At 38.5% G+C, this 57,671-nt stretch carries 53 protein-coding genes and 1 other RNA gene (2 of these 54 cut by a window edge); 48 read left to right on the forward strand and 6 right to left on the reverse strand.

From position 1 onward, the window contains the following. The 8 genes from BLP50_RS00545 to BLP50_RS00580 form a co-directional block, all read left to right on the forward strand. Positions 1 to 3,264: the 3' portion of a hybrid sensor histidine kinase/response regulator gene (locus tag BLP50_RS00545; protein ID WP_090149349.1), read on the forward strand. 966 nt of this gene lie to the left of the window's left edge; the window shows 3,264 of its 4,230 coding nt (coding positions 967-4,230); its start codon lies beyond the left edge, outside the window; it ends in the stop codon at positions 3,262 to 3,264. 20 nt (positions 3,265 to 3,284) lie between these two features. Next, a complete protein-coding gene (locus BLP50_RS00550) occupies positions 3,285 to 4,040 on the forward strand; it encodes a response regulator (protein ID WP_090149353.1) in 756 nt (251 codons plus the stop codon). A 20-nt stretch (positions 4,041 to 4,060) separates the two neighbouring features. Then, the gene (locus BLP50_RS00555; protein ID WP_090149355.1) at positions 4,061 to 6,442 is read left to right on the forward strand and encodes an HD-GYP domain-containing protein; all 2,382 of its coding nucleotides are present in this window, start codon (positions 4,061 to 4,063) and stop codon (positions 6,440 to 6,442) included. A 141-nt stretch (positions 6,443 to 6,583) separates the two neighbouring features. After that, positions 6,584 to 7,276, forward strand: a complete 693-nt coding sequence (locus tag BLP50_RS00560; RefSeq protein WP_015549537.1) for an iron-sulfur cluster assembly scaffold protein — start codon at positions 6,584 to 6,586, stop codon at positions 7,274 to 7,276. 20 nt (positions 7,277 to 7,296) lie between these two features. Next, positions 7,297 to 8,307 carry a GGGtGRT protein gene (locus BLP50_RS00565; protein ID WP_090149357.1) on the forward strand — a complete coding sequence of 337 codons (1,011 nt, stop codon included), beginning with the start codon at positions 7,297 to 7,299 and terminating at the stop codon, positions 8,305 to 8,307. 259 nt (positions 8,308 to 8,566) lie between these two features. Continuing rightward, positions 8,567 to 10,426, forward strand: a complete 1,860-nt coding sequence (locus tag BLP50_RS00570; protein WP_090149360.1) for a methyl-accepting chemotaxis protein — start codon at positions 8,567 to 8,569, stop codon at positions 10,424 to 10,426. Between the two features lie 226 nt (positions 10,427 to 10,652). Next, entirely contained in the window at positions 10,653 to 12,446 is a 1,794-nt protein-coding gene (locus tag BLP50_RS00575) for a methyl-accepting chemotaxis protein (RefSeq protein ID WP_090149363.1), read from the forward strand. A 126-nt stretch (positions 12,447 to 12,572) separates the two neighbouring features. Beyond that, positions 12,573 to 13,547, forward strand: a complete 975-nt coding sequence (locus tag BLP50_RS00580; protein ID WP_090149365.1) for an aldolase catalytic domain-containing protein — start codon at positions 12,573 to 12,575, stop codon at positions 13,545 to 13,547. Here the strand turns inward: BLP50_RS00580 and BLP50_RS00585 are convergent. Next, positions 13,544 to 14,707, reverse strand: a complete 1,164-nt coding sequence (locus BLP50_RS00585) for a glycosyltransferase family protein (RefSeq protein WP_176753647.1) — start codon at positions 14,705 to 14,707, stop codon at positions 13,544 to 13,546. The genes BLP50_RS00580 and BLP50_RS00585 overlap by 4 nt on opposite strands. A 108-nt stretch (positions 14,708 to 14,815) precedes the next feature. Between BLP50_RS00585 and BLP50_RS00590 the strand changes: the two genes are divergently transcribed. The 3 genes from BLP50_RS00590 (at position 14,816) to ilvC (ending at position 17,238) form a co-directional block, all read left to right on the forward strand. Further along, complete coding sequence (locus BLP50_RS00590) at positions 14,816 to 15,472, forward strand: 4'-phosphopantetheinyl transferase family protein (RefSeq protein WP_090149372.1); 657 nt, start codon at positions 14,816 to 14,818, stop codon at positions 15,470 to 15,472. 179 nt (positions 15,473 to 15,651) lie between these two features. Continuing rightward, positions 15,652 to 16,152, forward strand: coding sequence for an acetolactate synthase small subunit (gene ilvN, locus BLP50_RS00595; RefSeq protein WP_090149376.1), 501 nt, complete (start codon positions 15,652 to 15,654; stop codon positions 16,150 to 16,152). A 57-nt stretch (positions 16,153 to 16,209) separates the two neighbouring features. Then, a complete protein-coding gene (ilvC, locus tag BLP50_RS00600) occupies positions 16,210 to 17,238 on the forward strand; it encodes a ketol-acid reductoisomerase (RefSeq protein ID WP_090149379.1) in 1,029 nt (342 codons plus the stop codon). A 128-nt stretch (positions 17,239 to 17,366) separates the two neighbouring features. Here ilvC and BLP50_RS00605 read toward each other — a convergent pair whose 3' ends face one another. Continuing rightward, entirely contained in the window at positions 17,367 to 18,176 is an 810-nt protein-coding gene (locus BLP50_RS00605) for a hypothetical protein (protein ID WP_090149382.1), read from the reverse strand. A 67-nt stretch (positions 18,177 to 18,243) separates the two neighbouring features. On the opposite strand from BLP50_RS00605, the gene BLP50_RS00610 reads away from it, so the two are divergent. The 16 genes from BLP50_RS00610 (at position 18,244) to thiI (ending at position 36,852) form a co-directional block, all read left to right on the forward strand. Continuing rightward, positions 18,244 to 18,975, forward strand: coding sequence for an AzlC family ABC transporter permease (locus BLP50_RS00610; protein ID WP_090149385.1), 732 nt, complete (start codon positions 18,244 to 18,246; stop codon positions 18,973 to 18,975). Further along, a complete protein-coding gene (locus BLP50_RS00615) occupies positions 18,968 to 19,273 on the forward strand; it encodes an AzlD domain-containing protein (protein ID WP_090149388.1) in 306 nt (101 codons plus the stop codon). The genes BLP50_RS00610 and BLP50_RS00615 overlap by 8 nt, the downstream gene beginning before the upstream one ends. A gap of 238 nt (positions 19,274 to 19,511) precedes the next feature. Beyond that, positions 19,512 to 20,651 carry a multiple monosaccharide ABC transporter substrate-binding protein gene (gene chvE, locus BLP50_RS00620; protein WP_090149391.1) on the forward strand — a complete coding sequence of 380 codons (1,140 nt, stop codon included), beginning with the start codon at positions 19,512 to 19,514 and terminating at the stop codon, positions 20,649 to 20,651. Positions 20,652 to 20,733: 82 nt separating this feature from the next. Beyond that, positions 20,734 to 22,305: a multiple monosaccharide ABC transporter ATP-binding protein gene (gene mmsA / locus BLP50_RS00625; protein WP_090149394.1), complete on the forward strand. Its 1,572-nt coding sequence runs from the start codon at positions 20,734 to 20,736 to the stop codon at positions 22,303 to 22,305. Further along, positions 22,286 to 23,452: a multiple monosaccharide ABC transporter permease gene (gene mmsB, locus BLP50_RS00630; RefSeq protein ID WP_090149397.1), complete on the forward strand. Its 1,167-nt coding sequence runs from the start codon at positions 22,286 to 22,288 to the stop codon at positions 23,450 to 23,452. The genes mmsA and mmsB overlap by 20 nt, the downstream gene beginning before the upstream one ends. 192 nt (positions 23,453 to 23,644) lie before the next feature. Beyond that, positions 23,645 to 25,243 (forward strand): response regulator transcription factor, encoded by a 1,599-nt coding sequence (locus BLP50_RS00635; RefSeq protein ID WP_090149399.1) that lies wholly within the window; start codon positions 23,645 to 23,647, stop codon positions 25,241 to 25,243. Next, positions 25,243 to 27,060 (forward strand): sensor histidine kinase, encoded by a 1,818-nt coding sequence (locus tag BLP50_RS00640; protein WP_090149402.1) that lies wholly within the window; start codon positions 25,243 to 25,245, stop codon positions 27,058 to 27,060. Before BLP50_RS00635 ends, BLP50_RS00640 begins: the two co-directional genes overlap by 1 nt. After that, positions 27,050 to 27,997: a type 1 periplasmic-binding domain-containing protein gene (locus BLP50_RS00645; protein WP_090149405.1), complete on the forward strand. Its 948-nt coding sequence runs from the start codon at positions 27,050 to 27,052 to the stop codon at positions 27,995 to 27,997. The genes BLP50_RS00640 and BLP50_RS00645 overlap by 11 nt, the downstream gene beginning before the upstream one ends. 9 nt (positions 27,998 to 28,006) lie before the next feature. Further along, the gene (locus BLP50_RS00650) at positions 28,007 to 29,041 is read left to right on the forward strand and encodes a galactose ABC transporter substrate-binding protein (RefSeq protein ID WP_090149409.1); all 1,035 of its coding nucleotides are present in this window, start codon (positions 28,007 to 28,009) and stop codon (positions 29,039 to 29,041) included. Between the two features lie 95 nt (positions 29,042 to 29,136). Next, positions 29,137 to 30,012 (forward strand): hypothetical protein, encoded by an 876-nt coding sequence (locus BLP50_RS00655; protein WP_330386030.1) that lies wholly within the window; start codon positions 29,137 to 29,139, stop codon positions 30,010 to 30,012. Positions 30,013 to 30,085: 73 nt separating this feature from the next. After that, complete coding sequence (locus BLP50_RS00660; RefSeq protein ID WP_090149414.1) at positions 30,086 to 31,750, forward strand: glutamine--tRNA ligase/YqeY domain fusion protein; 1,665 nt, start codon at positions 30,086 to 30,088, stop codon at positions 31,748 to 31,750. 47 nt (positions 31,751 to 31,797) lie between these two features. Continuing rightward, entirely contained in the window at positions 31,798 to 32,667 is an 870-nt protein-coding gene (locus tag BLP50_RS00665) for a DUF2225 domain-containing protein (protein ID WP_090149417.1), read from the forward strand. Positions 32,668 to 32,814: 147 nt separating this feature from the next. Beyond that, complete coding sequence (gene prmA / locus BLP50_RS00670) at positions 32,815 to 33,771, forward strand: 50S ribosomal protein L11 methyltransferase (protein ID WP_090149420.1); 957 nt, start codon at positions 32,815 to 32,817, stop codon at positions 33,769 to 33,771. A 1-nt stretch (position 33,772) separates the two neighbouring features. Beyond that, entirely contained in the window at positions 33,773 to 34,504 is a 732-nt protein-coding gene (locus BLP50_RS00675; protein ID WP_090149424.1) for an RsmE family RNA methyltransferase, read from the forward strand. Next, entirely contained in the window at positions 34,504 to 35,658 is a 1,155-nt protein-coding gene (locus BLP50_RS00680; protein ID WP_242869190.1) for a cysteine desulfurase family protein, read from the forward strand. The genes BLP50_RS00675 and BLP50_RS00680 overlap by 1 nt, the downstream gene beginning before the upstream one ends. A gap of 12 nt (positions 35,659 to 35,670) precedes the next feature. Further along, complete coding sequence (gene thiI / locus BLP50_RS00685) at positions 35,671 to 36,852, forward strand: tRNA uracil 4-sulfurtransferase ThiI (RefSeq protein WP_090149431.1); 1,182 nt, start codon at positions 35,671 to 35,673, stop codon at positions 36,850 to 36,852. A 56-nt stretch (positions 36,853 to 36,908) separates the two neighbouring features. On the opposite strand, the gene BLP50_RS00690 is transcribed toward thiI, so the two are convergent. Continuing rightward, positions 36,909 to 37,139 carry an HPr family phosphocarrier protein gene (locus tag BLP50_RS00690; RefSeq protein WP_028243612.1) on the reverse strand — a complete coding sequence of 77 codons (231 nt, stop codon included), beginning with the start codon at positions 37,137 to 37,139 and terminating at the stop codon, positions 36,909 to 36,911. Between the two features lie 113 nt (positions 37,140 to 37,252). Here BLP50_RS00690 and mtaB point away from each other — a divergent pair, with 113 nt between their 5' ends. The 11 genes from mtaB to yajC all read left to right on the forward strand — a co-directional run bounded on the left by mtaB (position 37,253) and on the right by yajC (position 47,179). Next, entirely contained in the window at positions 37,253 to 38,578 is a 1,326-nt protein-coding gene (gene mtaB / locus BLP50_RS00695; RefSeq protein WP_090149433.1) for a tRNA (N(6)-L-threonylcarbamoyladenosine(37)-C(2))-methylthiotransferase MtaB, read from the forward strand. 109 nt (positions 38,579 to 38,687) lie between these two features. After that, positions 38,688 to 38,954 (forward strand): IreB family regulatory phosphoprotein, encoded by a 267-nt coding sequence (locus BLP50_RS00700; protein WP_090149437.1) that lies wholly within the window; start codon positions 38,688 to 38,690, stop codon positions 38,952 to 38,954. Beyond that, entirely contained in the window at positions 38,954 to 39,373 is a 420-nt protein-coding gene (gene ruvX, locus BLP50_RS00705) for a Holliday junction resolvase RuvX (protein ID WP_090149440.1), read from the forward strand. The genes BLP50_RS00700 and ruvX overlap by 1 nt, the downstream gene beginning before the upstream one ends. 105 nt (positions 39,374 to 39,478) lie before the next feature. Continuing rightward, on the forward strand, positions 39,479 to 39,742 hold the full coding sequence (locus tag BLP50_RS00710; protein ID WP_090149442.1) for a DUF1292 domain-containing protein: 264 nt from the start codon (positions 39,479 to 39,481) through the stop codon (positions 39,740 to 39,742). 45 nt (positions 39,743 to 39,787) lie between these two features. After that, the gene (locus tag BLP50_RS00715; protein ID WP_090149445.1) at positions 39,788 to 41,464 is read left to right on the forward strand and encodes a ribonuclease J; all 1,677 of its coding nucleotides are present in this window, start codon (positions 39,788 to 39,790) and stop codon (positions 41,462 to 41,464) included. Position 41,465: 1 nt separating this feature from the next. After that, the gene (locus BLP50_RS00720) at positions 41,466 to 42,110 is read left to right on the forward strand and encodes an O-methyltransferase (protein WP_090149449.1); all 645 of its coding nucleotides are present in this window, start codon (positions 41,466 to 41,468) and stop codon (positions 42,108 to 42,110) included. Then, positions 42,110 to 43,336, forward strand: coding sequence for a peptidase U32 family protein (locus BLP50_RS00725; protein ID WP_090149451.1), 1,227 nt, complete (start codon positions 42,110 to 42,112; stop codon positions 43,334 to 43,336). Before BLP50_RS00720 ends, BLP50_RS00725 begins: the two co-directional genes overlap by 1 nt. A 59-nt stretch (positions 43,337 to 43,395) precedes the next feature. Continuing rightward, positions 43,396 to 44,451, forward strand: coding sequence for a lactonase family protein (locus BLP50_RS00730; RefSeq protein ID WP_090149454.1), 1,056 nt, complete (start codon positions 43,396 to 43,398; stop codon positions 44,449 to 44,451). 50 nt (positions 44,452 to 44,501) lie between these two features. Beyond that, a complete protein-coding gene (gene aroC / locus BLP50_RS00735; protein WP_090149457.1) occupies positions 44,502 to 45,596 on the forward strand; it encodes a chorismate synthase in 1,095 nt (364 codons plus the stop codon). Further along, on the forward strand, positions 45,593 to 46,729 hold the full coding sequence (tgt, locus tag BLP50_RS00740; protein ID WP_090149460.1) for a tRNA guanosine(34) transglycosylase Tgt: 1,137 nt from the start codon (positions 45,593 to 45,595) through the stop codon (positions 46,727 to 46,729). Before aroC ends, tgt begins: the two co-directional genes overlap by 4 nt. Before the next feature lie 150 nt (positions 46,730 to 46,879). Next, positions 46,880 to 47,179, forward strand: coding sequence for a preprotein translocase subunit YajC (yajC, locus tag BLP50_RS00745; protein WP_090150006.1), 300 nt, complete (start codon positions 46,880 to 46,882; stop codon positions 47,177 to 47,179). A gap of 112 nt (positions 47,180 to 47,291) precedes the next feature. On the opposite strand, the gene BLP50_RS00750 is transcribed toward yajC, so the two are convergent. Continuing rightward, the gene (locus BLP50_RS00750; protein WP_090149463.1) at positions 47,292 to 48,083 is read right to left on the reverse strand and encodes a putative ABC transporter permease; all 792 of its coding nucleotides are present in this window, start codon (positions 48,081 to 48,083) and stop codon (positions 47,292 to 47,294) included. A gap of 150 nt (positions 48,084 to 48,233) precedes the next feature. Here BLP50_RS00750 and BLP50_RS00755 point away from each other — a divergent pair, with 150 nt between their 5' ends. The 8 genes from BLP50_RS00755 to BLP50_RS00790 all read left to right on the forward strand — a co-directional run bounded on the left by BLP50_RS00755 (position 48,234) and on the right by BLP50_RS00790 (position 54,867). Beyond that, positions 48,234 to 48,743 (forward strand): hypothetical protein, encoded by a 510-nt coding sequence (locus BLP50_RS00755; RefSeq protein WP_242869191.1) that lies wholly within the window; start codon positions 48,234 to 48,236, stop codon positions 48,741 to 48,743. 85 nt (positions 48,744 to 48,828) lie between these two features. After that, positions 48,829 to 49,071 carry a preprotein translocase subunit SecG gene (gene secG, locus BLP50_RS00760; RefSeq protein ID WP_090149465.1) on the forward strand — a complete coding sequence of 81 codons (243 nt, stop codon included), beginning with the start codon at positions 48,829 to 48,831 and terminating at the stop codon, positions 49,069 to 49,071. A gap of 73 nt (positions 49,072 to 49,144) precedes the next feature. Further along, a complete protein-coding gene (rnr, locus tag BLP50_RS00765) occupies positions 49,145 to 51,400 on the forward strand; it encodes a ribonuclease R (protein ID WP_090149468.1) in 2,256 nt (751 codons plus the stop codon). 25 nt (positions 51,401 to 51,425) lie between these two features. Further along, positions 51,426 to 51,890: an SsrA-binding protein SmpB gene (smpB, locus tag BLP50_RS00770; protein WP_090149471.1), complete on the forward strand. Its 465-nt coding sequence runs from the start codon at positions 51,426 to 51,428 to the stop codon at positions 51,888 to 51,890. 7 nt (positions 51,891 to 51,897) lie between these two features. Continuing rightward, positions 51,898 to 52,452: a Maf family protein gene (locus BLP50_RS00775; RefSeq protein ID WP_090150009.1), complete on the forward strand. Its 555-nt coding sequence runs from the start codon at positions 51,898 to 51,900 to the stop codon at positions 52,450 to 52,452. 51 nt (positions 52,453 to 52,503) lie between these two features. Then, positions 52,504 to 52,845, forward strand: a transfer-messenger RNA (tmRNA) gene (gene ssrA / locus BLP50_RS00780). A gap of 75 nt (positions 52,846 to 52,920) precedes the next feature. Further along, a complete protein-coding gene (gene cobI, locus BLP50_RS00785) occupies positions 52,921 to 53,610 on the forward strand; it encodes a precorrin-2 C(20)-methyltransferase (RefSeq protein ID WP_090149473.1) in 690 nt (229 codons plus the stop codon). Between the two features lie 126 nt (positions 53,611 to 53,736). Further along, complete coding sequence (locus BLP50_RS00790) at positions 53,737 to 54,867, forward strand: D-alanyl-D-alanine carboxypeptidase family protein (protein WP_090149476.1); 1,131 nt, start codon at positions 53,737 to 53,739, stop codon at positions 54,865 to 54,867. Positions 54,868 to 54,928: 61 nt separating this feature from the next. Here BLP50_RS00790 and BLP50_RS00795 read toward each other — a convergent pair whose 3' ends face one another. Beyond that, positions 54,929 to 55,579, reverse strand: coding sequence for an HAD family hydrolase (locus BLP50_RS00795; protein ID WP_090149480.1), 651 nt, complete (start codon positions 55,577 to 55,579; stop codon positions 54,929 to 54,931). Between the two features lie 142 nt (positions 55,580 to 55,721). Between BLP50_RS00795 and BLP50_RS00800 the strand changes: the two genes are divergently transcribed. Both BLP50_RS00800 and BLP50_RS00805 read left to right on the forward strand, forming a co-directional pair. Then, entirely contained in the window at positions 55,722 to 56,249 is a 528-nt protein-coding gene (locus BLP50_RS00800; RefSeq protein ID WP_090149482.1) for a GNAT family N-acetyltransferase, read from the forward strand. Positions 56,250 to 56,252: 3 nt separating this feature from the next. Beyond that, a complete protein-coding gene (locus tag BLP50_RS00805) occupies positions 56,253 to 57,263 on the forward strand; it encodes a glycoside hydrolase family 25 protein (protein WP_090149485.1) in 1,011 nt (336 codons plus the stop codon). A 46-nt stretch (positions 57,264 to 57,309) separates the two neighbouring features. Here the strand turns inward: BLP50_RS00805 and BLP50_RS00810 are convergent, their stop codons facing one another. Beyond that, positions 57,310 to 57,671, reverse strand: partial view of a pyridoxal phosphate-dependent aminotransferase gene (locus BLP50_RS00810; protein ID WP_090149489.1) — the 3' portion only. 727 nt of this gene lie beyond the right edge of the window; only the last 362 of its 1,089 coding nucleotides appear in the window; its start codon lies beyond the right edge, outside the window; it ends in the stop codon at positions 57,310 to 57,312.

The following is a 57,671-nucleotide window of genomic DNA, read 5'->3' on the forward strand; positions in this document are numbered from 1 at the left end:
GCCATAGAAATGCTTACTTCTGATTATCAGGGTAATCTTTGGTTTGCTTCATCTACACAGGGTGTGATGAAAATTGTTGCAAATAATTTTTCCGACTTTACAAGATTTACCCCTGTTGAAGGCAATGTTGTCAATTCAACTTGTATTGTAGACGGTCTTTTGTATGTAGGAACCAATACAGGTCTATATATACTAGATGAAAATAAGAATCTTGTTGAAAATGAGCTGACTGAATTAATTGATGATGGCCGTGTGCGCTGTATCACTCTGGATTCAAAGGGCAATATTTGGATATCAACTTTTATTTCAGATGTAGGCTTAATCTGTTATAGAAATGATGGCGAAATTTTCGTATTTAATAAGGATAAAGGAATGCCAAGCGACCAGGTGAGATGCGTGGTTGAAAGAGAAGATGGCTCTGTTTTAGCAGGCACAAATGATGGCGTAGTAGAAATCAGAAGCCGAGCGGTGCAAAAGACATACGGCGCGGATTTTGGCATATCTAATCCTGTTGTTCTTACAGTTTGCGAGGGGGATGAGGGAGAAATATACGCAGGAACAGACGGAGATGGCCTATATGTTATTAGCGATTACGGAGTTAGAAGGCTGGATAGAGAAACTGGGCTAACTAGCGATGTAATTATGCGCATTAAAAAAGACCCTACTCGCAATGTATATTGGATTGTTACTTCTAATTCATTGGAGTATATGGAAGACGGAATAATTACGCCAGTTTCTTCGTTTCCTAATACAAATAATTATGATATTTATTTTGATGAATCAGGAGATGCCTGGATATTATCTTCTTACGGAATTTATAACGTAAAGACGGAATATTTACTTGATGATGATGTAAAGGATTACAGACTTTATTCTATTTCCAATGGATTAACATATACTCCAACATCAAATTCATACAGTTTTCTTGATGATGATGGAAATATTTATATGTCTGGAAGAAAAGGTGTATGTAAAGTAAATATAAATCATTTCTTTGAAGACAATGTTGAATTAAAAATTGGTCTGGGAAATATCATTTGTGACGATGAATTGATTTATCCTGATGAATATGGAAATTATGTTATTCCTGCAAATGCGGCACGTGTAAGTATTAATCCGTCCATAATTGATTATACAACCACCAATCCTATGATTAAGGTATATCTAGAAGGGGCAGAAGACTCCGGAATTATTTCGGCTTTAAATTCCCTTTCGCCGTTGGAATACACGGGTCTTGAATATGGTGAGTACACACTTCATGTTCAGGTTCTTGACTCGGACGGAGATATGCTACTTCAGGAGAATACTTTTACAATAATAAAGAAGCCTAAAGTATTTGAATTGTTGCTGGTTAGATTTTTGATGATTTCTGTCGTTGCTGCTTTGGTGGGACTTATTGTATGGCGAATTATGGCTGGAAATGTTATAAGACGACAGTATGCCCAAATTCAAGAGGCCAAGGAAGAAGCGGAAAGAGCTAATAGCGCCAAGTCCATTTTCCTGGCAAATATTTCTCATGAAATACGTACACCTATTAATACAATTATGGGTATGGATGAGATGATTCTGAGGGAAGATTCTTCTGATGTTCCTAAGCATTATTTCATGTCGGTATTAAATTATGCTCTTGATATTAAAAATGCATCAGAATCACTTCTTGGTTTGATTAATGATTTGCTTGATATGTCAAAAATTGAATCAGGAAAGATGAATCTTGTTGAAGTTGAATATGATACAGTTGATTTCCTCAGGGGAATAGTTTCTATGATTCGCGTCAGAGGAAATGAGAAGGATTTGAATTTTGACGTGAATATTGATGCTAATTTGCCTACTCGTTTATTTGGCGACGGCGGAAAGATAAAGCAGATTATTCTGAATTTACTAACCAATGCTGTTAAGTACACTGAGCAGGGGGGCTTTAGTTTAAATCTTTTTGTTGAAGAGATAGATGGTGATACTTGTAAGCTTAAGTTTTCTGTTAAAGACACAGGAATGGGTGTCAAAGAAGAGGACATTGATAAGCTATTTACCGCTTATGAACGTTTGGACGAAACAAAAAATACAGGCATACAAGGTACGGGGCTTGGACTAAATATATCTGCGCGTTTTGCTGAACTTATGAGTGGCAAGCTATGGTGCGAAAGCGTATATGGTTCGGGTAGTGAGTTTTTCTTTACAGTTGACCAAAAGATTATTGATGCAAAGCCTATTGGCATATTCAAAGAAGAAGTTGAAGAAAATATGGGACCTTATGTCCCTCAGTTTATCGCTCCTGATGCAGAGGTGCTTGTTGTTGATGACAACCCTATGAACCTTAATGTAATCAAGGGATTGTTAAAGGCTACTAGAATGTTTGTTACTACAGCAAGTAGCGGTGAGGAATGTTTGGAAAAAATAAAATTCGGTTCATTTAATGTGGTTCTTTTGGATCATATGATGCCAGGAATGGATGGTATAGAGACATTGGCAAGGATTAGAGAGACTAATCCAGATTTGCCAGTATATGCTCTTACAGCAAATTCTACTGCTGGAGAGGATTTCTATAAATCAAAGGGATTTAATGGTTATCTGTCGAAACCAATCGACAGTTTAACCCTTGAGAAGACAATTCTTAAGCATTTGCCTGAGAATATAGTTATGAAACCAACAGCAGAGGACGCTGTTATAGATGTAGAAGAGATTCCTGCAGAAATGGATTGGATTTATCAGGTTGAAGGAATAAATGTAGATGAGGGAATTAAGGCCTCTGGCGGAATAAGTGCATTTATTTTCTCTTTGAAATTATTCCTAGATACAATTGATGATAACTCCAACACAATCGAGAAGGCCTACACTACAGAAGATTACAAGCTTTATACAATAAAAGTACATGCACTAAAAACATCCTTTAGAATGATAGGTGCTACTGAATTATCCGCATTTGCGGAGAGCTTAGAAGCGGCAGGTAATAATAATGATATTGAACTAATAGAAAAGAGTACTTCAAAACTGTTGGCTGAATATCGTGGATTCAAGGAGAAACTTGCTAGACTTGAGGAGAGTACAGACTCTGAGGATAAGCCGGAAATTAATCCAGAAGATATTGCTGATGCGTACTCTGCGCTTAAGGAAGTTGTACCACAGATGGATTATGATGCAGTTGAAATGATTATAAAGAATTTAAAGGAATACAAACTGCCAGCAGATGATAAGGAAAAGGTTGGCAAGCTTGAGAAATTGCTTAAATCCTTTGACTGGGATGAAATGGAAAACTTATTAAATTAAACACATAAAAGGAGAATGCCATGGCTAGCAAAATGTTGATGATTGGAGAAAAAGAATCATTTCTTATGCGAGTTCTTTTAGGAAAAGTATCCGGATTACGGGTGGATTGCGGTTTTGTTCCCTATAAAGTAAATGAAATCAATGAGAAGTGGGCGGGTACGACACTTGTTACCCTTTATATGGATGACGGTTTTGTTCCCAATGAAGAAGTTCTTCATTTTCTTGTTGATAGATTAAATGAAGAAGGAACCCAGATGATTCTTATTGGCGAGCGAGCCGATGTGAAAATGATTGAGGATGAAGTGCCTTCTGGTCTGATTTATAAGACATTTATTAGACCGATTAATAACGAGGATTACATGCTTGCGGTGGAAGAACACTTCAAGAGAATCAATCAAGGGGATCTTAAAAAGAATATTTTGATTGTAGATGATGATTCTACATATTTGAGTCTTGTTAGGGAATGGCTTAAGGATATTTATAAGGTCTACATGGCAAACTCTGGATTGCAGGCTATAAAATGGCTTGGGAAAAACAAGGCAGATTTAATACTTTTGGACTATGAAATGCCAGTTACATCAGGACCACAGGTTCTTGAAATGCTTCGAAGTGATGATGATACAAAGGATATTCCGGTTATGTTTTTAACTGGAAAGGGAGATAAAGAAAGCGTAATGGCAGTGCTTGAACTAAAGCCAAATGGATACTTTTTAAAAACTATTGGAAAAGAGGAGCTCATTGAAAAGCTAAATGAATTCTTTATTTTAAATAGATAAGTTGGAAAGGATAAATTGTTATGGTTGAGTTCTTAATAAATCATCAATTAAATATTATGCTTGCCCTTAGTAGTGTATGCGCAACCATAGCACTTTTTGTTCTTATCGCTAGGGCGATTCCAAAGAGACGCAGAGTTGCCCTGTTACTACTAGAGCTAAGCTCTATGTTTTTGCTGTATTTTGATCGTTTGGCATACATATATTCTGGAGATATGAGTCATACGGGATATGTGATGGTCAGGGTGTCAAATTTCCTGGTATTTTTCCTTACTAATATTGTAATTCTTTCTTTAAATTTATATCTAATCGATGTCATTCGTGGAGCGGGAGGCTTAGAAGGAGTAGCCTTTCGTTTGAATTTGTGCGTGATTCTTTCTTTACTTGGGGATGCTTTTGTAATTCTTTCTCAGTTCACAGGCTTTTATTATTATTTTGATGAATTGAATAATTATCACAGAGGTCCAGGCTTTATACTTTGCTATGTTTTCCCAGTTGTTACGCCTCTTATCCAACTTTCGGTTATTCTACAGAAAAAGGATAGAATAGCAAAGGGAATTTATATTTCGCTGGTTCTTTTTATTTTGGTTCCAGTGTTGGCTTCTGTTATTCAGATTTTTGCATACGGCTTGTCTCTTACTAATATTTGTATTGTTGGAATGGCAGTGCTAGTGTATATCTTTGCACTCTTTGACATAAATACCAAAATAGAAAAGGCCAAAAGAAGAGAAATTGAATATTTAAAAGAAGAACGTCTAGTAATGCAGCGTTTATTTGATCAGACAGCAGCTTCTTTTGTAAATGCTGTAGATTCTAAGGATACTTTTACAAAGGGACATTCCCTTAGAGTGGCAAAGTATGCAAAAATAATTGCCCAGACCTGCGGAAAAAATGAAAAGGAATGTGATGAAATATACTACACAGCATTGCTTCATGATATAGGAAAAGTTGGTATACCTGAATCAGTTTTAGAAAAAGGTGAGGATAGGACGCCGGAAGAACAGGAGATTTATAAAAATGTAACTACTATTGGTGATGAGATTCTTTCTAACATCAATGAGTATCCTTATTTGAGAGATGGAGCTCATTATGTACATGAAAGATACGATGGCAAGGGCTATCCTGAAGGTCTCAAAGGAGATGAAATTCCAGAGAATGCAAGAATTATTGCTGTGGCTGATTACTATGATTTATTGACTTCAAAAAAGAAGGACAGAGACCATTATCCTCAGTTCATGGTAAGAGAAGAGATGGTTAAGGCAGCTGGAAATAGATTTGATCCTAGGTTTGCAGGCGCCATGGTAAGTATTATAGATTCAGACGTAGACTACAAGCTTAGAGAAAATAATGGCGATGATTTCGAGGTAAAACTTGAGACAGAACTTTATTGCAAAGAGTATAGAAGCAGGGTTTCAAGAGGTATCTTAATAGATGAAACAATAACAAAGATAGACTTTGATTATGAAATAGACAAAGGCAGTCCATATGGCTTCTTTGGTCCATCTATAATTGTATTTGATTCATATGATGGAAGAATTCATGGTGATGTTAAAAATATAGAAGTCTTTGGATATATGGAATATGGAGAAATATGGTTTGATGGAAACTGTAATTCAACCAATGCTAGAAATATAGAAGTAACAGTTACAGATATGCAATCTAGCACATCAAAAAATATTCCTCACTATGAAATAATGACTAGCAGGTATGAAGATCATGTAAAAATTACAATTATCGGCGAAGGCAAGAAGATTGATATAGTACTTGCTCTTCCTGATACTTCAAAATATGCATATATTGGATTGGCTGGAGAGTATTGTGTTTTGAGAAATATTGTAGTTGAGACATCGGAAGATTCCAAAGCACAGCTTCCTATCGAAAGAATTGCTCCAGTAGTTTCCTATATCAACAGGCTAGAGTCGGATTTACCTAATATTCAGATAGACAGAAATCGTTCCGTATATACGGAATCAGTCGGTGTAGAAGATGGTATGAATGTTATATTCCATTCCATGAGTTTGCCTTCGGCAAAGCTGGTTTGGCATTGTCCTTATGTTGTGCTTTTCTCTTCAGATGACGGAAAGATAGATGGACCAAATTATAGGGAATATGCCCTTGTAAAACTAAGCGGTGAAAATGACTGTGATACTATCTATGCTGAGAATATAATGACCAACAATCAGTCCAGTGAATTTGGCGATTGGGATACATGGGAAAAGAAAAATAAAGAAGGCGTTGAATGCCATATTTCTTTTAGAAAAAAGAAGAATTCTATTGAACTGGCAGCGGAGGACGCAGGCATTATTATTCGAAACACAACCAAGATAAAAGAGATGCCTAAAATTGTCTATTTTGCACTAACTGGAGATGAGTGTGCCATAACGGATATTCGAATTTACAAATAATTGAAAAAATACAAAAGAATACTTTACTAAAGGGAGGGAAAGTGAGAAAATATTATCAATAATGCCGTAGTGCGGCATTGAAATAGGCTAATACATAAATAATTATGTTTTAGGTCATTGAACGAAGAAAGGAGTTCTACAATGATTTACACAAAAGAAGTAGAAAACATGTGTCCTGTAGCAAAGGGCGCAAAGCATGAACCAGCTCCTATCCCTGAAGAGGGAAAATGGGTACACGCTAAGCAGATTTCTGACATTAGCGGTTTCACACACGGTGTTGGCTGGTGTGCTCCACAGCAGGGTGCCTGCAAATTATCTTTAAATGTTAAGAATGGTGTTATTGAGGAAGCTCTTGTTGAGACAATTGGTTGCTCAGGTATGACACATTCAGCAGCTATGGCTGCAGAGATTCTCCAGGGTAAGACTATCCTTGAGGCTCTTAATACAGACCTTGTTTGCGATGCTATCAACACAGCTATGAGAGAGCTTTTCCTTCAGATCGTTTACGGACGTACACAGTCTGCATTCTCTGATGACGGACTTGCAGTTGGTGCTGGTCTTGAGGATCTTGGAAAGGGTCTTCGTTCACAGGTTGGTACAATGTACGCAACAAAGGAAAAGGGTGTTCGTTACCTTGAGATGGCTGAAGGCTATGTAACAGGTATCGCACTTGATGCTGATAACGAAGTTATTGGTTACCAGTTTGTTTCTCTTGGAAAGATGACAGACTTCATTAAGAAGGGTGATGATCCTAACACAGCATGGGAAAAGGCAAAGGGCCAGTATGGTCGTGTTGATGATGCTGTTAAGATTATCGATCCACGTCAGGAATAATATAGGAAAGGAGAAATAAAATGGCTTTATTTGAATCATACGAAAGAAGAATTGATCAGATCAATGCAGTTCTTAATAAGTACGGTATCAGCTCAATCGAAGAAGCTGAGAAGATTACAAAGGACGCAGGTCTTGATGTATACGAGCAGGTAAAGAAGATTCAGCCTATCTGCTTTGAGAATGCTTGCTGGGCTTACACTGTAGGCGCTGCAATCGCAATTAAGAAGGGTTGCCGCAAGGCTGCTGATGCAGCTGCTGCAATCGGAGAGGGACTTCAGTCTTTCTGTATTCCAGGTTCTGTTGCTGATCACCGTAAGGTAGGTCTTGGACATGGTAACCTTGGTAAGATGCTCCTTGAGGAGGAGACAGAGTGCTTCTGCTTCCTCGCAGGTCACGAGTCATTCGCTGCAGCTGAGGGTGCTATCGGTATCGCTGAGAAGGCTAACAAGGTTCGCCAGAAGCCACTTCGCGTTATCCTTAACGGTCTTGGTAAGGACGCTGCACAGATTATTTCACGTATCAACGGTTTCACATTTGTTGAGACAAAGTACGATTATAAGGAAGCAAAGCTTAACATCGTTTCTGAGAAGGCATACTCAAATGGTCTTCGTGCAACAGTTAAGTGCTACGGCGCTGACGATGTTCAGGAAGGTGTTGCTATCATGCACCACGAGAACGTTGGTGTTTCTATCACAGGTAACTCTACAAACCCTACACGTTTCCAGCATCCAGTAGCTGGTACATACAAGAAGGAGTGCGTAGACCTTGGTAAGAAGTACTTCTCAGTTGCATCAGGTGGTGGTACAGGTCGTACACTTCACCCAGATAACATGGCAGCAGGTCCTGCTTCATACGGTATGACAGATACTCTTGGACGTATGCACTCAGATGCTCAGTTCGCTGGTTCATCTTCAGTTCCTGCACACGTTGAGATGATGGGTCTTATCGGTATGGGTAACAACCCAATGGTAGGTGCTACAGTTGCTGTAGCTGTATCAGTTGAGGAAGCTGCTACTGCTGGTAAGTTCTAAAAAAGAAATAGGAGGGGCCCAGCTTGCTGGGAGAGCCTGTTTCTCACACCGCGCCCTCATTGCCGGAGGCAATCCTGGATGGGCGACGGGTTCACGCTAAATAGTAATTAATCCCTTGGCTTTGGCCAAGGGATTTTTTTGTCAAAAAATGAAAAAATAAATGAATAATTTGTGATATAAAACATATTTGGGAAAACTGCGGTTATAATTAGATTTGCAGTAGATTATTGGACTTATTTCAAATGATGGGGGTAAAACAATGGCAAAGAAAGAAAAGAAAGAGGAATTCATTAACAAAATTGAGGGAAATCTTTCTGAGGAACAGAAGGAGAACATTAAGGCTGTTGCCAATGTTGTAAAGAAAAATAAGGGTAATTTCTTCCAGACAATATCATTTCAAAATGGTCTTATCTATGGATTGATAATAATTGCCTTTCTTATTTTTGCGTACATATGGTATTCAGGCATGACAAATGTTGTTTCAGTTGCTTCCGGTGGTAGTGTTGCTGAGACAGATCTTTTGTATGAAATGTCTGTATTGAAAACAGATGCCATCCACATGACTGCAGAAATAAATAGATATATGGGTTCTCTGGAGGGCGGACAATCTGCATCAGCAAGTGATTTTGCAATGTTTGATTCGTATAACAAGGAAATGTTAGAGAAGCTTGAGTACGTTGCCGGTAATGATATGCTAAAGCAGCAGTGTGCAACTGGTGTAGAAGATACAGCGGCATTAAATGATGCTGTAAAAGCCTACTCTGAATATGCAATACAGATGAGGGATAATATTATAGCTGGAGATATAATGGGAGCAGTTCAGTTAATAGGTGGTGATTATGGTGTTTCTATTGACACTATGAATGCAGCTTTGGCAAAGTGCGATGAAGATATTCTTTGGATGGGACATAATTTTGCTCCATACCTAGAAGCACAGAAGCAGCAGGCTATTGTTAGAGCATTTATAGTACTTGGTTTTGTTCTTGCATTTGTAGTTGTTGGATTCATAATCAGCTTTGTAAGAATTAATAAAGTAATCCTTAACATTTCTTATGAACTTCAAGCGTTTATTAATAATATAAACAAGGGTAAGGGCGATTTAACTACACGTATTAATACTAAAACAAAGACAGAGCTTGCTCTTGTTACTGATTGTATTAATCAATTTATAGCGACCTTGCAAGGAATCATTAAGGATGTAAAGGACGGATCTAATGTTTTAAGCAATTCATCTGATAGTGTAATGGCAAAGATTCAAAGTGCAAGTGACAATGTTACAAATACATCTGCAGCCATGGAAGAACTGGCAGCTTCTATGGAAAATGTTGCATCTACAACAGGTACACTAACAGATAATTTGGAGGCTGTAAGAGAAGCTACTAAGGCTATTGATGCTGAGGCAATTGAAGGAGCTGAGAAAGCAAATCAGATTAAGGATGAGGCTGATTTGATTAAGCGTGAAGCAAATAGCAAAAAGGAAAGCACCGGTGCTAAGATGGAAGAGCTTGCTAAGGTTCTTGAAGAGTCAGTTAAGGAATCAGAGCAAGTTAACCAGATTGGTGATTTGACAAATGAAATCCTTGATATTGCAAGCCAAACTAATTTGCTTGCCCTTAATGCTTCTATTGAGGCTGCAAGAGCTGGTGAGGCTGGTAAGGGCTTTGCAGTTGTTGCTGATGAAATTAGTTCACTTGCTGCTAATTCAAGAGATACTGCTGGAAATATTCAGGAGATTTCTTCTAGAGTTACAGCTGCTGTTAAAACACTTTCTGATAATGCTATTCAGGTCATTGACTTTATCAATGAAAACGTATTATCGGATTACGATTCATTCGTAGAAACAGGTGTTAAATATGAAAATACTGCAACAATGATTGATGAGATGCTGGTTAACTTTAGAGATAGAGCTGATAATCTTAATACTGTAATGAATGAGATGGCTACTCGTATTGAGACTATTTCTTCTTCAGTATCAGAAAGCTCTGATGCGATTAACCTATCTGCATCAGCTGCTACAGAAATCGTTGGCGAGATTCAGGGCATCAATAATGCTATGGATCAGAACAATGATGTTACAAAGCAATTAAATGCAAGCACCCAGAAATTTGAAATAGTATAAGATATAAATTTTTAAGGGCCCTTGGCAGATTAGCCAAGGGCTTTTTTTATACTAAAATCATAGTAGACAGGTGGCTCTTTTGTTATATTTTTATAAAATGCAAAAATTGGCAAGAAAAAATTAACAATTAATCTTTAATATCCGATTATAAAAGTGTACAATTTAATAACACTAAAGTGTATTGAATAAATTCTGTGGCAAAATCTATGAAAAGGAAGGGATAATAATGGGAAAAAGAGTATCTTCTAGAAGAAGTCGCAAAGGGGAGCAGAGTGGAAAATTTATTCAATCTATCGTTTTTCAAAACGTAGCAGTGTATTTAGTTATTTTAGCGGCATTTATTGCTTATGTTGTTATTTCACATTTTGCAATGAATAGCGTTAAGAGCCAGGCGCTTTTAGCTAGTGAAAATCAATTAAAATGTTCTACAGAGGCTTCTGCGTTAAAAGAGGATATTATCCACATTTCCGCAGAAATTAATAGGTATATGGGAAAGGCCCAGGCTGGAGCAGTTGTGATTCCTGCAGAGTTTCAGGAGTTTGACAAGTATATGGCCGATACAGAGGCTAGACTTGAGTATCTTGATACATGCCTCATTGTATCTAATATTGCTGATGGTCAGCAGATTATTGATGATTTAAGAGACAATGTTGCCGACTACAAAGCCAAGGCTGGCAGCCTTCAAAAGTTTTTATATAACCGTGAGATGAAGGAGGCTGTTGTTCTTTATTCTAACAACTACGCTTGGTCACTTGATGAGGTATACAAATCTCTGGAATTAGTTGATCAGGCTATTGTGGGTCTAAATGATGGATTTGCAGCTTATATGACTACATATATCAACCAGGCATCTGTACAGGGATATGTAGTTATGGGTGTGGTTGTCATTCTGATTATTCTTAGCTTTATTTTGACAAATCTTAGAGTAAATAAAGTAATTAGAGGTATGTCTTCTGAATTACAGACTATTGTAAATAATATCAATAATGGAACTGGAGATTTGACCTCACGTATTAACACTAAGACTAAGACTGAGCTTGCCATGGTTCGCAATAATATAAATCTTTTCATTGAGACTTTGCAGAATGTAATTAAGGATGTTAAGAGTGGCGCGGCTGTTCTTTCTACATCATCTGATAAGGTTATGGAGAAGATTAAGAGCACAAGTGACAATGTTACAAATACTTCCGCAGCTATGGAAGAGCTGGTGGCTTCAATGGAAAATGTTGCCAATTCTACAGTTGACTTAGAGGATAAGCTTAAGCTCGTTAGAGAGGCTACAGATGCTATTTACAGCGAATCACAAAATGGCGCTGAGAGAGCTGAGCTAATCAAGTCTGAGGCTGATACCATTAAAAAGGATGCAGCTGATAAAAAGGATAGCACAGGTGCCAAAATCGAAGAATTATCGAAGGTACTTGAGGCTTCTGTTAAGGAATCAGAGCAGGTTAATCAGATTAGCGATTTAACAAATGATATTCTTGATATTGCTAGTCAGACAAATTTACTTGCACTTAATGCATCGATTGAGGCTGCAAGAGCTGGTGAGGCAGGTAAGGGCTTTGCAGTAGTTGCTGATGAGATTAGTAAGCTTGCTGCTAATTCTAGAGAGGCTGCTGGTAATATCCAAGAGATTTCTGCTAGAGTTACAACAGCTGTTAAGGAACTTTCTGACAATGCTATTCAGGTTATCGATTTTATAAATGAAAACGTATTATCGGATTACGATTCATTTGTAGATACTGGAGCTAAGTTCGAAGATACTGCATCAGTGATTGACGAAATGCTTGGCTCATTTACAGACAAGGCTAACAAGCTTAACGAGGTAATGGATGCAATGTCAGTTAGAATTGAGGATATTGCTAATTCACTTCAGGAAAGCTCATATGCAATCAACATGTCTGCTACAGCTTCTACAACAATTGTTAGTGAGATTCAGGGCATTACAGATGCTATGGATCAAAACGGAATTGTTACAAAGCAGTTAAGTGAGAGCACAATGAAATTTGAAGTTGTTTAATAACCCATTTGCAGTGTTTCGTTTCCCCGGCCAGCTGGCTGGGGAAAATGAGCATTGACGAATGGGTTTTTTAGTCGTATAATCGCTTTAATGCTTTTAATCGCTAAAGTGAATGGAGGACATAAGATGAAAGAGGTTTCAAAGCTTCTCGAGGTACGAGAGAGCATACGTGTAGTTGATGCAACACTTAGAGATGGAGGTCTTGTTAATGACTTTTATTTTTCTGATGAGTTTGCAAAGGCTCTTTATTTAACTAATATCAAGGCAGGAGTCGACTACATGGAGATGGGTTACCGCGCTGATAAGGAACAGTTCGATGAGTCAAAATTTGGACCATGGAAGTTTTCATCTGATGAATATATTAGAAAAATTGTTGGTGATAACGACACAGATCTTAAGATTGCCATTATGGCAGATGTTGGAAGATGTAACTACAAGGAAGATATTCATCCAAAGGCAGAGAGTCCTGTTGATTTAATTCGTGTAGCTACTTATTTACACCAGCTTCCTGGTGCAGTAGAGATGATTGAAGATGCTGACAAAAAGGGATATGAGACTACATGTAATATCATGGCCATATCTACTTCTTCAAAAGAGGACATTAAGGCAGCTCTTGATATTGTATGCCAGACACCTATCTCATGTGTTTATATTGTAGATAGCTATGGTTCATTATATCCAGAGCAGATTGAGCGTATCGCAGATTTATACTGCAATGCAGCTGCAAAATACGGCAAAAAGGTTGGTATGCATGCTCACGACAATCAGAAGCTTGCATTTGCTAATACTATTGAGGCTTGCGGTGATAATGTAGATTTTCTTGATGCTACTTATAATTCTATGGGTCGTGGAGCAGGTAACTGCGCTATGGAGCTCCTTTTGGGCTTCCTTAAGAATCCAAAATATAAGGAGAGATATGCAATTAAATTTGTAGAGGACTATATGATGCCTCTTAAGGAGCAGGGCGTTGTATGGGGATACGATATGCAGTATCTTACAACAGGTCTTTTAAATCAGCACCCTAGAACTGCTATTGAATTTACTAAGCAGGCTAGAAAGGATTATTTCGCATTCTATCAGGAGATGCTTAATTTGGATTAATCCTTGTTAATAGCGCTTATTATTACATTTGCAATATTGGTCCAAGTATGCTTATGAGAGGAAATCTCATAGCCTGCTTGGGCTATTTTTTTTAGGTCCTCAAGATTCTTTAGAGAGCTGTTAACCTTATCAGTTACATCATTAATATTATCTAAATCAAAAAATAGAATGTTTTCATTATCTCTATATTCATTAAGAAGTAATGTGGTAGGGTCTGTAAGGCTAACTGCACCATTTAACTGGGCAGAAAATACTCTGTCGTGACTTCCGGCCTTGAATCCGGGCATTATATTGACTGATATTTTTGATTTCGCAAATACGGTAAATGTGAGATTGAACGGTATCTCTTTGTGAATCACTGCATTTTTTAGCTCTAATTCTTCCCATAAACCTCCAAAGAGATGTATTTTACTATTACATCTATCTAAAGCCTGCACTAGCTTCTTTCGATTAATACATCGTATATACGTATCGGCTAGATAGAATATCTGAGTGTGAAGAGGCTTGTCTGAATTGATATAGTCATAGAATTCATTTTCAGCCAATCTATCAACTGCATCTTCTATAGTAAGACTGTTGTCTACCTTCATCATATCAATCAGCTCATAGACATTATTGCTTATTAATTCTGGCATTTTGTTTATGGCAGTCTCTATTCTGGTAGGATCTGTGTAAGTGCCTGAAAAAATAATATCGTATGGACGAGTCTCATAATTATCCCAGGCGATTGAGTCCTGACCAAATGCTAGCTCACCTGTCATAGGAGTCACTGTTACGGATTTAATATGAGGATAGTACTTTTGAATATATTCTTTATGTCTTTCGTCCAAACAGACCACATGGAAATTCTTCAGCTTATTTTTCAATGTATCGTGATGGTACAGTGGGTGATCTAAAATTACATCGAAAAATGGTGCATCGATATGGTCGAGAAAGTACGAATCATCGTCCATAAGTGCTCGAGGTAAGTCTGAATTAAAATCAATTAAAAGGTCGTAGGATGTGCCGACGTATCTTTCTAAATCGTCAAGGGCGTCCTCGTCTATTTTAAAGTATTCTACACTATGACCTAGGGCGGTAAGAGCAGATCCTAGGGCATCACCAAAATAAAGATATGAATTATAACAAACAGTTTTCATTTCAAATATAAGTATTTTCATAACTTGCCTCTTAATAAGTGTGAAAAGTTTTTTAATTCTTCTTAATTTTACCATACTTATTTTTTATTGTGATATCATATTATTAGAGATAATCACGGGGGATGAATTATGATAAAGGCGGCAGCGTACAATTGTGAACCACTACAAAATCCTTTTATATTTGACGAAGTATACGACATGATTAGTCCGCAAAGAAGGGCTCATGTTGACGAGGCTAAAACACTTAAGGGGAAATGTGAGCGACTTGGAGCTGCGCATCTTCTTGAAAAATTACTCTGGGAAAATCATATCCAAAGACCTTATGTCTATTCCACCACATCCCAAGGAAAACCAATTTTTATACAGCCTAAAAATGTGGAGTTTAGTATTTCCCATTCTAATTTCTTTGCAGTTGCAGCTATTTCTGACAAGCCTGTTGGAATTGATGTAGAAAGAATTAGGCCTTATGATCCGGATTTGGTAAAAAGATTTTTTACTAAATATGATTTAGAATATTTAGAATCAGTAAAAAAGAATGAGTTAAATAAAAAATTTACTGAGGTATGGACCTTTAAGGAGGCCACTAGCAAGATGATGGATAGACCGCTTATGCAGATTCTTCAGTGGGTGGATTATAGTGAGTACTGCGATTGTGAGAAGGGTAAGATAGAATGGACTAAGCAAGGCTTTGAATTTAGAGATTTTTATATTACTCTTTGCTATGAGGATAACAGACAACCTATTCAAATGGGACTGTTTAATCCTTATGATGGAAAGTATTATTAAATATGTTTTGCGTAAGCTCTGTAGCTTTTGACAGCTGACAGAGCTTTTTTTATATTTGGATTATATTTGGGCTATATTTGGGTTGACATTGTATTTGTTTGTGATAGAATTTTTTTAATGATTTTATACTGTAAACCACTAAAGTGGAAAAATTTTTGTTGTTAGGAGTATATTTATTTATGGAGTCTAAGAAGGTTCTATCTATTCTTGTAGAGAACACACCAGGTCTTACAAGTCGCATTTCTGGCTTATTTTCACGCAGAGGTTACAACATCGATAGTTTTTCAGCGGGTGTTACAGCAGACCCTAGATACACTAGAGTTACTATAGTGACACATGGAGACGAGATGATTCTCGAGCAGATTGAAAAGCAGGTTTCAAAACTTACAGAGGTGGTTGATGTCAAGGTATTAGAGCATGGCATGTCTGTTAAGAGAGAACTTATGCTTGTTAAGATTTCGGCTACTAATATGGAGCGACAGGACGTTCTTACTATCGTAGAGATTTTCCATGGTAAGGTTGTAGATGTCACACATGATTCTATGATTCTTGAGGTTACAGGAAATCAGGATAAGCTTGAGGCGTTCTTAGATATGCTTGGAGCATACGATATTTTAGAGCTTGCACGTACAGGTCTTACAGGACTTAGCCGTGGTACAGATGATGTAGTTATTCTGTAGATTAGTTTCTTTAATATAGGTAAATATAATTTATATAATAAATAGGAGGATATTGAAATGTCACAGGAAGCAAAAATCTATTATCAGGAAGATTGCAATCTTTCATTATTGAAAGGTAAGACAATAGCTATTATTGGTTATGGTAGCCAGGGTCACGCACACGCACTCAACCTTAAGGAGAGTGGTTGCGATGTTATTATCGGACTTTATGAGGGTTCAAAGTCATGGGCTAAGGCAGAGAAGCAGGGCCTTACAGTTTACACAGCTGCAGAGGCTGCTAAGAAGGCTGATATCATCATGATTCTTATCAACGATGAGAAGCAGGCTGATATGTATAAGAAGGATATCGAGCCAAACCTTGAGGCTGGTAACATGCTTATGTTTGCTCACGGTTTCAATATTCACTTTGGTTGCATCAAGCCACCAGCTGATGTTGATGTTACTATGATCGCACCTAAGGGACCTGGTCACACAGTACGTTCTGAGTACCTTGCTGGCAAGGGTGTTCCTTGTCTTGTAGCTGTAGAGCAGGATGCTACAGGTAAGGCTCTTGAGCTTGCACTTGCATATGCACTTGGTATTGGTGGTGCTAGAGCTGGTGTTCTTGAGACTACATTCAGAACAGAGACAGAGACAGACCTCTTTGGTGAGCAGGCAGTGCTTTGCGGTGGTGTTTGTGCACTTATGCAGGCTGGTTTCGAGACTCTTGTTGAGGCTGGTTACGATCCAAGAAATGCATACTTTGAGTGTATCCACGAGATGAAGCTCATCGTTGACCTTATCTATCAGTCAGGTTTCGCAGGAATGAGATATTCTATCTCTAACACAGCTGAGTACGGTGATTACATCACAGGACCAAAGATCATCACAGAGGATACAAAGAAGGCTATGAAGCAGATTCTTTCAGATATCCAGGATGGTTCATTTGCTAAGGAATTCCTTCTTGATATGTCACCAGCTGGACGTCAGGTACACTTCTCAGCTATGAGAAAGCTTGCTGCTGAGCATCCATCAGAGAAGGTTGGCGAGGAAGTTCGTAAGCTTTACTCATGGAACAACGAAGAGGATAAGTTCATCAACAACTAAGAATAATAAATGAGCCACCTCGTTATGCTATTAAGCCTCAGATATTGCTTGGCAATATTATGAGCTTGATAGCTAGGGGTGGCTATTTTTGACTAAATATTTAAGATACTTATTCGTTTCATATTGATCTAGGCATCTCTAAAGTTTTTGTTTTTGAAAAACTTATATAGGTGAGATGATATTTTAATTTCCGTATATATGTCAGCATATTCTCTAGGGGTGTATTCGGTTATGAAATTAGTTGGGAATGATTTGGTCATTCCTCGAGCTTTACACAAGTCAACTGCTTTGTTGTATGCTACAGCTGCTGTGGCTTCTGTACTGTATCGTCCTACGATAAAGTCGCCGTTCAGATGTATTTTAGCAGTATATATTGGCTTGCCTCTTTTTATTTCTTTAAATACACCGTGATACTTGTTGATTATGATAATATTGGAGTAGCGATAATCAGTTTCGTCTCCATTGGCAAAAGAATAATCCTTGCCTTTTATGGCATAAGGCTTGATTCCATAGCGGCCTAATATGTTGTACTGCAAGCCGTAGTCACTTACAAACATGTGGCCTCCGCGATTTTGAATCTTATGGCTTGAATAATAGAATAAATCATCATTATCAAACTTTAGGACAGTGCCTGGAGTGAGATAATAGTTGAAATAGTTCTTTTGCAGATATATTGGATTTTTAATGTAAATTTGATTGTCTCTAAAATTAAGAAGGGTGATACCTTTTTCGAATTTTAGATATTTTATGGTTGATTGCAGATTAAGAATAGTTATTTTTGTATCTTTTAGAATCTTCCAAGCTTCTTTATATGCGAGGTTACATTCTTTTTCTGTGTCGAAGCTTCCTAGACTAATATGTTTTCCATTGTAGGTGATGTTGCATCGATAATAGACTTCACCATTTTTTCTTTTGGCAATGAATACTCCCGGTTTCATATTTGCCTCCCAAATAATTTATATATATGATTGTACACTTTTGTGAAGATGAAAGTATTAAAAAATTATGAAATCTTTTGAATCAAAATCTAATAAACAAGTTTTTATTGAGGGCATAAGAGATGGTTTTCCAATTGCTCTAGGTTATTTGGCGGTTGCTTTTTCTCTTGGAATTATAGCCAGAAAATCTAATTTTAATCCGATTCAGGGCTTTATCAATTCTGTCTTAAATCATGCCAGCGCTGGAGAGTATGCAGTATATACGGTAGTTGCTGCTGGTGCGGGTTATGTTGAGATGGCGATTATGACATTAGTTGTTAATGCAAGATATATGCTGATGTCTACAGCGCTAAGTCAGAAATTTAGTTCTAAAACTTCTATGTTACATAGGATTTTGGTCGGATTTACTGTGACTGATGAGCTGTTTGCTATTACCATCAAAAGACCGGGGCATATTAAGCCTTTGTATAACTATGCAGCTTTTTTAATTGCTGTTTTGGGATGGTCTTTTGGCACTGCCTTTGGAATTATAGCAGGAGAGCTGATGCCTATAAGATTGGTCAGTGCATTTTCAGTTGCTTTATACGGTATGTTTTTAGCTTGTATTATGCCTGAGGCTAGAAATCATCGGATAGTTACTGTGCTTATTATTATCAGTTTTATATTGAGCTTTATTGCTTCCAAAGCATCTATATTTTCAGGTATTTCAAGTGGTACTAAGACAATTATTCTTACAGTTGTGATTGCTTCAGTTGCAGCTATTATTTTTCCACATCCGGAGGTAGAAGACGATGACTAACACATATATTTACATATTAGTGGCGGGAATTGTTAGTACCATTGTAAGAGTGCTTCCTGTTACCTTATTTACAAAACCTATTAAAAGCAGATTTATAAGATCTTTTTTATACTATGTTCCTTATGTTACATTGGCAGTTATGACTTTTCCTGCCATTATTGATGCCACCCAGAACAAGATTTCTGCAATATTGGCTCTCGTATGTGGAACGGTAGCAGCCTGGTTTAATATGAGTCTTTTTAAAGTGGCTTGCATTTGTTGTGCTGTGGTTTTTATATCAGAATTGATTTTAGTTTAAGGAAAAATACATATAAAACTTTGAAAATCCCTAGGGTACTAAGTGAAAGTGCCTAGGGATTTTTTTATGTATAGATATTTTGCTGTAGTAGACCGTTGATAAATGTGTCCAAACTGTGTAGAATTTCTAAGAATGAAAATAGAATTTTATATTTTCTACAAAAAACTATGCTGATAGAATCATATCATAGTTAAAAGCAACAATGAGTTGCTTACAAATCTTTTAGGAGGAGAAGAAAATGAAAAAAAAGATTCTAAGTTTGATGCTCACAGCAGTATTGGCTATGGGGTTAGCTGTAGGATGTGGCCCTGCTGACAACGGACAGCCAGCAGATGGTACAGCTACAACAGCAGATGGCTCAGGTGATGCATCTACACCAGCTGCATCTACAGGAAAGAGAGTTGCAGTTGCAATGCCTACTCAGTCTTCTGAGAGATGGATTAACGATGGTAACAACATGAAAGAGAAGCTTGAAGCTTTAGGTTACGAAGTTGATCTTCAGTACGCAGAGGATGATGTACAGGCTCAGGTATCTCAGATCGAGAACATGATCGCATCTGGCGCTGATTGCTTAGTTATCGCAGCAGTTGATTCTTCAGCTCTTGTAAACGTTGAGCAGCAGGCTAAGGAAGCTGATATTCCTATCATCGCTTATGACCGTCTTCTTATGGACACAGACGCTGTAAGCTACTATGCAACATTCGATAACAAGGGTGTTGGTACAGCAATTGGTAAGTACATCGAGGAAGCTAAGGACTTAGCTAACACAGATGAGACTTATACAATCGAGTTCTTCATGGGTTCACCTGATGATAACAACGCTGTAATGCTTTACAACGGTCTTATGGAAGTTCTTCAGCCATACCTTGACAACGGTACATTAGTATGTAAGTCAGGTAGAACATCTTTCGAAGATACATGTATCTTAAGATGGTCTCAGGAGACAGCACAGCAGAACTGTGAGAACTACCTTACAGGTTTCTATGCTGATGAGAAGTTAGACATCTGTGCTACAGCTTTTGATGGTTTTGCTTATGGATGTAAGGCAGCTCTTGAGGGTGCTGGTTACACAGTAGGTAAGGATTGGCCACTTATCACAGGTCAGGATGCTGAGCTTATGGCTACAAAGAACATCATCGCTGGTTCTCAGACAATGTCAATCTACAAGGATACACGTCTCCTTGCTGACAAGTGCGTAACAATGGTTCAGGCAGTTCTTGAAGGCGCAGAGCCAGAAATCAATGATGAAGAGCAGTATGACAATGGTAAGCTTGTTGTTCCTTCATACCTTTGCACACCAGTTGCAGTAGATAAGGACAACTACAAGGAAATCATCGTTGATGGTGGTTACTACACAGAAGAGCAGCTTGCAGAGTAATTTTTAAAAGTTTATTAGAAAAGTAATTATAGTGGCGACTTAAGTCATTAAGTCGCCACAGTTTTTAAAGAAGGAGAATAAAATGTCAGATTACATCTTGGAAATGAAACATATCACAAAAGAGTTTTCTGGAGTTAAAGCCCTTGATGATGTTAATCTGCAAGTAAAAAAGGGAGAAATCCATGCTCTTTGTGGAGAGAATGGTGCTGGCAAGTCCACACTTATGAATGTTCTCTCAGGTGTTTATCCTTACGGAACATATGAAGGTGATGTTGAATACAATGGTGAAGTATGTAGATTCCATAATCTTAGAGATTCGGAACATAAAGGTATTGTAATCATTCACCAGGAGCTTGCTTTATCTCCACTTCTTTCAATCGCAGAAAATGTATTCTTAGGAAACGAACAGCTTTCCATGAAGGGCGTTATAGATTGGACTAAGACCAGACAAAGAGCTCAAGAGATGCTTGCAAAGGTTGGCCTTGAACATGAAAACGTAAATGCACCAGTTAATTCACTCGGTGTTGGAAAGCAGCAGTTAATAGAAATAGCAAAGGCAATGGCCAAGAAGGTAGAACTTCTTATCTTGGATGAGCCAACAGCGGCTTTGAATGATGAGGAATCTAAAAAGCTTCTTGATATTATGCTTGAGCTTAAGAGACAAGGTATTACATGTATTATCATTTCACATAAGTTAAATGAGATTAGTTATGTAGCAGATGCAGTTACTGTCATTCGTGATGGTAAGACAATTGAAACTCTCGTTAAGGGAGTTGATGATTTCTCTGAGGATAGAGTTATTAAGGCAATGGTTGGTCGTGAGCTTACTAACAGATATCCAGTGAGAGAGGGAGTTACTATAGGTGACACCATTTTTGAGGTTAAGAACTGGAATGTATTTCATCCAGACGATCCAGATCGTCAGGTTCTTAAAGACATTAACATCGAAGTTAAAGCAGGAGAGGTAGTTGGTCTTGCAGGACTTATGGGTGCTGGTCGTACAGAATTTGCCATGAGTGTATTTGGACACAGCTACGGACAGAAAATCTCTGGAACAGTTAAGATTAATGGCGAGGAAGTAACTATCCACAATGTAAAAGATGCCATTAACAACAAGCTTGCTTATGTTACTGAGGATAGAAAGACAAATGGTCTTAATTTGATAGGCGATATCAAAGAAAACATGACTATTGCGGCTCGTCCTAAATTCTTCTCTAAGAGAGGCGTAATTAACGGTAACGATGAGATTTTAGCTGCTGAAGAATATAGAAAAAGAATTAACGTAAAAGCCAATTCCATCAATCAGGTGGTAGGTTCTCTTTCAGGTGGTAACCAGCAAAAGGTTGTACTTGCTAAGTGGATGCTTACCCAGCCAGATGTGCTTATCCTTGATGAGCCAACTCGTGGTATTGATGTCGGTGCTAAATATGAGATTTATTGTGTCATTAATGAACTTGCAAAAGCAGGTAAAGCTGTAATCGTTATTTCTTCAGAAATGCCAGAAATAATTGGTACATGCGACAGAATCTACGTTATTAATGAAGGCGAAATTGCGGGAGAGCTTTCAAGCGCAGAAGTTTCTCAGGAGAAGATTATGCAGTGCGTAATGGCACACAATAGAAAGGATGATGGAAATGGAAAAGAAGAGAGTTAATTTAGACATGAAACAATACGGCATGTTCATTGCCCTTATTGTTATTTATTTAATATTTGCTGCACTTACAGGCGGTAAAAACCTTACACCAATGAATATTAACAACTTAGTTATGCAGAACGGCTACGTTGTTATCCTTGCTATCGGTATGTTGCTTTGCGTACTTACTGGTAACGTCGACCTTGGTGTCGGTTCTGTAGTTGCACTTTGTGGTGCATCTGCTGGTATTGTTATGATGGACTACAAGATGAATATGTGGGTTGCTATTATTGCAGCACTTGCTATTGGTCTTTTAGTTGGTATGTTTGCAGGATTCTTTATTGCTTACCTTAGCATCCCTCCATTCGTAGTTACCCTTGCTACAATGCTTATGGGCCGCGGTCTTACCTATACACTTTTGCAGGCACAGACTAAAGGTCCTCTTCCTGCAAACTACAACTTTATCGGTGCTGGTTTCCTCCCAACTTACAAAATCTTCTTTGGCGATGGAATCCTTGATTTAGTTTCAATTTTTGTTGCAATTATTGCTTCAGTAGCACTTGTTTGGACAGAGCTTAAGAGCATCAAGACAAAGAAGAAATACAACTTTGCACTTGCTCCTACATGGCAGACAGTATTAAAGCTTGGTATTGAACTTTTCATTATTTGGTTCTTCTTCTACAAGCTTGCAAGATACAATGGACTTCCATTTGTTCTTCTTATCATGGTAATTCTCATTGGTATCTATGCTTTCGTTACAACAAAGACAGTAGCAGGCCGTCAGATTTATGCTCTTGGTGGTAACAGAAAAGCTGCTAACCTTTCAGGTATTGATACAAACAAAGTATTCTTCTGGGTATACACAAACATGGGTGTACTTTCAGCTATTGCAGGTATTGTGCTTTCAGCAAGAAACGGTTCTTCAACACCAAAGGCTGGTGATGGTTTCGAAATGGATGCCATCGCATCATGCTACATCGGTGGTGCTGCCGTAGCTGGTGGTTCTGGTACAATCCTCGGAGCAGTAATCGGTGCCTTCGTAATGGGTATCCTTAACAACGGTATGTCACTTTTTGGATGGTCAACAGATATCCAGAAAATTGTTAAAGGTGCTGTTCTTCTCGGCGCTGTAACAGTGGACGTACTTTCTAAGAGAAAGAAAAATTAATTTGTGTTCCTAAAAGAGGCCGGGCAGGAGTTTCTTGCTCGGCTTTTTTGGACCTGGGGGACGGGGTTAGTGGTCCATTTTGCTATTTGAAAATGGACCACTGACTCCGTCCCCCAGGTCCATTTCTTCTATACTTGTGAGGCAATTTTTGCTATAATTTAGGCATGTTTTAGGTATTCGGGGGAATAATTTATGTACAATGTTATGCTTGTTGATGACGAGGAGGAAGTTCGCCTTGCCATCGAGAAAAAGATTAATTGGCAGGAGCTTGGATTTAATGTGGTGGCCACTGCGGAAAATGGCCAAGATGCATTGGAGAGAGCCCTTGATACTCAGCCAGATGTTGTAATGACTGATGTCAATATGCCTTTTATGAACGGTCTTGAATTTTCTAAGCAGTTAAAGGCTCAGCTGCCAGCTACTAAGGTGGTTATTTTTTCCGGCTATGATGAGTTTGACTATGCGAAGGAGGCAATCGAGCTTTCTGCTGAAGAATATATTTTAAAGCCAATAGATGCAGATGAGCTTTATCAGGTTTTTGCTCGGATTAAGGTGCGCCTTGATGACGAGGTAGATAAGCGCCGCAATATGGAGACTCTGGAGAAGTACTATCAGGAGAGTTTTCCTTTTTTTAGAGAGCAGTTTTTGATTGGTCTTATAGAGGGCCATATTGAGCCTGATAGGATTAATGAGATAGCAGCAGACTATGGACAAGGTATTGAGGGGAATTTCTATGCTGTCGGCATAATAAAGCTTTCCTTTGAAAATCAAAATGAAATTAATAACGATACAAGGCGTCTTCTTTGCGTTTCTTTAAATCAGCTTGCCAAGGAGAGGCTTGCTGGTCATGCTAATTATTATTGCCTTAATTATCTGGGCAATGTAATTGTGCTGGGATGCTTTGAGAGAGCCGAAGAGTACGATGAGTTTGTTACAGACTTAGACAGAATTTGTAAGCTTTCTGCCAAGCTTTTGCAGACTAATACAACTGCAGGTGTTGGTGGTATGGTTACAGAGCTTAAGGATTTATTTAGCTCATTTAAATCCGCAGGAGAGGCAGCTGCCTACAGAATACTTTTAGATGAAAATCAGGCTATTCCTATAGGTGATGTTGAGCCTAAGGGTGCCCATATTAACTTATTTGAGACAGATAATGTAAATCAGATTTTAAAGCAGATAAAGATTGGTTCACCAGAAGAACTTAAGGGTTCAATACATGAGTTTTTCTCCAATCTTCATCAAAAAGGTGTGGCTCTTTATCAGCTGAAGCTTTCAATCCTAGAGGCTTATTTTGAGATAATTAAGCTGGCTAGAACATATGATATTAATTCTGAAGATGAAAAGGGTGACAAGGACATACTTGAACTTTTGGAAAAGGTAGAATCCCTTGATATGGTGGAAAAGTGGTTTGAGGACAGATGCTTTAAGGTAAAAGACATGGTCAATAAAACCAGACTTGATAGCACAGGTCTTATGATAGAAAAGGCCAAGGGATTTATTGCAGAGCATTTTACAGAGTCGGATATTTCTGTTGAAAGTCTTTGCACTTATCTAAATGTTAGCCCTAACTATTTTTCGTCGGTGTTCAAGAAAAATACGGGCCTGAGCTTTGTTTCATATCTTACTGATATTCGCCTTAAAAAAGCAGTAGAGTTACTGGAAAACACAGATGAGAAGGCCTATATGATTGCAGGAATGATTGGCTATGAGGAGCCAAATTATTTCAGCTATGTATTTAAAAAAGCTTATGGTATATCACCATCAAAATATAGACAGCAGAGAGGTAATTAATGGAGCGCTTTGACCTAAGACATTATTTTCATCGGGTCAAGAGAGCTTCCAAAAGAAGGAGCATTCAGCTTATTATTTCATTGTCATTTACTATAGTTGCCATACTTAGCATGTCATTTATGGCATTTGCTTTTTACACCAACTATATTAACACTGCCAAGCAGGCGGCAATTGATAATAACAAGCAGGTCGTTGACCAGATGAGTTGGAATCTTAATTCCTATCTTAGAAATATGATGGGAATTTCTAATAGTATGTATTACAGTGTCATCAAAAATATGGATCTTACCAGTGACACCATGACCAAGGAAATGGATATTTTATATGAGGCCAATAAGGACAACCTCATAAGTATCGCCTGCATTTCCCAGGATGGTGCCCTTATTTCTGCTGCTCCAATTGCAACTAGAAAAGCTGGCGTTGATTTTACTGAGCAGGATTGGTTCACAAACACTGAAGAGAAAATCGAGAACTTTCATTTCTCAACCCCACATGTACAGAATATGTTCGAGAGCAGTAACTACAGATATTTCTGGGTTGTTTCCTTGAGCCGTAGTGTGGATCTTAATTTTATGGGATACACAAGAAGAGGTATTCTCCTTGTAGATATGAACTATTCTGCTATAGAGCAGATGTTTTCAAGGGTAAATGAAAGAGGCGCTGGATACGTTTATCTTGTGGATTCAGATGGCGAGATAATCTATCACCCTAAGCAAAAGGCTATTTATGCAGGCCTTGTTAAAGAGAACAATTTGGTTGATGTCACTTACGATGACGGGGATTATATAGAGACATTTGAGGGAGATAAGAGAGCGGTTATCGTAAAGACGATAGGCTATACTGGATGGAAAATTGTGTCAGTTGTGCCTGTTTCTGAGCTTACAGGAGACTATAATCAGCTTAGAGTTTTTATGTTGGTTATAATTACATTTACCATTTTCTTAATAGTATTTGGCAATGTTATTATTTCTAAAATTGTTACTGATCCAATTAAGCGTTTAGAGGCATCTTTAAAGGATATTGAAGAGGGTGCGCTTGATGCTGAGCAGGTATATATAGGTGGTTCCCACGAGATTAGGCATCTGGGCAGGACCATTAAATCTCTTGTTGTCCAAATGAGAAATATCATGGATGAGCGAGTAAAGGAACAAAAAGAAAAACGTAAATCCGAATTAAATGCGCTTCAGGCTCAGATTAATCCTCATTTCCTTTACAATACACTGGACTCAATTGTCTGGATGATTGAGACGGAAAAATATCCAGAGGCGATTTCCATGATTACAAGCCTTGCCTCCCTGTTTAGAATCAGTCTTAGCAAGGGCAATAACATAATCACAATAAAAGACGAGATAACTCATGCTAAAAACTATCTTGCCATCCAAAAGGTGCGCTATAAGAACAAGTTCGAGGCAAATATTGATATTGATCCAGCTATTGAGGATTGCATTACAATAAAGCTTATTATTCAGCCGTTAATTGAAAATGCCATATATCACGCAGTTGGCGATTATGATGACGAGGGCGTGATTGATATAGTGGGATATGAAAAGGACGGTGATATATTTATCGAGGTTAGGGATAATGGAATGGGAATTCCACCTGAAACCTTGGAGAATCTTCTCAAGGATAAATCTCAGTCAAAAGGCAAGGGCTCAGGAATTGGTCTTTGGAATATCAACCAGAGAATCAACCTCTACTTTAAGGAGGAGTATGGACTGACTCTTGAAAGCGAGCTGGATGTGGGAACAACAGCCACAATTCATCTTCCTAAGATGACTATGGAAGAATATCAGGGAGGTGAAGGTCGTGAAAAATAGGAAAATTATTATCGGCTTCATAATAGCCTTCTTTTGCCTGCTGTTGATAGAGACTTTTATATATCTAACTTACAGCAATACACAAAAGGATGAGGTAAAGATATCCTTTATTGTTACAGGTGATAATTTAGATGAATGGGAGAGCATGAAGGCGGGAGCTGAGACTGCTGCTCTTGATAAGGACGTATCAGTAGATTTTGTAAATGTGCCTGTGGATTTAGGAAGCGAAGGTGAACAGGAAGCTGTTTTAAGAGCCTTTAACGATGGAGCTGACTATGCGGTGGTTGCCACTAGCGACTATCCTGCAATGATTTCTTTTATAAATGAAAGACAGCTTTTTAATAAAGTATTCTTGGCGAGAAATGGTGCTCTTAATGCTACTATAAATGGAGTGGTTGCAGATGATGAGGCTATAGCTACTGATTTTTCCAGGTATATTTCCTTTAATTATAACTGTAAGAATATTCTCATAGTTTCATCCCATGAAGATGTCAATGTGGATACTCTTAAAGAGTCCCTTATAGAGAATCTTGATAGCAAGGGAATTAAGGCGGAGTACAGGCTTATGTCCTCTGACCCTTCTGTAATTAAAAAGTCTTTATATAACATAGAAATCCTAGGAAATTACGATGGGATAATTACCCTTGATTATTACACTATGGAGGGAGCGGCTTCTGGTAAATTGAGAATCAATAGAGATATAAAGGTATTCTCGGTCGATAACAGTCAGGAGGCAGTATATTACCTGGATTCTCAAGGAATTAATGCCCTTGCTTTCAAGGATGATTATTCAATGGGATTTCTGGCGGTTTTGCAAATTACAGACAAAAAAGAGTATGGAAATATGGCCTCTAACGCGCCTCTTTACTACATAGCTGATAGAGAAAATATGTACAGTGATGAACTTGAAAAGGTGCTGTTTCCATTTGTTAAATAGGATAAAGGTATGAAAAAGGTATCGTTATTAATTGTTTTTGTTTTGGTGGTTGGACTTATATGGGGATGTAATCTTCCAAATAATGATGTGGAGGAAGTCAGAACTATAAAAGTTGGAATTACAATGTACAATGAGTTTGACCCATTTACAGAACAGATAAGACATAATATAGAAAACAACTTAACTCAGATCGCAGATAGACAGAATGTTGAAATCGTTACAACAACTGTATATTCCAGCCAAAATCAACTAGTTCAAAATGACCAGGTGGAGGATTTTATTGAAAAGGGTTATGACATAATATGTGTAAATCTTGTAGATAGAACTGACCCATCTGTGATAATTGAGACTGCTAAATCTACAGATACACCTATTGTTTTCTTTAATCGAGAGTTGGTAGAGGATGATTTGAAGCGATTTGATAAGCTCTATTACGTAGGTGCAGAGCCTGAAGAGAGCGGAAGGATTCAGGGGGAGCTTGTTCTTTCTGCTCTTGAAAAGAGGTTTGATGAAATTGATATTAGCGGTGATGGTGTTATCCAATATATATTGCTAGAAGGAGAAGTGGGACATCAGGATGCAATTATTCGCAGCCGTGTATCAGTGGAGACTATTTTAGATGGCGGAATTGAGCTGGAACGCTTGGGAGATGAAATAGCCAATTGGGACAGAAAACAGGCTCAAACCAAGGTTACATCACTTCTTCAGGGGTACCCGAGACAAATTGAGCTTGTAATTGCCAATGATGATAATATGGCTCTTGGAGCTGTAGATGCTATGAAGATATTTAGAGTTCAAAACATGCCATTGATTGTTGGTGTCAATGGTGATCAGGAAGTTTTGAAATATATTTCTGATGGAGTGATTGAGGGCACAGCTCTTAATAATGCTGAGGCTAAGGGCCGGATTATTGCTGAGATGGCCTATGGAATTGCTGCAAATGGAAAGGTCCCTGATGATATTAATCTAGTGGACGGTAAATATTACTATGTTCCATACATTAAGATAGATAGGAGCAATGTAAAGGAGTACATGGAGGAATAAAATTCCTATTGATAACATAGGCTTTAAAGGGTTATAATCTTTAAAGTCTATTATTATGTCTAGAAGTGTGCGAACAATAACGGAGGATAGTTATTTTGCTTGATAAATTAGAGAAAAAACTAGGTAAATATGCCATTAACAATTTGATTATTTACCTTTTATGTGGATATGCAATTGGTTATGTACTGTTGTTTGGACAGAGATTTACTGGAGTGCCATACCTTAGTTTTATGACATTGGAGCCACAACTTATTCTTCAGGGCCAGGTTTGGAGATTAATTTCATGGGTCCTTGTACCACCTAGTAGTCTTAGTCTTTGGACTATCATCATGTTTATGCTTTATTACCAGCTAGGTTCTGTGCTAGAGCGTACATGGGGTGCTTTCAAATTTAACGTTTATATATTTGGTGGAATTATATTTACAGTAATAGGTGCCTTTGTTGTTTATTTCTTTTTTCCACCTTTACTTGGAGGGGTTATTCCCCTTTCAATAGGCCAATATTTCAGTACATATTATATTAATTTGTCTATATTTTTGGCTTTTTCTGCATGCTTTCCTGATATGCAGGTGCTTTTATATTTCATTATTCCGATAAAGATGAAGTGGATGTCAATTTTCTACCTTGTTATTGTTGGATATAATGTATTCCAATATGTTAGTGCAGGAGAGTGGTGCGCCGCTGTACCTATCATTGCATCACTTTTGAATTTCTTTATTTTCTGGCTTATGACTAGAAAATATAATAGATATAATCCTAAGGAAATCCACAGACGTGCTGAGTTTAAGCGTCAGGTTACACCACCTAGAACTGCTTATCGGGATGGCACCCCTATTGCAAAGCATAAATGTGCTGTTTGTGGACGCACGGAGATTACTAATCCAGAATTAGAGTTTAGATTCTGCAGTAAGTGCAATGGTAACTATGAGTATTGCAGCGACCATTTATTTACTCATACTCACGTTAAGTAATTACTTTGATTTTTAGGCTGTCATTTATGGCAGATATTCGATGCAAAAATAATGGGAAGGAAATATTAGTAAAATGAGTGAAGAAGTAGTTAGCAAAAATTTTATCGAGCTTGAAATTGATAAGGATCTTAAGGAAGGTGTATACGACCACGTTTGTACACGTTTCCCACCAGAGCCAAATGGTTATTTACATATTGGACATGCTAAGTCAATCATCTTAAATTACGGTCTCGCTAAGAAATACAATGGTGAGTTCCACATGAGATTTGATGACACTAATCCTACAAAAGAAAAGGTAGAGTTCGTTGATTCAATCAAGGCTGACATTAAGTGGCTTGGTGCTGATTGGGGTGACCACCTTTATTTTGCATCAAACTATTTTGATAAGATGTATGAGGTAGCTGTGGACCTTATTAAGAAGGGTCTTGCCTATGTATCTGATCTTTCTGCTGATGAGATGAGAGAGTTCAGAGGTGATTTTGAGCACCCTGGTAAGGAAGATCCTAACCGTAATCGTAGCGTAGAAGAGAATCTTCAGATGTTTGAAGATATGAAAAATGGTAAATACGAGGATGGAAGCCATACACTTCGTGCAAAGATTGATATGGCATCACCTAATATCAATATGCGTGATCCAATCCTTTACAGAGTTGCCCACATGACACATCACAACACAGGTGATAAGTGGTGCATCTACCCAATGTACGATTTTGCACATCCACTTGAGGATGCTTTCGAGAATATTACACATTCAATCTGTACTCTTGAGTTTGAGGATCACAGACCTCTTTATGATTGGGTGGTTAAGTCTGCAGGATTTGCTAATCCACCACGTCAGATTGAGTTTGCTAAGATGTACCTTACAAATGTTGTTACTGGTAAGAGATACATTAAAAAGCTTGTTGAAGATGGTATTGTAGATGGTTGGGACGATCCTCGTCTTGTATCTATCGCGGCTCTTCGTAGAAGAGGATTTACTCCTTCTTCAATTCAGAAGTTTGTAGAGCTTTCAGGCGTATCTAAGGCTAATTCGTCTTCTGACTATGCAATGCTTGAGTATTGTATCAGAGAGGATTTAAAGACAAGCCGTAGCCGTGTTATGGCAGTTCTTGATCCAGTCAAGCTTGTTATTGATAATTACGACAGTGATGATGTGGAGTGGCTTGATGCTCCTAACAACCTTGAGAATCCTGAGCTTGGTAGCCGTCAGGTTCCATTTGGTAAGGAGCTTTACATCGATAGAGAGGACTTCATGATTGAGCCTCCTAAGAAATACTTTAGATTATATCCAGGTAACGAAGTTCGCCTTATGAACGCATACTTCGTTACTTGTACATCTTATGAGACTGATGAGAATGGTAAGGTGACTTGCATTCATTGTACATATGACCCAGCTACTAAGGGCGGCGACGCTCCAGACGGTAGAAAGGTCAAGGGAACAATCCACTGGGTAGCAGCTAAGACAGCTTTAAAGGCTGAAGTGCGCCTCTACGAAAACATTGTGGACGAAGAAAAAGGAGTGTATAATGAAGATGGTAGTTTGAATCTTAATCCAAACTCCCTTACAGTTCTTAAAGATTGCCTTGTAGAGCCATCTCTTAAGGATGCTAAGGCATATGATAGCTTCCAGTTTGTGAGACAGGGATTCTTCTGTGTTGATTCTAAGGATTCTAAGCCAGATGCTTTAGTATTCAATCGTATCGTTTCCCTTAAGAGCTCTTATAAAATTACAAAATAAGCATTTAACTGTTACCAACTAATTAGTTTTTAGTTAAAGGACGTATTATGAATTTACTTTCAGGAATGGAAAAATTTGGCTTCTCAATGGATGGGGAGCTTGATATTTTAGCCGATGAAAAGCAAAAGGCAGGGGCTACTCAGTCTGGTCAGGCTGCAGCACCGGTTGTAAAGGAAGAAAAGGACTTTATTCTTGATAAAAAGGTTAGATGTCCTGTATGTGATAAGGAATTCCCTATCAAGGCTGTTCTTGCTACAAAGCTTAAGCGTCTTGAGCCTGATTTCGACTTGAGACCTAATTATGAGTATGTTGACAAGTGCAAATATGACTTTATATCATGCCCACATTGTGGCTATTCAGCCCTTGATACCACATTCTCTAAGATAGATACAGCTAGAGTTAAGCTTATCCGTGCTGAGTTTTGTCCTAGTTTCAAGCCTCAGATAGGTGAGACACTTCCTGATATATATTCTTATGATTATTCAGTAGAGAAATTTAAGCTTGCTCTTATTTGTACACTTAAAAAGCGTGCTAAGATGTCAGAAAAGGCTTATGTTTGTCTTAAGATAGCTTGGCTTCGCCGTGCCCAGCTCAAGGAATTGCAGGGACAAAAGGATGCAGATCCTAAGGTGGTAGAGCTGGTTAAAAAAGAGTATGAAGGCTTCTATAAGCAGGCATACGAGGGATTCATGAAGGCAGTATCTTCAGAGACTCCACCATATTGCGGTATGGCTTCAGAGGCTGTTGAGTTTATGCTTGCCAACATGTCTATGCACTACAAGCAGTACGATGCAGCTATGAAACTTATAGCTAGACTTATTCAGTCCCCTAGCACATCTCGCAAGCTTAAGGACAAGTGTGTTGACCTTAAGGATGAGATTACTGCTAAGGCCGCTGCTGCTAAGGCACAATCATAATATTTTTGATAAGACCACATATCAAGGGATTCCTTGATATGTGATTTTTGTTGTTATATGGAAATAGGGGAGAGCCTGTTTCCCACAGCGGGACCATTGCTGTAAGCAATAATAAATGGCCCTGCTTTCCCGTAAAAGGAGAAGAATATGAACTGGATTAAATATTCGATTAATACAACTACAGAAGCTGAGGATTTTGTCAGTGCTTCACTTATGGAACTTGGTATTGATTCTATTGAGATAGAAAACAATGTACCTGTTTCTGGAGACAAGCAGGGCGGAGAGTTTGAAGAACTTCAGCCTGATTTACCAGAGGATTTAGGTTTGTCAAAAGTCTGCTTTTATTTATCTGATGAAGAGGACCACGAGGTTTTATTATCTCAGGTAAAGACTTCTTTAGCAGAGCTTAAGGACGTAATGGATATAGGTGAAGGCACCATTGATACATCTGTTACAAAGCAAGAGGATTGGATTAACAACTGGAAGCAGTTCTTTAAGTCCTTCTACATTGATGACATTTTAATCAAGCCTACTTGGGAGGAGCTTCAAGCTTCCGATGAGGGCAAAATCTTTGTGGAGATTGATCCTGGTGTTTCATTTGGTACTGGCAAGCATGAGACCACTCAGCTTTGTATTAGACAACTGAAAAAGTATCTCAAGCCAGGGAATGAAATTCTTGATATTGGATGTGGAAGCGGTATTCTTTCAATTATAGCAAGCAAGCTTTTAGACGGACAATGTCATCTTGTTGGTACAGATATTGATGAGGACTGTATTGCTTCTACCTATGAGAATTTCCAGGTTAATCATATTGATAAATCATCTGGCGATTTCTATGTTGGCAATCTTATCGACGACAAGGATTTGCAGGACAAGGTAGGATATGAAAAATATGATGTGGTAGTTGCTAATATTTTGGCAGATATCATTATTGCTATGGCTCCAGCTATTCCGCCTACAATGAAAAAGGGCTCTTACTTTATTTCTTCTGGAATTATCGATTTTAAGGAAAATGAAGTTAAGGAAGCGTTGGAAGCTGTTGGACTTACTATTGTTGAAATAAACCATCAAGGTGAGTGGGTAAATATCACCGCACGTAAATAATATGCAACAGGTATTCATTGATAATTCGCCAGTAGATGGCGTAATAACAATAACTGGACAGGATGCACATCATCTGATTAGGGTAGTACGCCTTAAAAATGGTGAAAAAATAAGAGTGTCATGTTCTGACGGCAGCAATTATATTTGTCAGGTTAATGGACCAAGTGGCGATGATTTAATTGTTGATGTTATTGAAGAGGTTCCATCTACCGAGCTAAACAACCGTATATATTTATTCCAGGCAATTCCTAAGGGAGACAGAATAGAGACGATTATCGAAAAATGCGTTGAACTTGGAGTCTATGAGATTATTCCTGTGCAGATGAAAAACTGCATTGTAAAGCTTGATGAGAAAAAGAAAAAGAACAAGCTTGCTCGTTATCAGGCTATTGCAGAATCTGCTGCCAAGCAATCAAAGCGTTCTATTATCCCTAGTATTCATGAGATTATGGACTTTAAGCAGGCTTATGAATATGCCTGTGATTTGGATGTTATTCTTTTGCCATACGAGTGTAAAAATGGCATGAAAGACACATTTGATGTGCTTGCTTCTCTAAAGAAGGGCCAGAGCATTGGTGTGTTTATTGGACCAGAGGGAGGATTTGATCCTTCTGAAATTGAGCTTGTTAAAGATAGAGCTAAGCTTATTTCTCTTGGAGGCAGAATCCTTCGGACTGATACAGCCGCTATATGTTCACTTAGTATGTTAATGCTTAAATGCGAGGAAATGTAATGATTTATTTTGATAATTCCGCCACCACCAGATGCTCTGATGAGGCGATGACAATAATGCAAGAATGTCTGCAGGAAAACTACGGCAATCCTTCTTCGTTGCACAGTATGGGTGCAAAGGGCAAGGATTATCTCAAGGACGCTAGAGACATTATTTCTGGCATATTAAAAGTTAATTCTAAAGAAATCTATTTTACCAGTGGTGGTACAGAGGGAAACAACCTTGCTATTCGCGGTGGAGCTATGGCTAAAAAGCGAAGAGGCAACCATATTATCACCACAAAGATTGAACATGCTTCTGTTTTAAATCCTGTAAAGGCCCTTGAAAAGGAAGGCTTTGAGGTTACATATCTTGGCACAGATGAATATGGCGTGATTAATCTTGATGAGCTAAAGGACGCACTTCGTGAGGATACTATTCTTGTTTCAATCATGATGGTTAATAATGAGATAGGTGCGCTTCAGCCAGTTGCAGAGGCAGGCAAGCTTATTAAGAGCTTTAACAAGGACATTTTATTCCATGTTGATGCTATTCAGGCCTTTGGAAAGTTCAAGATATTCCCAAAGAAAATGGATATAGATTTTCTTACAGTCAGCGGACATAAGATTCACGGTCCAAAGGGATCTGGATTTATATATATTAATGAGGCTATCTTTAATATTATGGTACCTCAGATTTTAGGTGGTGGCCATGAGAGAGGGATGCGCTCAGGTACAGAGAATGTGCCAGCTATAGCAGCTCTTGGAATTGCAGCTAAGGCATGCTATGACAATCTTGACAGCAATGCTTCTCACATGTATGCTATGAGACGTCGATTGATTGAGGGCGTTTCTTCTATAGACGGCGTCAGTGTCAATGGACATCTTGATGATAATAGCGCTCCACACATTGTAAGTGTATCTATAAAGGGTAATAGGACTCGTGCTCAGGTTATTCTTAATGCACTTCAGGATAATTACGGCATATTTGTATCAGCTGGTTCTGCTTGTTCATCTAACAAGCCGGCTATTAGCGAGACTTTAAAGTCTATTGGACTTGAGAAGGATTTGCTTGAGCGTACAATACGTTTTAGCTTCTGTCCTGAGAATACAATGGATGAGGTAGAAGAGGCTATTAAGGCGCTTACAGATTTAGTTCCTAAAATGACATTATAAAGGATGGGAAATATGACATATCAGGCATTTTTGATTAAATATTCAGAGATTGGTGTTAAGGGCAAAAATAGATACGTTTTTGAAGATGCTCTTGTTACACAGATTAAGAGAGCTTTAGACCCAGTAGAGGGTAAGTTCGTTGTTAGAAAGCAAAGCGGTAGAATTCTTGTTTCTATAGATGGCGAATACGATTATGATGAGGCAGTAGATGCGTTGCAGCATGTATTTGGTATCAGTGCTATTTGTCCTACTGTTGTAGTACCAGATGAGGGCTTTGACGCAATGGCAGAGGCTGTTATCAAGTATGTTGATGAGGAGTTTGAGGATAAGAATTTCTCGTTCAAGGTAATGGGACGTCGTGCTAACAAGCAGTATCCTATGACTTCAATGGAGGTTGCTGCTGAGATTGGAGCCCGTCTTTTAGATGCATTCCCAGAGATGCATGTTGATGTACACAAGCCAGAGCGCATTATTTATGTAGAGGTGAGAGAGAATATTGCAATCTATTCTACAGAGATTCCTGGTCCACATGGCATGCCTGTAGGTACAGCTGGCAAGGCTATGCTTTTACTTTCTGGTGGTATTGATTCACCTGTTGCTGGCTACATGATTGCTAAGCGTGGTGTTAACCTTTCAGCTACATATTTCCATGCACCACCTTATACATCTGAGCAGGCTAAGCAAAAGGTAGTAGACCTTGCAAAGCTTGTTGCTAAGTATTCAGGTCCTATTGATTTACATATTGTAAACTTTACAGATATTCAGCTTTATATATATGAGCAGTGTGCTCATGAGGAACTTACAATCATTATGCGTCGTTACATGATGAGAATTGCAGAGCACTTTGCAAAGGAAAATGACTGTCTTGGTCTTGTTACTGGTGAGTCTATTGGACAGGTTGCCAGCCAGACAATGCAGTCTCTTAACTGTACAAATGCAGTTTGCTCACTTCCTGTATACAGACCACTTATCGCATTTGATAAGCAGGATATTGTTGATATTTCAGAGAAGATTGATACTTATGAGACTTCAATCTTGCCTTACGAGGATTGCTGTACAATTTTCGTTGCAAAGCATCCTGTTACAAAGCCAAAGCTTGAGGCTATTGAAAAGCACGAGCACAATCTTGATGAGAAGATTGACGAGCTTATGAAGCAGGCAATTGAGTCTGTTGAGATTGTAAAAGTACGATAACAAAAAGGAGCTTTGCTGTATAAGCAAAGCTCCTAAATATTTACTGTCAGTTGGGATTAAACGATATAATCCTTTAATGTAGACATAACGTCTTCTGCATCACCTTCAGCGTGAACTGTGAGATCGATTGGCTTAGAAAGGTCAAGGGAGAAAATACCCATGATAGACTTAGCATCGATAACATAACGTCCGCTTACAAGATCAAAATCATAATCAAACTGGCTGATGGTATTAACGAAAGACTTTACCTTGTCAATTGAATTAAGAGAAATTTGAACTGTTTTCATGCTTTTGCCTCCTCCGAAGATTTATAAAAAATATAAGATTATACTAAATCAACGATGCCCAAAAGTCAACAAACTATTGATTAATTCACAACAATTAGAAAGGCTATTTATATATGAAAAAAGCGGCTTTACACAACCTTGGTTGCAAGGTTAATGCATATGAAACCGAAGCCATGGAAGAACTCCTTAAAAAGGATGGTTTTACCATAGTAGGATTTGATGAAATGGCAGATGTATATGTTATTAATACTTGCTCTGTTACAAATATAGCTGATAGAAAATCTCGTCAGATGATACATAAATGCAAAAAGCTTAATCCTGATGCTTGTGTAGTAGCAGCTGGTTGTTATGTTCAAAACTTCGGCAAGGAAGTTGCTGATGAGCTAGGAGCAGATATTATACTTGGCAACAATAAAAAGAATGAGCTTGTAGGCAAAATACATGAGTATTTTGCTAATCTTGATGAGAGTTCTGGTCCTATTCTCGATTGGATAGATATAAATGATGGCAACGTATCATATGAGAATATGGTAATTGAAAAGGATTCTGAACACACTAGAGCATTTGTAAAAGTTCAGGATGGTTGTAATCAATTCTGTAGTTATTGCATTATTCCATTTGCCAGAGGTCGTATCAGAAGTCGCGACGTAGATGATGTTATTTCAGAGGTTACAGGACTTGCTAAGAATGGATACAAGGAGGTTGTTATTACTGGTATTCACCTTAGCTCATATGGCAGTGGTACGGATTATACACTTGCTGATTTGCTTGAGGCTGTTGAAAAAATAGAGGGTGTTGAGCGTATTCGTCTAGGTTCTTTGGAGCCTCAGATTGTAACAGAGGATTTTGCAACTAGAGTTTCTGCCCTTAAAAAACTCTGTCCACATTTTCATCTTTCCTTACAGTCAGGCTGTGATACTGTTCTTAAGAGAATGAACAGAAAATACACAATTGAAGAGTATACTAAGGGGGTTAACATCCTTAGAAAGTATTTTGATGATCCAGCTATTACAACAGATATCATTGTAGGCTTCCCTGGGGAGACAGAAGAAGAGTTTGCAATCACAGAAGACTATGTTAAAGAGATAGCTTTTTATGAGCTTCATGTATTCGCGTACTCTAAGAGAAAGGGCACAAAGGCTGCTACTATGCCAGGCCAGATTACAAATGCCGTTAAAAAGCAGCGCAGTGCTAGTCTTATTGCTCTTGGAAATGAGACAACATTACAGTACAGAAAGTCTCATATAGGAAAGACTCTAGATGTTTTGTTTGAAGAAGAGGCTACAATTGATGGCGAAAGCTATTACATTGGTTTTTCAAAAGAGTACATTAAATGCGCAATTAAATCTGATGGGAACACCGATTTTTCTAACTGCATTATGCAGGTAAAAGCAAAGGAAATTATAGGCGACGGTCAGTACTTGGTTGTTGAAATTTAAGGTTTTCTATATTACAATAGGGCTAAGCAAAAGCTATTATTGTATATTAATTTCTAATGATTCTTATATAGTTTAGTAATAGTGTGGGAGTTTGAGAGACGAGGTTTTTATGGCAGATTTAAGTAACACACAATATTTTAAGGTTCAAAAGGATAATCCTGTTGGAGTAAAGGAAGTAATCGAGCAGGTGTATAGTGCACTTTCCGAAAAAGGCTACAATCCAGTGAATCAGATTGTGGGCTACATAATGTCTGGTGATCCTACATATATTACCAGTCATAATAATGCTAGAAGCCTTATTATGAAAGTTGAACGTGATGAGCTTGTTGAAGAGCTTCTAAAGGAATATATTTCTAGTGAGAGCTGGAGAAAGTAATGGGAAGAATTCTTGGTCTTGATTATGGGACGAAAACAGTTGGGGTCGCGCTAAGTGACCCTTTGCTTTTGACTGCACAGGAGTTTGAGACGATTACAAGAGAACGTGCCAGTGCTTTGCGCCATACTCTCGTTAGAATAAAAGAAATATGTGAAGAGTACGATGTTGAGCTCATTGTTCTTGGTTACCCTAGGAACATGGATGACACAGAGGGATTTCGTTGCGAGGACACTCTCAAGTTCAAGGGTCTTCTTGAGAAGAGAGTGGATATTCCTATTGTGCTTGTGGACGAGCGACTTACTACCGTATATGCGGATGAGATACTAGAAGAATCAGGAGTCGCAAAAAAGGATCGTAAGAAAGTTATCGATCAAATTGCGGCGGCAATAATTTTGCAGGACTATTTAGATAATAAATAGCCAGTAGATGTCAAGCTCTTAGATTTCTCAAGCTAATCATGTTAGATTAGCGGAGAAATACTAAGGCTTGATATCGTAACTGGCGAGAAAGGCATTTATATTAGGATGGATAAAATTATTTTTACCGGTGATGACGGAGAGAACATTGAATTTTTTGTAATTGAGGAGACTCAGTTATCAGGAAATAAATATTTACTTGTTTGTGATAGTGAAAACGAGGACGAGGATAGTGAGGCCACTATTCTTAAGGAGACTGCATTAGATGGCGACGAGGTCGTTTACGAGTTTGTAGAGGATGACGTTGAATTTGAGGCAGTTGCAAAACTATTTGACGAGTTAGTTGGCGAGGATGCTGACATTGAATTTTAATTGATTTATTAACTTGATTTTTTATTATTTGTAGGAGGTTATTTTTTGAAAAAGAAAACTGAACAGACGGCTGAAAGGCTAAAGATTATTCCACTTGGAGGTCTTGAGCAAATCGGCATGAATATTACTGCGTTCGAGTACGGAGACAGTATTATTGTTGTGGATTGCGGACTTTCATTTCCTGAGGATGATATGTTGGGCGTGGATCTGGTTATTCCAGATGTTTCATATCTCAAGGAGAATCAAGACAAGCTTAAAGGCTTTTTTATCACCCATGGTCACGAGGATCATATAGGTGCTATTCCTTATGTTTTTAAGGAGCTTAATGTTTGTCCTATTTATTCTACTAAGCTTACTAATGGCCTTATTGAGCACAAGCTTGAAGAGCACAAGATGCTTACTAAGGTTAAGCGCAAAATTGTTAAATATGGTACACATATAAACGCTGGGGATTTTAGAGTTGAGTTTATTCGTACTAACCATAGTATTCAGGATGCTGCAGCTCTTGCCATTTATTCTCCAGCAGGTATTGTTGTGCACACAGGCGATTTCAAGGTTGATTACACACCTGTATATGGTGACCCAATCGACTTACAGCGTCTTGGCGAAATAGGAAAGAAGGGTGTACTTGCCCTTATGTGTGATAGTACAAATGCAGAGCGCCCAGGATTTACTGCATCAGAGAAAACTGTAGGTAAGACTATCGATTCTATTTTTGCTGATAACACATCTAGCCGTATTATCATTGCTACATTCGCGTCAAATGTTGACCGTGTACAGCAGATTATTAATTCGGCAGACAAATATGGAAGAAAGGTATGTGTAGAGGGCCGTTCAATGGTTAATACTATTGATACTGCTTCAAAGCTTGGCTATCTTCACATTCCAGACAATACACTTATTGATATTGAGTCCCTTAAGGCGTACCCTGATGAGAAAATTGTACTTGTTACAACAGGTTCTCAGGGTGAGTCTATGGCAGCACTTTCTCGTATGGCTAACGGTACACACAAAAAGGTACAGATTAAGCCAGGTGATATGATTGTATTTTCATCTCATCCAATTCCAGGTAATGAGAAGGCTGTATCTAATGTTATCAACGACCTTACTATGCGTGGAGCTCAGATTGTAATGCAGGATGTTCACGTATCAGGACATGCTTGCGCTGAGGAGATTAAGCTTATCTATTCTTTGGTTCGCCCTCAGTATGCAATTCCTGTCCATGGTGAGTACAAGCATCTTGTGGCTCAGGCTAAGATTGCCGAGTCTCTTGGTTGGGATCATGATCATATTAAGATAATTCACTCTGGAGATGTTCTTGAACTTGGAGATAATTACTCTAAGATTTCTGGTCATGTTCATACAGGTGCCATCATGGTTGATGGTATCGGTGTAGGTGATGTAGGTAATATCGTTCTTAGAGATAGACAGAAGCTTGCTGAGGATGGAATTATCATTGTTGTGCTTACACTTGATTCTGCTACAGGTACAGTTCTTGCTGGACCAGATATTGTATCTAGAGGATTTGTTTATGTAAGAGATTCTGAGGATCTTATGGATAGTGCTCGTGCTGTTCTAGCTGAGACCATGGAGGCCCTTGAGGAGAAGAACATTACTGATTGGAACAAAATCAAGGGAGATATCAGAGATAATCTTTCTGATTTCGTATGGCACGAGACACAGCGTCGCCCTATGATTATTCCAATTATCATGGAAGTATAAAATGATTGTTGATGAGAGATATACCACCTATTTGAATAGCCTTTATCCTGAGCTTAGCCCAGTGTTAAAGGATATTCAAAGGGAGGCGTTAGAGAGTTATGTACCTATCATCAGACCTGAGACGGTAAATTTACTACAGCTTCTCATTAAGATGAATCAGCCCAAGACAATTCTTGAGGTTGGAGCAGCAGTTGGATTTTCTGCTAATCTTATGGCGGAGGCTGCAGGCGATGATGTTAGGATTACCACTATAGAAAATTATGAGCCTCGCATTCCTATCGCAAATGCGAATTTCAAAAGGACTGGAAGAGATAATCAGATTACTCTTTTAGAGGGAGATGCAATGGAGATTCTTCCTACCTTAGAGGGACCTTTTGATTTTATATTTATGGATGCAGCGAAGGGACAATACATCAATTTCTGGCCAGAGATTAAGAGGCTTATAAGAGATGGTGGAGTAGTTGTTACTGACAACGTTTTGCAGGATGGAGATATAATAGAATCTCGTTTTGCAATCACTAGACGCAATCGCACTATTCATAAGCGGATGCGTGATTATTTATATGAGTTGACCCATGACGAGGATTTTTCTACTACGATACTTCCTCTAGGGGACGGTGTTAGTATATCTGTGAAAGGAAAGTAATGAGAAATACAGAGTTATTAGTTCCAGCAAGCAGCCTTGAAGTACTTAAGGTTGCTGTTATTTATGGAGCAGATGCAGTTTATATCGGTGGAGAGGTGTATGGCCTTAGAGCTAAGGCTAAGAACTTCTCAAAAGAGGATATGATTGAGGGTATTAAATTTGCCCATGATCATGGCGTGAAAGTTTATGTTACAGCTAATATTTTAGCTCATAACGGAGATTTAGAGGGTGTTAAGGAATACTTTAAAGAGCTTAAGGAAATTAAGCCAGATGCCCTTATTATTGCCGACCCTGCTGTCTTTATGCTTGCAAAGGAAATCTGTCCTGAAATAGAGCGTCATGTCAGCACACAGGCTAACAACACAAACTACGGCACATACAAATTCTGGTATGACCTAGGCGCTAAGAGGGTTGTTTCTGCTAGAGAGCTTTCTCTTGCGGAGATAAAAGAGATTAGAGCCAATATTCCAGATGATTTAGAAATAGAGACATTTATTCACGGAGCAATGTGCATTTCATATTCTGGACGTTGCCTCCTTTCTAACTATTTTACTGGTCGTGATGCCAACCAGGGTGCATGCACTCATCCATGTAGATGGAAGTATGCTGTTGTAGAGGAACAGAGACCTGGTGAGTATTTCCCAGTTGAGGAAAATGAAAGAGGTACTTACATTTTCAACTCAAAGGACCTTTGTATGATAGAGCATGTGCCTGATTTACTTGAGTCAGGTATAGATAGTTTCAAAATAGAGGGACGAATGAAGACTGCTCTTTATGTTGCAACTGTTGCTCGTACATACCGCAAGGCTATTGACGATTGTAAGGAATCTATAGAAAAATATGAGGCTAATTTAGATTGGTATAAGGAACAGATTGCTGCTTGTACATATCGTCAGTTTACAACAGGATTCTTCTATGGCAAGCCTTCTGAGGAGTCTCAGATTTACGACAACAATACCTACAATATCGGTTATACATATTTGGGTATTGCCGGAGCCGCTGATAATCAAGGATATTTTGAAATTGAGCAGCGCAATAAATTTTCAGTGGGCGAAACTATTGAAATTATGAAGCCAAACGGAGATAATATAGAGGTAGAAGTTCTTGGTATTAAAGACGAAACTGGTGCGGATATGGAAAGCTGTCCACATCCAAAGCAAAAGCTATTCATTAAGCTTAGCGTCACACCGGATGAGTTTGATTTACTTAGACGCAAAGAAGCATAACATAACTTCTTGTGGTAATCCCACAAGAACCTACAGGTTTTAATTACGAGGAGAATAAGATGGCAGAGAGTAAATATGTGGCTTATGTTGGTACTTACACTCACGAGACTAGTGTTGGTATTTATGTTTATGACGTTGATCCTGATAAGGGACTTCTTAAGGAGCGCAGTGTAGCACCAATTAATAATCCATCAGACATTATTAATTCAAAGGACAACAAATTCCTTTATTCAATCGCTGATGAGGGTGTGGCTTCCTTCAAGATTCTAGAGAATGGTGATTTGGAAAAGATGAATCAGGAATGGGTTGGAGGCATGCGTGGCTGCAATCTTTGCGTAGATTCTCAGAATAGATATTTATTTGTAGCAGGATATCACGATGGTCGTGTTACAATGATGAATTTAAATAAGGACGGTAGCATAGGCTCTATCGCTGATGGTATTTTCCACCAGGGTATTGGTAAGTCAGTTGCTGATAGACCACTTTACCCACACTGTACATGTGTAGAGCTTACTCCAGATGAGAAGTTCTTATGTGTTGTAGAAAATGGTCTTCATCAGATTAAAATCTACGAGGTAGATTATGAGATGGGCAAGCTTCGCCTTGTAGACATTGTAAGATGCGCTATGGGTTCTGCACCTCTTAAGATGAAGTTTTCTAATGATGGCAAATATGCTTATGTAATTACAGAGATGTCAAATGAAATCCTTGTATATGATTATCATATTATCGAGGGACATCCTGATTTTGAAAATATCCAGACAGTTTCACTTCTTGTAGGAGTTGATGAGGAGATTTCTACTGGTACTAATATCAAGTTTGGCGATGATGATACATTCCTTTATGCCAGTGTAGATGGTCTCAATGCTATCTGCATGTATAAGAGAGATGTTAAGTCAGGCAAGATTGATTACTTCGCTCATAGCTTTATTAGTGGTGATTATCCTAAGAGCTTTGCTGTATTGCCAGGAGATAAGTATTACGTTTCTCTCAATCATGATACAAATGAGATTCGTAGCTTTACAATTGATAAAAAAGAGGGACATTCTCTTATGCAGAATGCACCTATCAAGATTGCAAAGCCAAATAGTATTGTAGTTGTAAAGATTAAATAGGTCTTTAGTGTGGGGCTGTTTTAAACAGCCCTTTTTTTGGAGGGAGAAAAATGGCAGGTTCAACATTCGGAAATAGAATTTCCATTACCACATGGGGCGAGTCTCACGGGGCAGCTCTAGGCGTTGTTATTGATGGTTTTCCAGCTGGGCTGAAGCTGTGTGAAGAAGATATTCAGGTTTATTTAGATAGAAGAAAGCCTGGTCAGTCTAAATTTACTACAGCTAGAGCGGAGGGAGACAAGGTAGAAATCCTTTCAGGTGTATTTGAAGGACATACTACTGGTACACCGATTTCTTTGATGGTTAGAAATCTTGACCAGCACTCTAAGGATTATGGCGATATCGCTACTACCTTTAGACCTGGACATGCTGATTATGGTTTTTATGAGAAATTTGGTCGTCGGGATTACAGAGGCGGCGGACGTTCTTCTGGTAGAGAGACAATTGGCAGAGTTGCTGCTGGTGCTATTTGCGCTAAGCTACTTAGAGAGCTTGGTGTTGAGGTATTCGCATATACGAAATCTATCGGAGATATTAGAGTATCAGAATTTGAATTAGGAGAGAGAGATTTAAATCCACTTGCTATGCCTGATTCTCTTGCAGCTAAGGAAGCTCAGGAGTATCTTGAAGCATGCATGCTTAACAAAGACAGTGCAGGCGGTGTTATTGAATGTGTAATCACTGGCGTGCCAGCAGGAATTGGTGAGCCAGTATTTGATAAATTAGATGCTAAAATTGCTCAGGCACTAGTATCAATTGGTGCAGTTAAGGGCGTTGAGATTGGTGATGGTTTCGAGGCTTCCAAATCAGTGGGAAGTATTAACAACGATGCCTTTGAGATGGTTGATGGCAGAATTGTTAAGACTACTAATCACAGTGGAGGAATTCTTGGCGGTATTTCTGATGGAGACGATATTATAGTTAGAGCTGCCATTAAGCCAACACCATCTATTTCTCAGGTGCAGCATACTGTTAACGAAAATGGCGAGAACGTTGATATAGAGATTCATGGAAGACACGATCCTGTTGTTGTTCCTCGCGCAGTTGTTGTAGTTGAGGCAATGTGCGCTATTACTATCTGTGATGCTATGCTTTCACATATGACAGATAGAGTTGATTATATTAAGGAGTTTTATAAGAATTGAAGTACGAGTTATTAAAAACTGAGGGTAAGGCTAAAAGAGGCAGATTTCATACTGTTCATGGTGTGATTGAGACTCCTGTATTCATGAATGTTGGTACAGTTGCGGCCATAAAGGGTGCGGTTTCTACCGATGATTTAAGAGAAATCAAATGCCAGGTAGAGCTTTCTAACACATATCATCTTCATGTTCGTACAGGCGATACTCTTATTAAAGAACTTGGCGGTTTACATAAGTTTATGAACTGGGACAGACCAATTCTTACTGATTCTGGCGGATTTCAGGTGTTTTCTCTTGCAGGTATTCGCAAGATAAAAGAAGAGGGAGTTACATTCAATTCCCATATAGATGGACGCAAGATTTTTATGGGTCCAGAGGAGTCTATGCAGATTCAATCTAATTTAGGTTCTACAATTGCTATGGCATTTGATGAGTGTCCACCTGCACTTGCAGAACGTAAATACGTAGAGGATTCTGTTGCGAGAACTACCAGATGGCTCTATCGCTGCAAGGATGAGATGGAGCGTCTTAATTCTTTAGATGACACTATTAATAAGGAGCAGCTTTTATTCGGTATCAATCAGGGAGCTGTTTTCAATGATATTAGAATCGAGCACGCAAAGCAGATTTCAGAGCTTGATTTACCGGGATATGCAGTTGGTGGACTTGCGGTAGGCGAGAGTCACGAGCAGATGTATGACGTTCTTGACAATGTAGTGCCTCACCTTCCACAGAACAAGCCAACATACCTTATGGGAGTTGGTACTCCTGCTAATATTCTAGAGGCAGTTGATAGAGGTATAGATTTCTTTGATTGTGTTTACCCTAGCAGAAATGGACGACATGGTCATGTATATACCAATCATGGCAAGCTGAATCTTTTCAATCAAAAGTTTGAAAAGGATATGCGCCCTATAGAAGAGGGATGTGGTTGTCCTACATGTAGAAGCTATTCTAGAGCATATGTCCGTCATCTTCTTAAGGCTAAGGAGATGCTTGGTATGAGACTTTGTGTTCTTCATAATCTCTATTTCTACAACACAATGATGGAAGAGATTAGAGATGCTTTAGATGCAGGCAATTTTGCAGCATATAAGAAATTCAAATTAGAGTCTATGGCTGCAGGAGAACAGTAAGATAAATACTAGTAATTGATATTTGGATTTTTCTTAAATAAATATTAATTCATGGAAAATTGTTGCTTACGAAATGGTATTTATGTAAAATATACATCAGTGTTATAAAGGCTATTAGCCATAGTTTAGGAGGATAATTTAATGGACGGAATGAACAGCTCAATCAGCTTAATTATTTGGATTGTAGTACTTTTTGTATTCATGTATTTCTTCATGATTCGCCCACAGAAGAAGGAGCAGAACGCTAAGACAGCTATGATGAATTCTCTTGCAGTAGGTGATACAGTACTTACATCAAGTGGTTTTTATGGTGTTATCATCGCTATTCCAGATGAGACAACTGTTATTGTTGAGTTTGGTAGCAACAAGAACTGCCGTATTCCAATGCAGAAGGCAGCTATTGCTCAGGTAGAGAAGCCTGAGGACGCAGTGAAGACTGAGTCTAAGTAATTAACAAAAATAAAAAGCCATCTGGTTACACTTTCAAGCCTTAAAGTTGCTACGCTTAAGCGACTTTGAGCTTGATAGTTACCAGGTGGCTATTTTTATGCCAATTTGTTAATTACTTTTTGCGGCGGCGTAAGTATTCGGAACCCTTATCCAAAAGTGCCTTTGTAGAGGCAACTGGATGAGTGAATTTTGCAATATGACGGAACTGACCGAGCTGAGTTGCTGTGGCATTTTTGATCCATTGCTTAACATATTCTGTAGAAAGTCGTTCCTTGATTGCAGTGTCATCTTCATCGTCAGATGTCTCAGGCTTGGAATATAGAGCCTCTACACGCTGAGCCATTTGAGCGTTAATCTGATCATTGATGCGCTCGAATTCCTTGGCAAAGCTTGTGAGAGCTGAAATAGTTAGTGCCATATCAAATCCAAAAACAAACATAAATAGTAAGGCTAAAAGCTCTACCAATAATTGGGGTATCATATCAACTACATGAATTACTGGAGGTTCAATAAATTGAGTAACTATGATTCCTGCAATTCCAAAGCATACAGTAAAGATTAGGCATACTCGTCCGTTTATGTTCAGTGGAAGATGAGAATAATCCCACCATCTAGCATGAAATCTTTTTTCTAATAAATATGAAGTGGTGTATTCAAGTATGAATGAGCCGATAGCACATCCTAAAAAGATAGTAAGATAGGATGGGTGTGAAAAGCGCTGGATTGGCAAGTCCACAAATAAAAACTGGGCAGATATTGCGCCCACTCCGTATAGTGGAATACATGGGCCATAGAGGAATCCACGATTCTCCCAGGCCTTTTCACTGACTGTGCAGTAGATAGTCTCATAAATCCATCCAAAGAAACTGTATATTATAAAACAAACAAAATATTTACTTAGCATTTTTCTCCCCGCTTTGATTTAGTTAAATAATTTTACGCATTTATGTTAGTATAAATTACATTGTTATAAAATTAAAGATGTTCATAGTTTTTTCTTATTAAGATGATAAGATAATACTAACTATAAGCTGCATTAAAGGGTGGTGTTAATATGCTAGGTATTAATTCAGCATATAATGTAGTAGGTCAGCCAAATGGACTGACTTTCAGTGAGAATAAAGTTGCAAAAGAAATAAAGCTACAAGGCGGAAATGAGGCTTTAGCCAAGAACTACGCTTCTGAAAAAGCTGCAAAGAGAGCTGGAGTTATAGAGTGCGAAACATGTGCCAACAGAAAATATCAGGATGGCAGTGATGAAAATGTTTCCTTTAAATCGGCACAACATGTTTCACCTGAGGCTGCAGGCGCTAGGGTTAGAGGTCATGAGCAGGAGCACGTAAACAATGCTTATGACAAGGCGGCAAAAGAAGGTGGCAAAGTCATCAATGCCTCTGTAGCTATTCATACTGCTATATGTCCTGAGTGTGGAAGAACCTACGTGTCTGGTGGTACTACAACCACTCAGATTAAATATCCTAATGAGGATAATCCATATCAAAAATCAAGAAAAGCAGCAGATGAAGGTGCCCTTGCAGGAATGAATTTTGATGCTAAACTTTAAGGGGTTGAAATACTCGAAACGCTATGATATACTTCAAATGTTGCGAAAGATGTAGCAAATAATTAACCCCTAAATAGGAGGCAATATGCAGACTTTAAGATATGTTTTAATCGGTTTATTAATAGCAATTTGTGTGGTACTCACAGTTATAATATTATTCCAAGAAGGAAAGCAGAATGGACTTGGCTCATTATCAGGCCAGCAGTTCGATTCATACTGGAGCCGTAATAAGGGACGTTCTAGAGAGGGATTACTTGTTAAACTTACAAGTGTTTGTGTTATCCTTTTCTTCGTTCTTTCAGCAGTTCTTAATATTAAGAGTTTTTAATAACTAAGTATGTTATGCCACCCTGTTGGGTGGCTTTTCGTGTTTTATTAGAGGGTAATTACTAGGAGATTATATGAACGAATTTGAAAAACAAAAGCATTTTTTGATGGATGTCTTTAAGAGTCAGGCTTATATCCCTATGAAGAAAAAGGATTTAGAGATATTGCTTGATGTACCTAAGGACAAGAGGGCTGAGTTCGCTATGGTTCTGGATGAACTTGTAGGTCAGGGGCAGGTGGAGATTACAAAGCGTGGCAAGTATCAGATACCTGAAAATAGACCAAAGTTCATTAAGACTAAGGATCATCGTTCAAAAAAGCCTACAAAGGCTGAGCAGGCTTCTAAAAAGCAGTCATTAAATGCAGTTGCAAAAAAGGCTAATCAGCCTAAATATGACAATATAGAACCAGACATTATCGGCAGATTTATTTCTCACAAGGATGGCTTCGGCTTTATAGAGGTTGAGGGTCAGGAGGAAGATTACTTCGTTGGTAGAGATAATACTGGCTTTGCTATGCAAGACGACATAGTCGCTGCAGTATTGACTTTTGGAGCACCTGGCAAGCGTCAGGAAGCTAAGGTCATTAGGATTATCACCCACGGCTTTTCAGATGTTGTTGGTACATACGAGAAGAGTGAGAATTTTGGATTTGTTATTGCAGATAGTCAAAAGCTTGGAAGAGATATTTTTATCCCGGCAGGTAGAGATTTAAATGCTGTAACAGGTCACAAAGTAGTATGTCACATTGATGACTATGGTGATGATAACCACAAGCCTGAGGGACACATCACTGAGATTTTAGGTCACAAAAATGATCCAGGAGTTGATATTTTATCTATTATCCGTAGCTTTGGCATTGAGACAGAGTTCCCTGATAAGGTGATTAAGCAGGCTTCTACTGTAGCTAAGCCAGTTTCCGAGGCTGATATGGCTGGACGTAATGATATTAGAGATTTGTGTGTCATTACTATTGATGGCGAAGACACCAAGGACATAGACGATGGAGTTTCACTTGTTAAGGATGGTGATAACTACGTATTAGGAGTCCATATTGCTGATGTTACCAACTATGTGCAGGAGTCTTCGGCTCTTGATGTAGAGGCTCTAAAGCGTGGTACTTCCGTTTATTTGGCAGATAGAGTTATACCAATGCTTCCACATACTCTTTCCAATGGTATGTGTTCCCTTAATGAGGGGGAGGATAGACTAGCCCTTTCTTGTATCATGACATTTAATCCTAAGGGAGAGCTTGTTGATCACGAGATTTGTGAGTCGGTTATCCATAGCAATCATCGTATGACTTATACGGATGTGTATGCTATGATGACAGGTGATGAGGATACTAGAGCAAAGTACTCTGATATAGCAGAGATGATTGATGAGATGGCTCAGCTTTCAAAGATTCTCAGGGCTAAGCGCAAGAAGAGAGGAGCTATCGACTTTGATTTTCCAGAGACTCATATTTTAATAGATGAGAATGGAAAGGTGGTTGGACTTGCGCCATATGAGCGCAACGATGCTCACAAGCTTATTGAGGATTTTATGCTTGCTGCCAATGAAACAGTTGCCGAGCATTTTCAGCTTATGGAATCCCCATTTGTTTATCGTGTTCATGGTGCGCCAGATCCTGAGAAAATGCAGACATTAGGTAGATTCCTTGGCGCATGTGGCTATGCCCTAAAGGGTAAGACTGACAATATTCATCCAAAGGAGATTCAAAAGATGCTAGAGTCTCTTTCAGGCCATGAGGATGAGGCTGTTATTACAAAGATGACTCTTCGCAGCATGCAACAGGCTAAGTACGATACAGAGTGCAAGGGCCACTTTGGTCTTGCGGCAAAATACTATTGTCATTTTACTTCGCCAATTAGACGCTATCCTGATTTGCAGATTCACAGAATTATTAAGGATCATCTTCGAGGTCGCATGAATGAGAGAAAGATTTCTCATTATGAGTCTATTTTGCCAGAGGTTGCAATGCAGACCAGCAAGCTAGAGCGTAGAGCAGAGGACTGTGAGCGAGAGGTGGACAAGCTCAAGATGGTTCAGTTTATGAAGGAATTCATTGGAGAAGAGTTCAATGGTACTATTTCCTCAATAACAGGCTGGGGAATGTATGTAGAGCTTGAGAATACAGTTGAGGGACTTGTGCATGTTTCTACTCTCTATGACGATCATTATGAGTTTATAGAGGAGAATCTCACCTTAGTTGGAGAACGCACAGGTCGTATATTTAAGCTAGGACAGCCAGTGCGAGTGATTCTTGACTCTGTAGATGAACAGGCAAGGACAATCGATTTTATTCTTGACGAATTCAAGAGATTTTAATAACTGACGGACTTGGAGATTATGTATGAATAAAGAAGGCAGAAAGTTAATAGCAAATAATAAAAAGGCCTATCATGAGTATTTCATGGAGGAAGAGTATGAGGCTGGTATTGAGCTTCATGGCACTGAGGTTAAGTCCATGAGATTAGGACAGTGCTCCATCAAGGAGGCCTTTGTAAGAATTGATAATGGGCAGATTTACATCTATCAGATGCATGTAAATCCATACGAAAAGGGTAATATTTTCAACAGAGACCCACTTCGTCCTAGAAAGTTGCTTATGCATAAGGCAGAGATTAATCGTCTTTTCAGCAAGATAAAAGAAAGCGGATATACAATAGTTCCCCTTGAGGTATATCTTAATAATGGTCTTGTTAAGGTGAAAATCGCTCTAGCCAAAGGTAAAAAGCTTTATGACAAGCGAGCTGATATTCAAAAGAAGGATATGAAGCGAGAGGCTGAGCGAGACTATAAAATGTCTTTAAGATAAGGTGAGGATTATGGAGATTATTTTGGCATCAGGTTCACCAAGACGACGTGAGCTACTTTCACAGGCTGGAATTGATTATATTGTTAAGCCTGCAGATATAGATGAAAATACAAAAGAGACTTTACCATCAAAGGTGGTAGAGGATTTAAGCAAAAGTAAGGCTATTGCAGTGTCTAAAGACAATCCAGGACGTGTTGTTCTTGCGGCAGATACAGTAGTTGCCTTTGACAATAGGATTCTTGGTAAGCCAAAGGATGAGGAGGACGCTTTTGAGATGCTTTCAGCTCTTTCTGGCAGGACTCATCAGGTTTATACAGGAGTGACTATTATTGATGAAGCTGGAAATGTTAATACATTTTCTGAGTGTACAGATGTGGAGATGTATGAGAATTCACCTGAGCTGATTCGCTCATACATTGCATCTAAAGAACCAATGGATAAGGCTGGCGCTTATGGCATTCAGGGGCTAGGGGCTATTCTGGTCAAGAGTATTTCCGGAGACTACAATAATGTGGTTGGATTGCCTCTTGCTAAAGTCTATCGCGAGCTTTATAATAAATAACGCTTATGTTTTGGGCATTAGAGAACTTGCTCAGCATAAAGAATTTATTTTGGGCTAGTCATGGTTTCGACAGGGGTCATGCAGCGGAAGAAGCGAGTCCCACGCTAATGGGTTAAATGGGCAAACTTAAAATTAAACGCTGATAATAAATTAGCATACGCTGCCTAAGCGCAGCAGTCTGACCTAGGGCACCTACATCTTAGGATCCAGACTTCGACTTTGTAGGAAACGACGTTATCAAAGCTTTGCGATAGCGGGCGTATCATGAAGCTACTAAAGCACATATCCTGTTTGTAGGAGCTGTGTGGAGGGAATGTAAAAATACAAACTACACTCGTAGAAGGGCCGGGAATTGGCTTTTGGACACGGGTTCGACTCCCGTCTAGTCCACTATTTTAAAAGATCAGATACATTTGTGGTATCTGATTTTTTTTACATGTAGATTATTAAAATGGAGGATAGAAAGAAATGAAGGGAATAGCTTATGGCGTAGGAGTAGGACCAGGAGACCCTGAGTTAATGACACTTAAGGCCATTCGTATGATTCGTGAAAATGATATTATAGCGGTTCCAGGAAAGAACCCTAAGGAGTCTGTTGCATATAAAATAGCTGAGGCGGTTGTTCCTGAAATTTCTGAGAAAACACTTATCCCTATATATATGCCTATGGTAAAGGATAGGGAATTAATAAAACAAGAACATGAAAAAGGTGCCAACTTAATAGAGTCATATCTTGACCAAGGGAAGAACGTTGTTTATCTAACCCTTGGGGATGTGACAATCTATTGTACTTTCAGTTATTTGCAGCATATTCTAGAGGACGATGGATATGAGGTAAAACTTGTCAGTGGCATACCTTCATTTTGTGCGGCTGCCGCAAGACTTAATTTGCCACTTGTTGAATGGGATGAGTCTCTTCATATAATTCCGGCTGTTCATAAAGAGGATGAATCTCTTGAATATGAAGGCAACTACGTTTTTATGAAATCTGCAAGTCATATGAAAGAAGTTAAAGAGCTATTGTCTGCAAAAAATATGCAGGTTCAGGCCGTAGAAAACTGTAGTATGGATAATGAAAAGATATATAGAGAGCTTTCTGAAATACCTGATGATACAGGATATTTTTCTCTTATTATTGCCAAGAATCAATCAGTCTAAAATAGATAAAGAAGATTATATGTTTAATTTATACAAATGTTACGGAAAGTCTGTTCTGAATTGAAGACATGATGCGTCAATGTTAAAATTTTTTATAAGTTAGGGGAGAGGGAGAAGTTTTTTGTTATGAGTAATTATAGAAGACGAAGTACCATGTCTTACGAAGAGCGACGTGTATATCGTAGACGTAAGAGATTAATTCGAAGAATACAGGTTTATGCTGAAATAGCATTTATTTCTATAGCAATTTTTGTCGTTGGCAGTTTCATTGTTTCTCATATAAAGGGCAATAACAAGACTATGACAGTGGCAGCCGAGGAAAAGGCAGCTGCTGAGGAGAAAGAAGAAAAAACTGGTCTGAAGGTATCTTCAGGTGATGTGGATCCTGATGCAGCCAAGGAAGATGCTTCTGCAGAGGAAGCGGAGGAAGTTAGCGGTTCTGTTGGCGCATATAGCGCAAAAGAAACAGGAGATACTGTTCAAATTAGCGGCGATGTTGTCAGTGAGTATGCCATTTTGATAAACAATAACACCAAAGAAATCGTCGGTGAAAGAAATGGTAATGAAAGAATAGTGCCAGCGTCTATGACGAAGGTAATGACTGTTCTTGTTGCATCAAAGCATATTTCTCCAGATAAACTGGATGATAAGGTGACAATGTCTCATGAGGCAGTTGATTATTCTTATGCAGGCGAGGGCTCAACATCTGGATTTGTTGAAGAAGAGGAAATGACGGTTAGAGATTTGTTCTACGGAACTATTCTTCCTTCTGGTGGAGATGCTGCTGCACAGCTTGCAATGTATGTTGCAGGTGATATTGACAGTTTTGTTGATATGATGAATGAAGAAGCTAAAAATATGGGACTTAAGGATAGTCATTTTACTAATCCAGTAGGATTCCATGCTGATGATCACTATAGCACTCCATACGATATTTCAATAATCATGATGGCGGCTCTTGATGATGAATTTTGCAGAGAGGTTCTAACTACTAAGGTTTACAATTCTACTGCTACTAATGTTAATCCTGAGGGAATTACAATTTCTAACTGGTTCCTTCGCCGAATTGAGGACAAGGATATTGGCGGTACAATTCTTGGTGCTAAAACGGGATACGTAGATGAATCAGGAAGCTGCGCAGTTAGCTCTATGACTTCTGAAAGTGGAGCGGAATACATCTGCTGTACAGCTAAATCAACTAGCTCTTGGCGATGCATCGATGATCATGTAGCTATTTACAAGGCTTATGCTAAGTAAGGCAATTATTTAATTACAATATTTGAACACTAAAATAGGCACTGAATTCAGTGCCTATTTCTTATTTGATTACATCTAATAATTTGTCTATTGAGTCTATGAATGCCACCGGCTTAAATTCTTTTAAGTCTTCCATATCTCGAAAACCGTAAGTGCATAGTACATAGTCTAGTCCGGAGTTTTCTGCAGTTGTTGCATCTACATCAGAGTCCCCTACATAAAGAACTTTTGATTTATCATTTGCACCAAGGGCTTTTAGTGCCATGTTGATTGGCTCAGGATCTGGCTTTCTTGCGTGATTTCCATCATCTCCAATTGCAATTGTTATATGTGGCTTGAAGTAGTCCTCTAGTAGAGAATTGGTGGCTGTCTGACCTTTGTTAGTTACAATGGCCATATTAATTCCCATAGAAGCAAGTTTTTCGGTGGTTTCAAGTATGCCTGGGTATGGCTTGGTTTTGATTCTGTTATGGTGATTATAATAATCGATAAATTCATTTAAAAAATCATCGAATCCTTCCTGATTTTCTCCATTTGGAAGGGCTCGTGTAACTAGCATTCTAAGTCCATTTCCTACAAATTGCCTAACGCTTTCAATTGGATGTGTAGGATAGTTATATTTTGAAAGCATGTAATTAATGCTGTCGGTAAGATCCTCTAGGGTATATAAAAGAGTTCCGTCTAAATCAAAGAGTATAGTGTTATATTTCATTTTTTACCTCGTGCTTCTTTTGGATTATCCTTAATACTTATAAGACTATTTGCTATTTTTGTAAAGTCATAAGGGTTCTTCCATTGACCCTATTTTTAATATTTGTTAGAATTTTTTTATCGTTTTATTTAGGAGATTAGCAATGGAATTTACCATTAGAGAGGCTGAGATTAGTGATGCCTCAGCTATCAGAGATATTTATGGTTACTATGTAGCCAATTCATTCGTTACTTTTTCAGAGGTCAATGGTTCTATTCAGGACTATGAGGATTCAATAGTTGAAACAAAAAAAGCATATCCTTATATTGTGGCATGTGATGAATCAGGCAAGGTCATTGGTATGGCCTATGCCGGTCAGATTAGACATCACGATGCCTACAAGTTTTCTGTAGAATCTACTATTTACACCTCACCAGAGGTTCCTAAAAAAGCTGGGATTGGACGTGCATTGTACGAGGAATTAGAACGCAGATTATCAGCTATTGGTTACAAGTATATGTACGGTGTAATCACAGATGATAATGTTGCAAGCATTGCTTTTCACAAGGCTCTTGGCTTTGAAGAAGTAGGACATTTTACTAACATAGGTTACAAATTCGGAGAATGGAAGGGAATTGTGTGGTATCGCAAGCAGATAGGTTCGCTTGATGATATGACATTAAAATTATAAGTTATGAGAAGAGCATTTCGTTATTTCTTGGTATCTATATTATCTATTATTTTGACATTGGTTGCAGTTGGGGTGATTTATATTGTCGCAGACACTCACAACCGTATTCAGGTTAAGACTGGTAAGTCATACACTAGCGAGGAAGTTGAGGCTCTCATTGAAGAGGCTAAGGAAGAGGGCATAGATCAGGGTAAAATATCTGTTCTTGCCAATCTTAAGGGCTCACTTGAGGATGGTTCATCAGTTATTGCAGTTCTCAAGTCATTTTATCCTGACTATATAGTTGTAGCAGCTAATAATAGATACAACTTCGTAGAGATAGATGATTCATTGGCTAAAAATGAATATAAAGTTGAAAATTTGTCAGTAGATGAGACTACTGGTAGATACTCTTATTCGGATGGACAGACTGTTTCTAGATTTGGAATTGATGTGTCATCCCACCAGGGAGATATTGACTGGGAGGCAGTTGCCGCTGATGGAGTAGAGTTTGTTTTTGTCAGAGCAATGTATAGGGGCTATGGCACAGGAAAGCTCATGGTTGATGAGAAATGTGTAGAGAATATAGAGGGAGCACAGGCTGCCGGACTTGATGTTGGTGTATATGTTTTTTCTCAGGCCATCAACGAGGCTGAGGTAGTGGAAGAGGCTGCCACAGTATTAAATATACTAGATGGTTATGAGCTACAATTGCCTGTAGTTTTTGACGTGGAAAAAGTTGCTGCCAAAGATGCTCGTACTAACATTCTTTCTGTTGATGAACGTACTAATCTTACAAAAGTATTTTTGAATACAATTGAGGGTGCAGGTTATGACACTATGATTTATCATAACACTGAAATGGGGGCTATGCTTTTAGATTTGAGCCAGCTTACTGACTATAAAAAATGGTTTGCGGGATACAATCAGGAGTTCTATTGGCCTTATGAATTTGATCTCTGGCAGTATACAGAGTCAGGCCATGTAAATGGTATCGAAGGAAGCGTTGATATGGATATTTGGCTTAAGCCTTAATATGAAAAGACCTTTTGTGAAAACAAAAGGTCTTTTTTATTGCTATTTAATTTAAAAGTAAGTCTACAAGACGGTCATTGTCTTTTGGATTCATAAAGCAGAATCTAATGTAATTCTCCCCTAGATAAGGGAAAGTAGAACAGTCTCTTATCATAAGACCGGCTCTAATGCATTTATCAAATAAGTCATTGCTGGTAATTCCATCCTCAAGAATTTTCAATAGCATAAAATTACCATGTGGCCAATATGGCTTGAATCTAGAGCTCTTTTCAAAAATATCGTATAGACGATTTCTCTCTGATGCGATAAGTGAACGAGTGGCCTCTATGTATTTGGTATCTGAAAACATAAGTGTTCCAGCAATAACAGCAATAGAGTTGATTGTCCAAGGATCTTTTCTTTGGTTCA

Origin of the sequence: Pseudobutyrivibrio sp. AR14 (genome assembly GCF_900101325.1) — a bacterium.
Taxonomy (GTDB): Bacteria; Bacillota; Clostridia; order Lachnospirales; family Lachnospiraceae; genus Pseudobutyrivibrio.

Coding starts and splice junctions, on each gene's coding strand:
- BLP50_RS00550 (WP_090149353.1), top strand. CDS start 3,285: ATGGCTAGCAAAATGTTGATGATTGGAGAAAAAGAATCATTTCTTATG.
- BLP50_RS00555 (WP_090149355.1), top strand. CDS start 4,061: ATGGTTGAGTTCTTAATAAATCATCAATTAAATATTATGCTTGCCCTT.
- BLP50_RS00560 (WP_015549537.1), top strand. CDS start 6,584: ATGATTTACACAAAAGAAGTAGAAAACATGTGTCCTGTAGCAAAGGGC.
- BLP50_RS00565 (WP_090149357.1), top strand. CDS start 7,297: ATGGCTTTATTTGAATCATACGAAAGAAGAATTGATCAGATCAATGCA.
- BLP50_RS00570 (WP_090149360.1), top strand. CDS start 8,567: ATGGCAAAGAAAGAAAAGAAAGAGGAATTCATTAACAAAATTGAGGGA.
- BLP50_RS00575 (WP_090149363.1), top strand. CDS start 10,653: ATGGGAAAAAGAGTATCTTCTAGAAGAAGTCGCAAAGGGGAGCAGAGT.
- BLP50_RS00580 (WP_090149365.1), top strand. CDS start 12,573: ATGAAAGAGGTTTCAAAGCTTCTCGAGGTACGAGAGAGCATACGTGTA.
- BLP50_RS00585 (WP_176753647.1), bottom strand. CDS start 14,707: ATGAAAATACTTATATTTGAAATGAAAACTGTTTGTTATAATTCATAT.
- BLP50_RS00590 (WP_090149372.1), top strand. CDS start 14,816: ATGATAAAGGCGGCAGCGTACAATTGTGAACCACTACAAAATCCTTTT.
- ilvN (WP_090149376.1), top strand. CDS start 15,652: ATGGAGTCTAAGAAGGTTCTATCTATTCTTGTAGAGAACACACCAGGT.
- ilvC (WP_090149379.1), top strand. CDS start 16,210: ATGTCACAGGAAGCAAAAATCTATTATCAGGAAGATTGCAATCTTTCA.
- BLP50_RS00605 (WP_090149382.1), bottom strand. CDS start 18,176: ATGAAACCGGGAGTATTCATTGCCAAAAGAAAAAATGGTGAAGTCTAT.
- BLP50_RS00610 (WP_090149385.1), top strand. CDS start 18,244: ATGAAATCTTTTGAATCAAAATCTAATAAACAAGTTTTTATTGAGGGC.
- BLP50_RS00615 (WP_090149388.1), top strand. CDS start 18,968: ATGACTAACACATATATTTACATATTAGTGGCGGGAATTGTTAGTACC.
- chvE (WP_090149391.1), top strand. CDS start 19,512: ATGAAAAAAAAGATTCTAAGTTTGATGCTCACAGCAGTATTGGCTATG.
- mmsA (WP_090149394.1), top strand. CDS start 20,734: ATGTCAGATTACATCTTGGAAATGAAACATATCACAAAAGAGTTTTCT.
- mmsB (WP_090149397.1), top strand. CDS start 22,286: ATGGAAAAGAAGAGAGTTAATTTAGACATGAAACAATACGGCATGTTC.
- BLP50_RS00635 (WP_090149399.1), top strand. CDS start 23,645: ATGTACAATGTTATGCTTGTTGATGACGAGGAGGAAGTTCGCCTTGCC.
- BLP50_RS00640 (WP_090149402.1), top strand. CDS start 25,243: ATGGAGCGCTTTGACCTAAGACATTATTTTCATCGGGTCAAGAGAGCT.
- BLP50_RS00650 (WP_090149409.1), top strand. CDS start 28,007: ATGAAAAAGGTATCGTTATTAATTGTTTTTGTTTTGGTGGTTGGACTT.
- BLP50_RS00660 (WP_090149414.1), top strand. CDS start 30,086: ATGAGTGAAGAAGTAGTTAGCAAAAATTTTATCGAGCTTGAAATTGAT.
- BLP50_RS00665 (WP_090149417.1), top strand. CDS start 31,798: ATGAATTTACTTTCAGGAATGGAAAAATTTGGCTTCTCAATGGATGGG.
- prmA (WP_090149420.1), top strand. CDS start 32,815: ATGAACTGGATTAAATATTCGATTAATACAACTACAGAAGCTGAGGAT.
- BLP50_RS00675 (WP_090149424.1), top strand. CDS start 33,773: ATGCAACAGGTATTCATTGATAATTCGCCAGTAGATGGCGTAATAACA.
- BLP50_RS00680 (WP_242869190.1), top strand. CDS start 34,504: ATGATTTATTTTGATAATTCCGCCACCACCAGATGCTCTGATGAGGCG.
- thiI (WP_090149431.1), top strand. CDS start 35,671: ATGACATATCAGGCATTTTTGATTAAATATTCAGAGATTGGTGTTAAG.
- BLP50_RS00690 (WP_028243612.1), bottom strand. CDS start 37,139: ATGAAAACAGTTCAAATTTCTCTTAATTCAATTGACAAGGTAAAGTCT.
- mtaB (WP_090149433.1), top strand. CDS start 37,253: ATGAAAAAAGCGGCTTTACACAACCTTGGTTGCAAGGTTAATGCATAT.
- BLP50_RS00700 (WP_090149437.1), top strand. CDS start 38,688: ATGGCAGATTTAAGTAACACACAATATTTTAAGGTTCAAAAGGATAAT.
- ruvX (WP_090149440.1), top strand. CDS start 38,954: ATGGGAAGAATTCTTGGTCTTGATTATGGGACGAAAACAGTTGGGGTC.
- BLP50_RS00710 (WP_090149442.1), top strand. CDS start 39,479: ATGGATAAAATTATTTTTACCGGTGATGACGGAGAGAACATTGAATTT.
- BLP50_RS00720 (WP_090149449.1), top strand. CDS start 41,466: ATGATTGTTGATGAGAGATATACCACCTATTTGAATAGCCTTTATCCT.
- BLP50_RS00725 (WP_090149451.1), top strand. CDS start 42,110: ATGAGAAATACAGAGTTATTAGTTCCAGCAAGCAGCCTTGAAGTACTT.
- BLP50_RS00730 (WP_090149454.1), top strand. CDS start 43,396: ATGGCAGAGAGTAAATATGTGGCTTATGTTGGTACTTACACTCACGAG.
- aroC (WP_090149457.1), top strand. CDS start 44,502: ATGGCAGGTTCAACATTCGGAAATAGAATTTCCATTACCACATGGGGC.
- yajC (WP_090150006.1), top strand. CDS start 46,880: ATGAACAGCTCAATCAGCTTAATTATTTGGATTGTAGTACTTTTTGTA.
- BLP50_RS00750 (WP_090149463.1), bottom strand. CDS start 48,083: ATGCTAAGTAAATATTTTGTTTGTTTTATAATATACAGTTTCTTTGGA.
- BLP50_RS00755 (WP_242869191.1), top strand. CDS start 48,234: ATGCTAGGTATTAATTCAGCATATAATGTAGTAGGTCAGCCAAATGGA.
- secG (WP_090149465.1), top strand. CDS start 48,829: ATGCAGACTTTAAGATATGTTTTAATCGGTTTATTAATAGCAATTTGT.
- rnr (WP_090149468.1), top strand. CDS start 49,145: ATGAACGAATTTGAAAAACAAAAGCATTTTTTGATGGATGTCTTTAAG.
- smpB (WP_090149471.1), top strand. CDS start 51,426: ATGAATAAAGAAGGCAGAAAGTTAATAGCAAATAATAAAAAGGCCTAT.
- cobI (WP_090149473.1), top strand. CDS start 52,921: ATGAAGGGAATAGCTTATGGCGTAGGAGTAGGACCAGGAGACCCTGAG.
- BLP50_RS00790 (WP_090149476.1), top strand. CDS start 53,737: ATGAGTAATTATAGAAGACGAAGTACCATGTCTTACGAAGAGCGACGT.
- BLP50_RS00795 (WP_090149480.1), bottom strand. CDS start 55,579: ATGAAATATAACACTATACTCTTTGATTTAGACGGAACTCTTTTATAT.
- BLP50_RS00800 (WP_090149482.1), top strand. CDS start 55,722: ATGGAATTTACCATTAGAGAGGCTGAGATTAGTGATGCCTCAGCTATC.
- BLP50_RS00805 (WP_090149485.1), top strand. CDS start 56,253: ATGAGAAGAGCATTTCGTTATTTCTTGGTATCTATATTATCTATTATT.